This is a genomic window from Mesorhizobium sp. 113-3-3 (genome assembly GCF_016756495.1).
Classification (GTDB): domain Bacteria; phylum Pseudomonadota; class Alphaproteobacteria; order Rhizobiales; family Rhizobiaceae; genus Mesorhizobium.
Map to the genome: position 1 here is coordinate 1,636,814 of NZ_AP023243.1, position 54,729 is coordinate 1,691,542.

Below are 54,729 nucleotides of genomic sequence, written 5' to 3' on the forward strand. Positions count from 1 at the left end.
CGGCGCTCGACAACGCGACGCGATGGACCACGTTCCGGCGTATCACCTGGCCGCTGCTGTGGCCGATCACCTCGCTGGTGTTCACCATCCAGCTCATCCTGCAGCTCAAGATCTTCGACCAGGTCTATCTGTTCTCGATCGGCGGCCGGCCGAACGACAATATGGTGCTCGTCTATTACGTCTTCCAGAAGGCCTTCCAGCAGAACCAGGGAGGCAGGGCGGCGGCTGTCGCCGTCACCCTCTTCGTGCTTGTGGTCGTCGTCTCGGTCCTGCAATTCCAACTGCTCCGGTTCGCCGAAAGGCGGCGCCGATGAATGCCATGGCCGCGCGACGCTGGAACTTCTGGGGCGGGATAATCACGGCACTGACGGTCGTCTGGGCCCTCCTTTGGGCATTCCCGCTCTATTGGGGGGTGATCTCATCGCTCAAACCGGACGACGAGGTCATTCGGCCCTACATCGAACTCTGGCCCGAGACGCCGACGCTGGAGAACTACGTTAGCGCCCTGACCACCACGCAGATCGGCATCTGGTACGTCAACTCGGTGGCGGTCGCGGTGGGCGTAACGGTCATCACCATCTTCATCTCGATGCTGTGCGGCTATGCAATCTCGCAATTGCGGTTCCCGGGGCGGATCGCGCTGTGGTGGCTGATCCTCGCCTCCTTCATGGTTCCGATCTCGGCGCTGATCATCAATCACTTCGTGCTGGTTGCCAACCTTGGCCTGCTCAACAGCTGGGCCGGAATCATGTTGCCGCAGCTCATCCACCCCGTCATCATCATCGTGTACAAGCAGTTCTTCGATCAGGTCCCGAAGGATTTTCGCGAGGCCGCGGTCATGGACAATGCGTCCGAATTCGGGATCCTCTTCAAGATCTACATGCCGATGAACTGGGGGGTGACGACGGCGCTGTCGATCGTCTGCTTCATCTGGACATGGAACGCTTTCTTGTGGCCGTTCCTCTCGGTGACCCGCACCGAGATGATGACCATCACTGTCGGCATCACGCAGGTCAACGACGCCTTCGGCGTCTACTACGCGCGCCAGCTGTCGGCAGCCGTACTGGCCGGCCTGCCGGTGGCACTGGCCTACCTCTTCTTCCAGCGCCGGGTAACCGAAGCGATAACGCTGTCGGCAGGTATCAAGGGCTAAGGCGCCGGCAAGTGCACCGCAATGCCGGAGGGCACGGGTTCAGGCCCCGTCGGCGCCCGCGTGCCAGGCCGATCCATCCGCGGCGAAGAGGTGCAGGCCTGCGGTGTCGAACTTCAGCCGAACGGTGTCGCCCGGTTTGACGCTCGAAAGCCCGCGATCCTGTGCCGTCACCTGCGTCCCATCCGCGAGCCGCGCATAGACGAGCGTTCGCTCGCCAAGGCGCTCGACGACAGTGGCCGTGGCGGATGTTTCATTGCCATCGGAGACGACAGTCAGCGATTCCGGCCGCACGCCGAGTTCGCGCCAATCCATGTTGGCCGGCGCGCCGGGAAGTCCGACGAGTGATCCGTCCGTCAAGCGCGCATTGAGCCTGTCGCCCGAGCCCGAAACCGTGACAGGCAGGATGTTCATCGCCGGAGACCCGACGAAGGTCGCGACGAATCGCGACGCCGGACGTGCATAGACATCGACGGGCCTTCCCATCTGCTCGATCCGGCAATTGTTGAGGATCACGATACGGTCGGCGAGCGTCATCGCTTCCACCTGGTCGTGGGTGACGTAGATCATCGTCGACTTCAAACGCTGATGCAGCTCGGCAAGCTCGACGCGTGTACGGGCTCGGAGTGCCGCGTCCAGATTGGAGAGCGGCTCGTCGAACAGGAATGCCTTGGGCTCCTTGACGATCGCACGCCCGATGGCCACGCGCTGGCGCTGCCCGCCGGAGAGCTGCGACGGCCGCCGATGAAGCAGCGCTTCGATCTCCAGGATACGCGCAGCCTCGGCGATCCGGTGGCGGATGACATCCGGCGCGACCCGAATATTCTTCAGCCCAAAGGCCATGTTCTCCGCGACGGTCATATGCGGGTAAAGCGCATAGTTCTGGAAGACCATCGCAACGTTGCGCCTGCCCGGCGCGAGGTTCTCCGAGCGCACCCCGTCGATCGTCAGCGTGCCCACGTCAATGCTTTCGAGGCCGGCGATCATCCGCAGCAGCGTCGTCTTGCCGGAACCGGACGGACCGAGAAACACGACCAGTTCTCCCGGCTCGATGTCCAGGCTCACGTCGCGGATCACTTCGACTGCGCCGAAGTGCTTCGATACACCCGAAAGCGTGATTCCCGTCATGCCTGCGATCCTTCTTTCCTACATAATTTCGGATAAATACCCGATGTCAAGGAACTATGGGCGGCGAACCGATCAGGCGGCCCAACGCCGCATTGACCTGGCGGGGCGTCGGCAGTCTCCTAGGGGCGCCCTTCGGTGTTCAACGTCTGATCGAGGAAATGAAAGATGCATCGGCGCGGTTTTCTGGCGGCAGGTCTTGCGGCGGTTCTTGTGAGCGAGCGCGCCGTTGCCCAGATGAAGATGGACGACATGCCCGGCATGGAGATGGGCGGTCACGCGGGCCACGATATGGGCACCGCGCCGCAAGGTACGGTCGTTCTGCCCGAGGGCGAGGCGTTGCGCGAATTGCCCCTGCTGGCGAACGAGGCAAGCGCGCCCGGCCTGTTCAAGGCGACGCTGACGGCGGGATCCGCCACGGCGCGTTTTGCGCAGGGACTGGACACGCCGATCCTCGCCTACAATGGCACTAGCCCCGGGCCGCTGATCGAGGCAGTCGAGGGCGATCGCGTCGAGATCACCTTCGCCAACCGGATCGCGGACGAGGCAAGCACCATCCACTGGCACGGCATGCCGGTGCCGGCCGATCAGGACGGCAACCCGATGAACCCGGTCGCCACCGGTACCGATCGAACCTATAGTTTCGATCTGCCGGAAGGCAGTGCCGGCTCTTATTGGTATCACCCGCATCCGCACGGCAAGACCGCCGAGCAGGTCTATCGCGGCCTTGCCGGCGCGTTCGTGGTCAAGCCGAAGGCCGATCCGGTCCCGGCCGCCTATGGCGATACGGTGCTGGTGTTCACCGACCTGCGCCTTGCGGCCGATGGCACCTTGCCCGGCAACACGATGACAGACCTGATGAACGGGCGCGTCGGCGACCATGTGCTGGTCAACGGGCAGAAGAATCCCACACTGACGGTGCCTTCTGGCGCGAAGCGGCGCTTCCGGCTCTACAATGCCACCAACGCGCGCTTTCTGCGGCTCTCCTTCGACGGCGCGGCGATGACGATCATCGGAACGGACGGCGGTCTGCTGGAGGCCCCGGTCGCCGCCGGCGACATCCTGCTCAGCCCGGCGGAACGGCTTGAACTGGTGGTCTCTTTCGACAAGCCCGGCGCGGCGACGCTTACCACGCTCGACTATGACCGCGGCTGGATGGGTCCCGGACGCCCTGCCGATGCCGGGCTGACGCTGCTGACGGTCAGTGTCTCGGAGACGCCTGCCGAGTCGGTCCCGCCACTGCCCGACAGGCTGCGGCCGATCGCGCAGCTCGGCGCCCCGGCGGTCAGCCGCCGCTTTGTCTTCACCGAAACCATGGCCATGAACGCCAGCGGCATGGAGATGGGGTTCCTGATCAACGGCGCCGCTTTCGACATGCAGCGCATCGACGTCGTCGCCAGGGCTGGGCAGGTCGAACTCTGGGAGATCGTCAACGAGGCGGACATGGATCATCCATTCCATGTGCATGGGACGCAGTTCCAGGTGATCGAGCACGAACGCGGCGGCAACGTGTCAAAGCCGGCCTATCGCGCCTGGAAAGACACCGTCAATGTCGCGCGCGGTGAGACGGTGCGGCTGCTGCTGCGGCAGGATCGGCCGGGGCCGAGGATGTATCACTGCCACATCCTCGAGCATGAGCAGCTCGGCATGATGGGCGTCGTCGACGTGCAGGCCTAGTCCGGCGTGGTGGCGCTCTATGGCGTACTGTTCCTCAGTGCCTTCCTCGCCGCAACCATCCTGCCGGTTTCGTCGGAAGCTGTGCTCGCCGGCCTGATCGTCTCCGGCCGCGGTGACCCTTGGCTGCTCCTTGTGGTGGCGACCATCGGCAACACGCTCGGCTCCGTGGTGAACTGGGGTCTGGGGCGTGGCATCGAGACACTGCGCAACAGGCGCTGGTTTCCTGTCACCGCGGATCGCTATGAACAGGCATGCAGGACCTTCCGGCGCTTTGGCCAATGGACGCTGTTGTTTGCCTGGCTGCCGGTCGTCGGCGATGCTTTCACCCTCGCCGCGGGCGCCGCACGCGTAAACCTTGGCGTGTTCGTCGCTCTTGTCGCAACAGGCAAGGCTGCACGCTATGCGGCGATCGTCGCGGGAGGGTTGTGGGCGACGGCTTGAGCCATCGTCCGCATCGTCGACCGCACCAGCATTTTCATTCGCGCGAGGCCGTGTTCGGCCGGCCGAGAACCATGCTTCGCATGACACCATCGCGCAACAGCACCAGATGCACCATGGCAGCCAGGACGTGAATGCCGACAAGCCCAAGCATCATCCAGACCAGCTTCTGATGGACGAACGCGAAACCCCTTGCCGACAGCGCGCCAACGTATGGCGCCAGCGGCACAGGCAAGGTTCCAAAAAGTCGTGCGGGGGGCATGAAGGGCATAGGCCGGTAGCCCAGCCATCCCGTTATCACGACGGCTAGGATCGTGACGTAGAGAACCATTTGGAAGAAAGCCGTCGCCAGCCGCACGAACCGTGAAGTCGGCCTGACGGGGGCCTGGGTGAAACCGCGCCAGCAAAGCCTTAGGACGATGATGGCCAGGATCGTCACGCCGATCGACATGTGAAGCGGCAGCCAGTTCATCATCGTCATGCCGGGCCCCCGCATCGGCCCGAAGGCAATGGCGATTTGCGCCGCGAGCGCGGCCACGGTCAGCCAATGCAGCAGACGAATGCCGAAATGCCAATGCAAGCGAGGTTTCCCGCTCACTCTCGCGGCCCGACGTTTATCAAGGGTGTGCATGAGGGCGTGATGTCTTCGTCCCCTTCAACGGGCTGATTTCGTCCAGAGGTACGGCACTTCCAGGCTCTTGAAACCTGGTGGTCCCGACAGGAATCGAACAAGCCGTCTTTACAGGGTTTTCAAATACTCGATCAACGCGGAACGTTCGCGGTTGAGCAGTTGGCGGCCAAGAACACCAGGTGGTGGTGAGCGATTCGGCAGACCTTCGAAGGAATGGCCGAGATTGGAGTTGCCCCGTTGCCGCACGTCGAACCGGGTCAACCCAGCCTCACATTCAGTGGTCGTCAGTTTGGTGGCGACAGGGACGGGCAGGCCCACTCTTTCCGGGTCGAATTCCACCGGGCCGACACAGAAGACCTGTGGCCGGTCGGCCTGCGGCCTGAGCAAATCGTCAAGAGTTGGAACCGAACCATTGTGCAGATAGGGCGCCGTCGCCCAGACGCCGTCGAGCGGCCGGGCGCGATAATGCGGCGTGGCAAGATAGGTGACTTCGGTCGAATCGCTTGCTGCTTGCGCCGTATCCTTGTCGCTGGCCGGCCGCATGGGCTTGAAGACCTTCGGGTTTGGGCAATTCGGTCTTTCGCTGCGGAGCGCAGCGGCTTCTTGCCCTGACATCGCGCTGCCGTCGGCACGCCTGGGGTCCTTGTCCCATTGCTTCTCGGTCCTGCTGACCGCCGCCATCAGATTGACGACATAGGATTTTTTCAAGACCGCGCTGGCCTTCAAAGAGCAGTCGTTGAAAACCTCCGCGTTGAGATCCAAGCCGAGATATTTCGGAACGTTCACCTGCCGTTCGGTGAGCACGCGGCCCTGTTCGGGATCGGTACCCATATGAGCAACCGGCTTCTGCACCACATTGAACAGCCATTCCTTGGGGCCTGCGTTGGGCGGCCATTCCTTGCCGACGCGAACCCAGTTGTTGTCGTTCGCAGGGCCGTCGGTCTGGTCGCTGTTTTTCTCCCGCCAGAACGAGTCCGGGTCGTCAGCCGAAATCCCGGGGTCGCGCAACGGCGCGCGATGGCATTCGAAGCAGAATTGGCGATAGAGCTTGCGGCCTTCGGCCACCACTTCGGGGTGGGTACGCCACTTTTCATCGTCTCCGGCATCCCAGCCCTTCATGGCTTTGAGCTTGCTCGCAGCATCATCCCACCGCGGCGCTGCCAGCGGCTCGGGTGGGCCATCGAAGCTGGTTGGCATCCCATCCATGTGCTTGCGGCCCTGCAGCATGCTCTCGATCCTTGCGATCTCGGCGACATGGACCGTCGACGCAAACAGCGGGCGCTCCGGGTTGGTCATATTGATCTTGGCGGTGACACCCATGGCTTCGCCGATGTTGCGGATGTTGGGATTGAGGATCGAGGCGTCGTACTGCGCCCAGGAGAAATTGGGGACGTCCCAGATCGGCGGGAAGCTGACGGGCGCGGTATGGGCGGAAAAATTGGCGTCCAACGCGGCCTGCGACAGGCCGCCTTCACTCTCCGGTACAGCCGGCTCTTCCGGCTTCAGCGGGTTGACGAGGTTGTCGTGGAACACCTGGTTGCCGATACGGTTGAGCGCGTCGAGCCGGCCGAAACCTTCCTCCGTATGGACCATATGCTGGCGGGCAAGGATGTTCCTTTCGGCGGTGACCTTGCCGAAGACCTCGTTGTCGCAGATTCTTTTGATCTCCGTCGCGACCTTATCCCTTGCCGGATAATCCTGCCCACTGCCCGCAGAAGCAACGACAGCATCGACGAAGCGGTCTTTGCGCCAGGGGGCTTTGGCCGTGTAGCAGATCGACAGACCGATGATCCGCTCCAGGTTCTGCAGGTCGATCATCGCCTGCGCCCCATCGATGCGCAGCTCGAATCCCTTGTAGAAGATGTGGCCAGTGTGACATGCCGCGCAGGTCAGCCCCAGCCCGGCTTCGAATCCTTCGCCGGTTGTTGGATCGGTACCGGCCTTGAGCACGGCGAAACCGACCGGAAGCGTGCCATAACCCTGCGGCTTGTCGCTGCCCGCTTTTGGATCGCAATCGCGCGGCGCCATGAAGCCGAGCCGGCCCAGATAGTCGGGGTCGCTGATCAGGCCGCGGCGCGCCACCAGGTCGAACGGACTGATTTCCGGGCGTTCGAGCTGCTGGAACCAGGGGTAGGGCACCGGGAAGGTCGCGGTGCCCTGCGAGACGTTGTGGAACCAGGCCCGGTCCTCGGCCGACCAGTTCTGGTCGAGCCAGGCGCAACCCTTCCGCGGCCGCTCGGCCACAAGCGGCGGTGGAAGCAGCGCTGAAGCGAATTCCACGATCCTGCCCCTGAAGGCCAGGAAGGACCGGGCACGGTCCGGGGCATAACTCAGGACCAGAACCGCTGCGGCGATCGCCACGATAGCGATCAGCCCCAGTTTGAGGACGCCCCGTCCGAGTTTTCGCAATGCCGACCGGAGTTTCATCGTCGCCTCTCGAACGCAATCTCCCGGCTCGCCGATTACTGCGCTTGCAGCAACGCGTTCGCAGCCTTCACCACCTCAGCGGTTTCGGTCGCGGTGCGCCGGGTGATCGTCGGCCTCATGTCGCCGCCGGCCTCACGCCCCCAGCCGAAGTTGCGCACGTTCCATCTGTCTTTCGGGAGCACCGTGTCCGCTACGCCTTCGATCTTGGTCGTCGGAGACTTGCTTCTCAGCAGCCGGGTCTCCGTATGGCAACTGACACAATCGGTGTTGAAGAAATGGCTCTTCGACGGATCGGCGATGATATTCGTCAGGGTTATCGTGTCCTGCTCGGTCGGTGACGCCTTGAGCAACGTCGCCGTGGAAACGCCTTTGCGATCGCTTGGCGGTCGAGAGCAAATCGTCATGGTCTCATTCAAATTGTCGGAGATGGGGGCCGGGATCACTTTGTCTCCGAAAAACCGTACCAATTCGGCAGTTGCGTTGCCATCGAGCGCCGGGCTTGGAACCGCCACCAATTTCCCCGTGCCGGGTTGCCTCTGCATGGCGATGAAAATCCATGGCTCGGGGTCGGATTTCGGCAATCCCATGGCTGCCATGGAGCCGAGTTGTCCAGCCGAAAGGTTCTTGTCCAGGATTTCCACCAGACGATCACGGAATGGTTTCCTCGCCTTGGGGTCCGCGAGCGCGGGATGGATATCGAGAAGACCCTGCGTGGTGATCGGCGTGGCTCCAAAGGTCCCTTTGGCCAGATCGTCGCGCAGCGACACGAAGGCGGCGAGCGTCGCTCGAAAATGAATGAAGTCGGGATCGACCTTAGGCAGCGGCTGCTTTATGCAAATCTCCTGTGGTTTCGGTATTCCTCCGATAAAACTGAAGATCATATGAGCGGCGCGGTCGTGGATTTTGAGCTTGCCGTCCTCAATAGTCACGGGCTGCAGGATCAGGCGGACCTGCGGAATCTGGCCGAACGCTGTCATGATGTTTTTCGACAGGCCTGGCGCGCCGACATCGACACGGATGCCGGCGATGAACCAGTTCTTGATATCCTCGACACCATCCGGGAGACCGATCTGTGCCGGTGGTCCGCCAGGGACAGCGATTTTGCTGGCATCACCGGCCGCGATCGCCAGAAACTCCTGGAACCGCGGGACAGAAACCAGTGGCGTGCCGCTGGCGTCGGCCAAGTCCGCGACGGAAATGAAATTGACAAGGTCGGCCGCGTCTTTCGGCGCCGGGAACAGGATCGACACGTCGAGGGGATGAAGCGGCGCGGGCGCGTCGGCGACCACTGCCGGCGAGGTAAAGCTCAGTATCGCGGCAAACGCCATCGCGCCGGCTGCCAGGATTGTCCTTCGATAGGCCCCTATAGATTTCGACATATTTTGCCCCCCGGCTATGTTGAAAGTGTTTCCTGCTCCGTTGTCCAAAGGCGTGGTCGAGAGCTATTCCGGGAAGAGCGTGAAATGGCTTTTCGCCAAGAATTGCGTGAGAACAAAGAGTTAGAGGAGTTTTTCGCACCCGAGAGGACGGTCAACTTCTCTACAAAGAATTGTCGAGCGTCGACGCATCCATCAACAGATGACAGATAAGGATCGACGTTATGCACGGGAATTCATATTTGTAGTTGTATAAGCATATTGATACATACGATGCACGCCTGATGTCAATTACCACGCTTTATTTGGCGCGATAATAAAGCCTAAATGCTTTTCGGCGGCCGTCGGCAAACGCCGACTGGGGACTCATGGTCAACGAGAGCCGCAACTCGCTCACAATCCAGCCCCGGGCTGTTCTTGCCCCAATCAGCGCGATCGCCGTCCTGTCCATCGGCGGCAACTTCTTCGCCGAGGGGATGGCGCGGGCTATCGGACGGACGGAAAAGACCGAACAATGACTGGTGTTTCCGTTAGCGGTTTGAACGTCGCACTCGACGATGGAACGCTCATCGTCAAGGACATCGGCTTTTCCATTGCTCCCGGCCAGGTGATGGGACTGGTCGGTGAAAGCGGTTCGGGCGAGAGCACCATTGCACGTGCCCTTCTGGCTTTTGCAAGCAAGGGATCCAGGATCACCGGCGGCCGCGTTTCCATCGGCGGGAAAGATGTTTTCGCTATGAGCGCCAGCCAGGCGCGCGCCTGCAGGGGGAGCCTTGTGAGCGGTCGCGTTCAGGCACTTCTTTCCCGAACGGAGGAAAGACACCTTCCGCGAGGTTCACGCCGCGATGGCATGGGCTGGTCTTGCGGCGGGCCTTGCCTCGAGATTTCCTAACGAACTTTCTGGAGGTGAAGGACAGCGAGTGGCGATAGCCCGGGCGCTGATCTGCAAACCGGACGTGCTTGTATGCGACGAGGCAACCTCGGCGCTGGACGTCTCCGTCCAGGCGACAATCGTCGAACTGCTCAGGCAGTTGATGTCCGAGGGCCTAGGGTTGCTTTTCGTGACCCATGACCTGGCTGTGGTGCGCAGCCTTGCAGATCGTGTGGTTGTCTTGGACAGAGGCAGGATCGCGGAAGCCGAGACTGTCGAGCGAATTTTCACCGAGCCGCAGGCGGAGACTACACGAAAACACTGCTGCGACAAACCATGGACGTGATAGCGCTGGTCGAATAACGATGCCGGGCGGCGGCGAGTGATCGCCGTGGGCGTTGTCAATTCGAAAGTCTTGCCACGTGAGCCGCGATCTCGGCGCGGTTGGAGCATTCGAGCTTCGACAGGCAATTGCCCAGATGCGTGCGGACCGTAGCGAAGCCGATGTTCAGCACGCGAGCAATATCCTTGTCGGAGCAGCCGCGCGCGACAAGCAATGCGACGTCGCGCTCCCTGTCCGTCAGCTGTTCCAGGCTAACTCCTGGCGCTATCGACAGGGCACGCCGCACGAAGGGCGCAAGGGCCGCGAGAAGATCGAGCTCCCGGTTGCCGAAATCGGGGCGGGACTTGGTCCGCCAAACCCTCAAATCAGCGAGTTCCCGACCGTCGCGATGCATGAACAGGTTGACGCCGTGCTGCATTCCATCGCGCGCGAGGAAATCGTTGTAGAATTCGGTCTTGTTCAGTTCGCGTTTTGAGATGACTTCCGCCACATGCGCCGGGCGCCGGAGATCGCGCAGCTTGTCCGTCATCGGATCGCGGTACTGAAACCACTTCTGGTACCGTGCGACGTTCTCGGGGGCCTGATTTATCATGAACGGCTTGCAATAGGATTTGCTGTGCTTGTCCCATTCGAAGGACGCCAGCACATCTGCTCGAAGCAAGGTCAGGATGTCAGGAAACACGACCTCGCGGACAGCGTCCTTCAAATTTTGAGCAGAAAGAGAACCGACGATGTTGGCAAAGATGCGCACTTCGTCCGACGTCATGTCGTATATAGGACCAACCACTCCCGCCTCGCAGTTACCGCAAGCCGTCGCTAATGAAGCAATAAACGCATACCCTGCCGCATGCGGACGTGCCGATCAATGCAATTTTTCAGGAAGTGGAGATCGAGGGGCTTCCAACAGACATTTGGCATCGTTTTTCCAGCGGAACCGACACCATCGCAGGCGACATCGCCTTTCGATCAGTTCGGCAAGGACGGTGTCAGCGCAGGGAAATGGGTCTCCAGTTCGATCGCGATGTCGAGCAGAAGCCGGTCCGCTCCTGCCGCGGCGTCGAGCCCCAGTCCGACGGGCAAGCCTCGCCTGGTCAATCCAACAGGGATGGTTATACCGGGAATGCCCGCGTTGCTGCCGATATCGGTGTTGTGAATTGCGGTCTGGAACAGCGGCTCCGGCTTGCCGTTCAACATCACCGTCTCATCCTCGCCTATGAGCGGCGCGGCGATCAGCGAGGTGGGAAATGCAAGCACGTCCAGAGAATTGTCACGAAAGAGGCGACGGTAGATTTCCTGTATCGCGGGGCGATGAACGCTGAGCGCCTCGGCATAGGTTGCGTCGGGTATCGCCGTTTCGGCACCCAATTGGCTCATCAGTATCGCGCGAACATCGCTTGCAGCTATGCCTTTGGCGACGGCCTCGAGCGATTGCCCCACCGCATGGGCATCAAGGAACTCCTGCAAGGTCACCTTTCCTTCGAAAACCGCGATCGTCGTTGTCGATGCGAGATGGTGCTGCAGCAACTGACTTGCCTTGACAGGCACCAGTTCGGCCCCAAGCTGCTCCAGGAGCCGCAACGCTCGCTCGCAGATAGCGGAAACCTCAAGATCGGCCATGCTCCAGAACAGATCGTTGGCAATCCCAATTCTCAGTCCGCTGAGTACCTGCGGCCTGGGAACCTGCGGTACACCGACCACAACGCTGTCGAGGAGAGCGAGATCGCTGGGTGAGCGGGTGATAGGGCCGGGCGTATCGCGTGTGATGGATATTGGAACGATGCCCGTTCGCGGCCAGCGACCCGGCGTCGGCCGGAAACCCCACAGCCCGCAGAAGGAGGCGGGTACTCTGACCGAACCGCCGGTGTCCGTGCCTATGCTTGCCGGCACCATCCGGGCGGCGACGGCGCAGGCGCTTCCTCCGCTCGATCCACCGCAGACGTGTCTGGTGTCGAAAGGATTGAGCGAGGGCCCGAAGAGAGCGTTGTTTGTTGTCGCGCCATAAGCCAGCTCGTGCATGTTGTTCTTGCCGAAAACGATTGCGCCGGCAAGCTTGAACGCCTTGGCGACTGGCGCATCCTCCTCGGGGCGAAAGTCACGCATGGCTGGTGTGCCAGCTGTCGTCGGATAGCCGCGTACGTTGATGTTGTCCTTGAACGATAATGGGACGCCATGAAGGGGACCGACTGCCTCTCCCGAGGCGGTGATGCGGTCGGCTTCGGCGGCCGCCGACAGCGCCGCCTCGGCATTCAGCGACGCGAAGGCATTGTAGCCCTGGAGCGTTTCTGCTCTGTCGATCAAGGCTCCCACGATCTCGACAGCTGTAACCTGCTTGGAAGAAACAAGTCTCGCGATATCGGTGCAATTCAAGTCTGAAGCAATCATCTTGCGCTTTCGGTTCGATGGCGATTGGGGCGCGAAAGGCGCTGGGATGCCTTGTTGCCTGAACTCAATCGCAAACTCAGCTTGTGCTTGCCGCTGGCCCGACCTTTGATGGCGCGAGGAAACGTTGCAATCCCCTTGCGCACTCATGAGCGTCAGGCACTGGTGGCCCCGTGGTGCTGGAAGTTCCTCAAGGCACGGGACTGTTTCGGCTGGCGCCGGGGTAGTTGTTCCGAAGTCTCGCTGCAGACATGCTGATGCCCGGTTTGGTTTCGGGAACTATCGACCGGGCCGCGTAGTATTCGCTATCCACATTATTGTGGACCAAACGAGATCAGGGTCTCTAGGCACGCGGACGGCGGCCCACCATCGCTTCGCCACCGCGGTCAAGCCAAACGGTGCCTTTCTCGCGCCGATACCACCCGGCGGCCTCTGCCTGCCGGATTTCGATCAAGGTATTGCAGGCGGCCGGGGGCGCGTTCGGTGCGCAGGCGCCATGAATGATGATCCGCTTGCCCACGGGCTCCGTGACAGTTGAGGACCAGACCCTTGCCGATCAGGGCCAATTCGGCGTTTCACGCCAATGGCAGCCCTACATAGTTCTCGGCGAGAGCTGTCGCGGCGGCCCGGGACGAAGTCACGAACTCGAGCTCTGCGATCTGGCGCTTCACGTCGAATTCGGGGCCCTCATGGAATCGGTGAAGCATCGACGTCATCCACCACGAGAAGTGCTGGGCTCGCCACACCCGCCGAAGCGCCGTGGGCGAATAAGCGTCCAGAAGCGCGGTTGATCGATTGGAATAGTACGAGGCCAGGGCCTGGGCGAGGACGTGCACGTCCGCGGCAGCCAGATTCAGGCCCTTGGCACCGGTCGGAGGGACGGAGTGTGCGGCGTCGCCTGCAAGAAATAGTCGGCCATGCCGCATCGGCTCGCAGACGAAGGAGCGGAGTGGAATGATTCCTTTTTGAAATATCGGGCCCGTCTTGAGTTCGAACCCGTCGCCGCCCACCCGCGTCTGCAACTCGTTCCATATCCGGTCATCGGACCAGCTATCGACACTGTCGGTGGGATCACACTGGAAATACATGCGCTGCACTTCCGGGGACCTCGTCGAGATCAGCGCAAAGCCGCGTTCATGATGGGCATAGATCAGTTCTTCGGATGATGGAGGCGCCTTGGCCAAGATGCCGAACCAGCCGAACGGATAGGCTCGGAAGTAGTCGTGGCGGACCAACTGCTCCGGAATCGCGGCGCGGCTTCCGCCGTAGCCGCCGTCACATCCGGCGACGAAGTCGCAGAACAGCTCTCGTGTCTCGCCGTCCTTGGTGGTGAAACGGACGACGGGTTGCTCGGCGGTCAGGCCTTCGATGCCGGTTGCCTTGGCTTCGAAATGAATAGGGCCGCCGGTACCCAACCGAAGCGCAATGAGGTCTTTCAGAACTTCATGCTGAGGATAAACGGTGATCCTGCGGCCATTCGTCAAGTCTTGAAGGTCGATGCGATGCCCCATGCCGGCAAAACGTAACTCGAAGCCGCCATGCACAAAACCCTCGCGCTTCAAACGATCGCCGGCGCCGATCTCCGTCATGAGATCCACCGTCGACTGCTCGAGCACGCCGGCCCGAATCGTCCTTTCAATTTCGTCTCGCGACCGGCTTTCGACGATGACCGATTCGATGCCGTTCAAATGCAATATTTGAGCAAGGAGCAATCCAGCGGGACCTGCTCCGATAATCCCCACTTGTGTTCGCATTGACGGTTCCTCTCTCAGTCCATTGGGTCGTCGACGGGTCCGGCGCGTTCGCTTGCTCGCGAGTGGTCGTCGCGATGAATGAATGAGTCGTTCAGGCGAGAGGCCGCGGCACAGCCGATGAGCGCCAGCGTTCGGTCGATCTCGTCGAAGAGAATACTCAGTGCCTTGGATGCTCCGGCCTCGCCGCCCACGGCCAATCCGTAAAGGACGGATCGACCGAGCAGCACCGCTTTCGCGCCTAGAGCAACGCCTTTGACGATATCGGAGCCACGACGCACGCCACCGTCGACCAGGACCGGTCCGAGATGGCGGACCTGGGACAGGATCTCCATGGGGGGAGCGGCATCGTCGAGCTGTCGCCCACCATGGTTCGATATCACCACCGCATCGGCGCCGATCGCGAAGCAACGCGCGATGTCTTCCGGATTGCAAACGCCCTTGACCAGTAAGCGTCGTGGCCAGCGATCGCGAAGGCGGGCAAGATCGTCCCAATCGAAGCTCGCGTCCATCTCGCGCCGCAAAAGAGCATTCTGCGCCTCAAGCGTATTTGCGTTGTCGCTGGCCAGATTTGCGAGCGTTGGCGAACCATTCATGAGTAGCCTGGCTGTCCATCGCGGATGCGTAAGAGCGTCAAAGACCGTGCGGGCCGAATAGCGAAACGGTATCTGAAACCCGTTGCGGAGATCTCGCTCGCGCTTTCCGTTGACGGGCACGTCGACAGTCAAGACCAACGCGCCGTAGCCCGCGTTCGCTGCGCGATCAACGAGACTTTCAGCGAGCTGCCGATGGACGACGTAGAGTTGGAACCAGAGTTCGCCTCCGACCTTTGCGACTGTCTCCAGCCGCTCGTTGGAGGCCGTCGAGAGGGCGAATGGAACGCCGGCCCGCTTGGCGGCCATTGCGAGCGCTGTGTCTCCGTTCGGCCAGATGGCTCCGTTCAGGCCCGTCGGTCCGACAACGAGCGGTGCGGCGATCCTGGTGCCCAGCAGATCGACGCCAGTTGTTCTCTTGCTGACGTCCCGCAGGCGTTGCGGCAGCAGCTTGATCTTACTGAAAGCCTCTACGTTTTCCGAGATGGTTCGCTCGTCCTCTGCGCCGCCTTCAACGTAATCGAACAACATTCTCGGGAGGCGGCGCTGGGCGAGCCGCCTCAAATCCCATATGGAAACGGGTGAGATCCTCGTCATGGTTTGCGCGCGGGGATGTGGTGGCCAACGAAAGCAAGCGAGAGGGCGAGACCGATCATGGCGAGCGCCAGCATCAGGAGATAGCCATCCTTCCCGCCGATCGTGATCACCGTTGCACCGGCAAAGGCACTGAGGATGGCCCCAAGCCGACCAAAGGCGAGGGCGGAGGCCGTGCCGGTGGCCCGGACCGTCGTCGGGTAGACGTACGCGCAGACGGCATACATGGTCGACTGCACGGCATTGGCGAAAAAGCCTTGCACGCCGAACCCGGCTATCAGGATGCCCGTCTCCAGCTTGGTGTTCACGCCGGTCAGGTAAAGCGCGGTGGCGGCACCCAGAAGGCTGCACAGCAGGAGCGGCCAGCGCGAACCATACCGCGTGATGGTCATGGCGCATATCAGTGCGCCGAACACGCCCCCGAAGTTGTAAGCCGTTAGACCGGATCCGGCGATCGCGACGTCGAGCCCTTCGGAAGTCAACATCGTCGGCAGCCAGGTGAAGGCGCTGTATACGGCAAGCAAATTGAGAAAGAAGGCGCACCAGAGCGCAATCGTGTCGCGCGCCCGGCCGTTTTCGAACAAGGCAAGCAGGCCCTCGCGCTTCCCGATCTGCTGCTCGCCCAAATCTGTGAAGACAATATCGGCCGGAACTGGTCGCGACATGCGTCCGACGAGCCGGCGCAGCTCTTCCCATCGTGCCGGCCGGCGCACCAGAAAGCGGGGCGTTTCTGGGAGAATGAACAGCAGAATGAAGCCCAGGAGCACGGCCAGAGCACCGCCAAGAAAGAACAGGGCCCTCCAACCGAGATTTGGCAGGACTACACCGGCGAACAGGCCGGCGAGCATGCCTCCAAGCGGGACGCAGACGATGGTCGCGGTAATGGCGAGCGTCCGACGCCGCGCGGGTGTGAATTCCGCCGCGACGGTGGTGGCGCTTGGCAAGGCGCCGCCGATGCCTAGCCCCGCGATAAATCGCAAGGCGCCGATCTGCCAGAGGTTTTCTGCGAAGCCGATGCAGAAGGTCGCCAGCCCGAAGACCATCACGCTGACGATCACGGCCCCGCGTCGTCCAAACCGGTCAGCGAGTAGACCGGCGAAGGCGCTTCCTATTCCCATTCCGACCAGCCCGGCCGCAAGTGCGGGAGCAAAGTCGCCGCGGGTAACGCCCCACTCCTTGATCAGAACCGGGACGGCGAAGCCAATCAGTTGCCCATCGAACCCGTCCATGATGATCGACATGGCGGCCATGAGGACGACGAGCTTCTGGACGACGGTCCAAGGGCCATTATCGAGAAGCTGCCCGATGTCCAAGGAGGGATTTGCGCTGCCGCCGCTACCGCCCACCTCACCGGGAAGGCGAACTGCACCGTTGCCGGTAGCCGGGATGGTCGGAGCGGACGTAGGGCCCTTTGGGTACGATCCTGTCACAACTTTCCTCCTGTTGCTTTGCGTCGTGTGGTCGACATGCCAGCACGATCATTCGTGTGCCTCATCAGCTGCGTAAGATGCTCTCCGCGTTCAGCAATTCCGGCGATCTTTGCCTCGCTGTGCCGGATCAGGGTGATGTCCGATCGGCCTTTGAAAAGACGAGCGCGGAACAAGGGCGGCTTCGCGCCGGAGCCGAGAAAGTCGATCCCATGGCGCTGTAGCTGGTGATCTGACACCCTGCTCCTCCCTTTGCGCGAACTCTCCCCGCGCCTCTCCAGCAATGCTGAGAGAGCAACGTCAATTCATTGGAGAATGAGATCGGGCTCGCGCCTGATCAGAACGGGTAATGTCGTTCGCTTGTCTGGATAGTGATCCAGCGGAGGTCGGTGAACTCAGCGATTCCTGCCTTGCCTCCGATCCGCCCGTATCCGCTATCCTTGACTCCTCCGAACGGCATCTGGGCTTCGTCATGCACGGTCGGGCCATTGATATGGCAGATCCCGGACTGGATGCGGGACGCGAGGAGCGCGACGCTCCGAGGGCCCTGTGGCAGCCCAGTTCGGGAAGGCTGTGGCGGCTGCTTCCACGGCCGCAACCGCATCGCCCGCCGTTGCTGCCGGCGCTCGCGTTGCGATCTGGCCATCGAGTGGATTTGCGCGCTCAAACGTGGCCTTACCGGTGGCCGCTTCTGGTTCGCCGTCGATCAGCATCGAAATTGTGTTCATGTCTTCCTCCCCTGGTTCTTGTTTATTGGTGCACGTCTCTGTCCTCGACCTCGACTTCAATCAGAGTTGGTCGCTCGGATGAAATTGCCTCGGCAAAAGCGTCATGCAGGCCTGTGGCATTCCTGACATGAACTGAGGAGCAACCCAGGCCCCTCGCAATCGAGACGAAATCGAGCCCGGGAAGGTCGGTGCCCTGGACATGCTCTTGCGAACTAAAGCCGAACACGGGTGCGAAATCCTGTAGCGCTGCGTAGCGCCCGTTCTTGAGAATGACGAACGTGACGGGCAGACCGAGTTGCACCGCGCTCCAGATTGCCTGGATCGAGTAGAGGCTCGAGCCATCGCCCACCAGTGCGACCACGCGGTGGCCGGGCTTGCCGAGCGCTACGCCCACGGCCGCCGGCATGCCGTAGCCGAGTCCGCCGCTGTCCATCGTGTAGAAGGCTCCGCTCTGCGTGATGGGCAAATGCGTCTGCATTACGGATCGGGCGCCTGGCGCCTCCTCGACGATAATGCCGTCCGCAGGTTTTGTGTCTGCAATGGTTTGCATGACATACGCAGTTGAGAGCGGCACCGTCGGCATTACCCTCGGCGCGATAGCGCGCGCCGGCGGCGCCCCGCGCTTCGTCGGTGTCGCGCGAGCAAGAAGATCCAGCAGCCCGAGTCGCACGCTGCCGATCGCGGCCATTCCCTGCGGCGTCCAGGCGGCGGTCTGGGGATCGTCGGTCAACTGGCAGAGTTCGGCTCCGGCCGGCAGATGCGGCCCGAACCCCTCGACATGATAAGAGAAAGCCGGCGCGCCGATAGCGAAGACGAGGTCGTGGCCCTGAAGCAGGCCGACGATCTTGTCGCGGATCGCAGGCAGGAATCCGGCGAACAGAGGATGATCCTCCGGGAAGCTGCAACGCCCGGACATGGGCGCAGCGAAGACTCTGGCGTTGTGTGCCTCGGCGAGCAGGCGCGTTTCGTCGAATGCCTCGTCGCGATCGACAGCCGCCCCGACGACGAACACGGGTCGTTTCGCATCGTCTAGCGCGTTTCCGATCTTTTCGAGGATGGCGGCATCGGGGCGGACCCGCTGGCTGACGATCCGCGATGGCACGTACTCCGCGGCGCGATCCCAGTCGTCGACGGGCACCGAGACCAAAACTGGACCGCAGGGCTGCGTCATCGCCACGTAGTAAGCGCGCGCGATGGCGAGGGGCACGTCCTCTGCGCGAGCGGGCTCGACGCTCCATTTCACATAGGGCTTGGGAAGCTCGGTTGCTTCCCGGGAGGCGAGAAACGGATCGAAAGGGAGGATGGAGCGGGCCTGCTGTCCGGCCGTGATCACGAGGGGCGTTCGGTTCTTGAACGCGGTGAAGACGTTTCCCATCGCATTGCCTACACCTGCCGCCGAATGCAGGTTGACAAAAGACGCGTTGCGGGTCGCTTGCGCGAACCCGTCGGCCATACCGACGACGACGGCCTCCTGGAGCCCGAGAATGTAGCGGAAGTCTTCGGGGAAGTTCCGGAACAACGGCAATTCCGTCGATCCGGGGTTGGCGAAGATCGACGTCATGTTGAGACGACGCAGCAGATCGATGGCGGCATCCCGCACGGTCGGCGCGCTCACGCGTCGCAACTCCGGCGCGTCGACAATACCCATGGTTCCTCCTGTCTCGGATTTCTATCGATCCTCATCCCAGACTAGAACCGCGAGCCCTTGCAAGGAATTGCATAAGAAGGGAGAAGTCATTACACTTGGTTATGGCATTGAGCGTCGAGCAACTGGCGACTTTCACGGCGATCGTCAAGGCGGGAAGCCTTGGCCGGGCGGCCATCGTGCTCAACATGACGCAGCCCGCACTCAGCCGAGCCATCAAGCGCCTTGAGGAGCAGCTTGGGACCGATCTCTTCGAGCGCCACTCAAAAGGCATGCAGCTGACCGAGATCGGGAAGGCCTTTCTGCCGCACGCCACTTCGCTGCATGCCGGGGCCGCACAGGCCCTGGAGGAGATTCAAGCCTTGCGTGGCGGGGGAAAGGGTACCGTTCGCGTTGGCGCGGTCGCAAGCATTGCCAGTTCGATCCTGCCGCCCGCCATCGAGCGCACGCTACGAAAATGGCCCGGGCTGCACTTCGATGTCGTGGAAGGCGTTTGGGATTTGTTGGCCGCGGGTCTTGCGAAACACGAGATCGATCTCGCCCTTGGCGCGGAATCGCCTGACACGGATGAAATTGTGGCGATTCGTGATTGCCGGTGGCAGGACACCAGTCATATCATCGTTGCTGCGGAGCATCCGCTCAGGCGCCGGCGCAAGCTGGCTCTCGGTGATACTCTCCAGGAGAGATGGACTATCCCGCCGGCCGGTACCGGTCCTCACCAGCATCTCGAACGCGTTTTCGCCGAGCAGGGTCTCGGGCTGCCTGATATCGTCGTCAGAACGCGCTCGATCACCGTGCTCAAGAGCCTTGTCGTCGACTCCGGCTTCCTGAGCTGGATGGCGGAGCCAATGTTCGAGCCCGAACGACGTGCGGGATTGGTCGCACCCCTCTCGATTGCGGGGGTGGATGGACGTCGTACCCTTGTGGCATTTCGTCGGCGCCGCGGCCTGCTTCCGGTTCCGTCTTTGAAACTGCTGGATGAACTAAGAGGACTGACGTCGAGCACAAATAGTAAGAGCTGAGCGTAAGGCGTTGGCGGTGGGGGAATGCATGGCGCTGTTGGTCGCGCCATCTTTCATGGATTGGCGGCAGCCGGTGAGGCGGGCGTTCGCACGGTGCTCGATCTGCCGACCTCTGAAATGAACACAACGCTTGCTGTTACGGATTGAGATGCCGCAGACGCGCTATGCGCGGATTGTCTGCATTCATCGCTCGCGATGTGACCCTCCACAAAATTGATGATACGATGAGCGGCCGCTCTAGAGCATATTGGTGACCAATCGATTTGTTGAATGGCGGGCGAGATGAGCCACCAAGATCATACCGTACCACCGTCCGATCCGGCGCTTAGGATCAAGGCGATTGAAACCTTGATGGTTGAAAAGGGGAAGATCGACCCCGGCGCCGTTGCAGAGATTGTGGACATTTTTCAGAACAAACTCGGCCCGCGTGTCGGTGCAAAGGTGGTCGCTCGTGCCTGGACCGACCCGGATTTTAAACAGCGACTTTTGGCAGATGGCACGGAGGCTCTGAAAGAGCTGAATGTGAGCGGTCTTCAGGGTGAAGCCATGGTGGTCCTGGAGACCACGCCGGAAGTTCACAACGTTATCGTCTGCACGCTCTGCTCCTGTTATCCATGGACGGTACTTGGTCTGCCGCCTACTTGGTACAAATCCGCGCCATATCGCAGCCGCATCGTCATCGAGCCGCGCGCGGTGCTTGCCGAGTTCGGCTTGAAGATATCGAGCGACTGCGAAGTAAGGGTGTACGACAGCAATGCGGAGATCCGCTACATGGTCCTGCCCATGCGACCTGACGCAACCGAGGACTGGAGTGAGGAGAGACTAGTCGAGCTCGTGACGCGAGATTCCATGATCGGAACCGGCATCCCCCTTTCCCCACATCGGTCTTGAAGGGAGAGCAACGATGCACTCCATAGCAGACATGGGTGGGATGCAGGGGTTTGGCCCTGTTGTGAGGAATGACGACGAGCCGCTTTTCAAGGCCGAATGGGAAGAGACGACTTTCGCGGTGAACCTTCTTTTACTTGCCGCCGGCTGCTTCAATATCGACGAAAGCCGCCATTCCATGGAACGCATGGCGCCGCTCGAATATCTCAAGACATCCTACTTCGAACACTGGCTACACTCACTTGAGGATCTTCTGATAGCGAAAGGCATCGTCACCAGGGAAGAGTATGATGCCCGGCTGGCCCAACTCGCTGTAAAAGGGAGCGATCTCTGATGCTGCCGAAAGAGATGGTCGCCACTGCAATCGCTACTGGCGCCTCGACATTGCGGGAAGTAGACACCAAGCCTTGTTTCAAGCCGGGTGACGAGGTCCGGACAGTTAACGACAGCCCGGCTACACACACGCGCTTGCCACGCTACGCAGCCGGCAAGAATGGAACGATCGTCGCCTGTGAAGGGGCGCATGTCTTTCCCGATAAACATGGTCATGGGCGAGGGGAGTGCCCGGAGCATCTTTATCGCGTGCGTTTTGACAGCGCCGCACTTTGGGGGAGCAGCAATGATGGCCCCGGCGCCGTCTATCTGAGCCTTTGGGAAAGTTACCTGCAGGCTGAGGAGTGAGTTCATGGTTGCAGATGAACGCGAAATTGGCCCCGAATGGCTCGAAAACGGTCCCGCCTTTTCCGAGCCGTGGCAGGCGGAAGCCTTTGCGGTCGCGGTGCAGCTGTCACGAGAAGGCCATTTCGGTTGGAACGAATGGGTGAACGTCTTCTCCGAAGAGATAAGGTCATCACCTCAACGGGAAGGTGAGGCAGTCAATGCCGCCTACTACCGCCAATGGATGCTGGCCCTGGAGAAGATCGCGACGAACGCAGGTTTTCTCACAATCAAGGAGATCCGCGAATATAGCGAACACTGGCGCCGATCCTATTACCATACTGCGCATGGCCAGCCGATAGATTTCCGCAAGGATCTCGAGCCCATCCCGGACGGTGCCCTTGAGGAGCTTGATCACGATCACTCCGAGGATCACGAACATGATCACCATGTCGGTCCGGTGGCGATCAGCCCTGCACTGGCTCGACCGTAACAACCGCCAGCCTGAAGCATCCTCCCGGATAGGCACAAAAGCGGAGCTTCGGCTCCGTTTTTGTTGATGGCGTCATTTCTCGCCAGCCTTCCATACCACCACAGTTATCCGCAATTCTGTTGATGCCGACGCTTGGAGGAACCTCTTACTATCACCTTACCGGCATGCACCAAATTGTCGGCAGCCAACAAGCCGAACGAACGGCGAATGCTTCAGAGGGATAGGACATGACTCTTTCAAAGAACACGCGGGGACTGACCCGCCGCAAGCTCCTTGAGGTGGTGGGGACTGGCGCAGTCGCGGGTGCCGTTTCATCCATTCTGCCTGCACCTGCCATCGCGTCGGCGCCCACACTGCGTATTGGGTACATCAGCCCGCAGACAGGAGCTCTCGCACCATTTGCCGAAGCCGATCCCTTCATGCTCGGCAAGGTTCGTGAAGTCCTGAAAGATGGACTCAAGGTCAACGGCACAAACTACAAGGTGGAAATCACCGCCATCGACGACCAATCGAACTCCGACCGCTCGGCAACATCCGCAAGCCAGCTCATCAATGGCAACGGCGTCAATTTGATGCTCGCTCAGGGCGCGCTGACCAATGTACCGGTCGCTTCGCAATGCGAAGTCGCCGGTGTTCCGTGCATCACCACGATGGATCCCTGGCAGGGCTGGATGTTTCCGCTCAATGGCAAACCCGACAAGGGCTTCAGTTACGTAAATCACTTCTTCTGGGGCATCGAGGACATCATCCAGACATTCATCGGCATGTGGGATGGCCAGCAAACCAACAAGATAGTTGGCACCGTTTGGTCAAATGATCCCCCCGGCAAGGTTTTCGCCAACCCGGAAATCGGTTTCCCGGCATCGCTTGGCAAAGGCGGCTACAAGGTTGTCGATGTCGGGACCTTCCAGCCTGGCGCGGATGACTTCTCCCGTCAGATCGTCGCTTTCCGCGATGCCGGATGTGACATTGTCACCGGTCTGTTTGCTCCGCCCGAATGGGCTGTTTTTTGGCGCCAGGCGCAGCAACTCGGTTTCAAGCCGAAGATTGCGACCCCGGCCAAGGCGCTTCTGTTTCCATCTGGCGTCGAAGCCCTCGGCCAGAATGGCGACGGCATGTCTACCGAAATCTGGTGGGCGCCAAGCTACCCGTTCAAGTCCACGCTGACCGGTCAATCATGCAAGGAGCTTGCAGACGACTACCAGAAAACCACAAGCAAGCGATGGACGCAGCCAATTGGCGTCATTCACGCACTTTGGGAGGTCGGCATCAATGCGCTGAAGAACGCGGCCGATCCGACAGATCCCGATGCCGTTCAGAGCGTCATCAAGAACACGAAGTTGACGACGGTGGTCGGGGACATCGACTGGGCTGGAAGCCCGATCAAGAACGTCGCGAAACTGAAGATTGCTGGCGGTCAGTGGCGTCTCCAGCCAGATGGCAAATACGATCTGAAGGTGACCTACAACAAGAACGCGCCTGAGGTCCCTGTCCAGGCGGATTTCACCATGACCCTTGGCGCGAAAGCTTAAGTCATGGAGGCGACTGGCACGTCTCCGGCCCTCGTTGTCCAAAATGTCATAAAATCCTATGGCGGGCCGGTCGTGCTGAATGGGGTGAGCATCAAAGTCGATCCCGGGACAATTCTCGGGATCATCGGCCCCAACGGTTCGGGAAAGACTACTCTTTTCGGCGTCATTTCCGGCGCCTTTGCGCCGTCCTCAGGCGAAGTGTTTCTGAACGGGATCGACGTAACACCACTTCGTGCATCGGCTCGAGCGGTGGCCGGTATCGGCCGCACGTTCCAGATACCCCAAACCTTTGCGCACATGACGGTTTTCGAGAATGTTCTGGTCGCCGCCAGATTCGGTGCGGCCCTCCCGAACCACGAAGCTGAAACCACCGCGTTTGAGGTGCTCCAAACGTGTGGTCTTCATGATCGCGGCGATACGATCGCAGGGACGCTACCTCTTCTGGATCGCAAGCGCCTGGAACTGGCTCGAGCACTGGCGACGAGACCTTCGGTGCTTCTGCTGGACGAGATTGCGGGGGGGCTTACCGATGACGAGGCCGCGGGAGTGGCCAAGCTCGTTCAGACATTTGCACGGAGTGGCGTTGCAATCATCTGGATCGAGCACCTCGTGCATGTATTGACCAATACGGCTGATCAACTGGCCGTTCTGGGTGATGGGCAAATTATTGCCCACGGCGATCCGCAACAGACCATGCAGATGCCGAAAGTCAGGCAGATCTACCTCGGCATGGAGCCGGATAGCCATGATAACAGTAACTGATTTGAGGGCCGGCTACGGGCCCCTGCCGGTGCTATTTGGGATTAGCCTCGAAATGAGCCGGGGCGAGACGCTGGCTCTAATCGGCGCCAATGGCGCAGGCAAAACAACCACATTTGCCGTGCTCACGGGACGCATTAAGCCGCAATCCGGGCATGTAACCCTCCGGGGAGGCGACATCTCTTCGATGTCGCCGATGCAGATCGTTGGCGCGGGGTTGTCAATGGTGCCGGAAGGCCGTCAGCTCTTTCCAAGCCTGACGGTCGAAGAAAATCTTCTTGTCGGTGCTCATTGCCGGCGTTCCGGTCGATGGACCCTGGAGCGGGTCTACGAGATATTCCCAACGGTTGCGGAATTTCGCAAGCGACCATCCACGGCGCTTTCGGGCGGACAGCAGCAACTGGTCGCAATCGGTCGCGCCTTGATGTCCAACCCGGACGTTCTGCTATGCGACGAGCTTTCGCTTGGCCTTTCTCCCGTCGCGGTCGACACGGTCTATGTTGCGTTCGACAGGTTAAGGTCCGAAGGGCTGACCACGATCCTTGTCGAGCAGGACATTGCCAGAGCGCTTTCGGTCTCCAACCGCTTTGCCTGCGTGCGGCACGGTCAGATCGTGCTTACCGGCGCTTCCGCTAACGCAGACCGCGCCGAAATTTCGCACGCCTATTTCGGGATGCACTGAAATGTTGGAAACGCTCATCAATGGAGCACTGGTCGGAGCACTGTACGGTCTTTACGGTCTCGGTTTGTCACTGTGCTTGGGACTCATGCGACAGATCAACATGGCGCATGGGGACTTTATCGTATTCTCTGCCTTCTTGGCGTTGCAGGTAACCGGCTTCCTCGGCATTCATCCTCTTTTGGCAATGCCCCTCATCGCGTTGATTATGTTTGCGGTGGGTTGGGCGGTGCAGCGCCTTTTCATCGAACGTACCCTTGGTCGTGGCGATATGCCGCCAATTCTCGTGACTTTCGGCTTGTCGATCATTCTCCAAAACGTGATGCTGGAGCTTTTCAGCGCCGATACGAGAAGTCTTGATCCGGGTGCGCTCGGGGCTGCGGCGGTTAAGCTTGGTCCGGTGACCGTCGGTATTCTGCCTCTCCTGACGCTTGTCGTATCAGTCGGCATTTTCGCCGTCACGGCCAAGATCTTTGGCGCCACACGCTTTGGCCGCGCAGTTCGTGCAACCTCCGACAACGAGCAAACGGCGCAGTTGATGGGGATCGCCACCAAGAAGGTATTCGCGAACGCAATGGGGGTGGCATTGGCAATATCGGCTGTCGCGGCAATCTTCTACGGAATGCGGGGAACATTCGACCCCTCGACCGGCCCCGAACGTATGCTCTTTGCTTTCGAAGCCGTCATCCTGGGAGGTCTGGGTTCCGTTTGGGGCACACTTTTCGGAGGCATTATTCTCGGCCTGTCGCAGTCCGCGGGAACGCTGATTATCCCGAGCCTCGGTCCCCTGGTCGGACACCTCGTGTTTCTTGTCGGGCTCCTCGCCGTGCCCAACGGTCTCTTCGCAAAGAGGGCGCGCACATGAACTCGGTTTCACCTTTTGCTCGTTCATTGTTCGCCCTGGCGATCACCGCCGCCATTCTGGTTGCCGTTCCGCTGGTGGCGTCGCGGCAAGCTGTCGTTCTAATCACGGAAGTCGCGGCGGTGTTGTCGATTGCCCTGATGTGGAACTTGTTGGCGGGGTTCGGCGGCATTGTGTTCATGGGGTTTCAGGTTTTTATCGGTATCGGCGGCTACACCTTGTTCGTTGCAGCAAACAGCCTTGAACTGACACCTTTCCCCCTCGTCATCCTGTCGGCGCTGGTTTGCGCGACGTTCGGACTCGCCATCACGCCGGTCCTGTTCAGGTTAGGGGGCGCACAGCTTGCAATTGGTTCCTGGGTTGTTTCAGAAGTCGTGCGCCTTGTGGTGTATCACACCAATTCTCTCGGAGCCGGTGGCGGGATTTCCCTTACCGCAATGCGCGGAGTGAATCGCTCCGTCCGCATTCTGGCGACCTACAGTACGTCCGCAATAGTTCTCATGACCGCGCTTGTGCTCTGTGTCTTTCTGATGCGGGGCCGTTTCGGATTGGCTTTGCGTGCCATGAAGGATAGCCCGGTAGCCGCAGAAGCCATGGGCGTTCCGATCCGCAGGACACAGACATACATCCTTCTGATTACGGCCGCGATTTCCGGAGCGGCCGGCGCCTGCTACTACATGATAGCCCTCCAGGTCAGCCCGACTGCCGCCTTTTCGGTGAACTGGATGGCGCTGATACTGTTTTCGGTCATCCTTGGTGGCATCGGCACCCTGGAAGGGCCCATTGTCGGCGTCGTCATCTACTTCGTGCTGCGTGAGACAATGGGCAATATCGGGTCAGTCTACTTCATCGTTCTGGGAATTCTCGCCATCGGCGTGACGCTCTTTGCGCCGGCTGGTGCGTGGGGCTTGCTAAGGACTGGGTTCAAGTTCGACGTGTTGCCCATCCGCAGGAAAATGCCCAGCGAGATAAATCTACGAGAGAGAAAAATCATCTCGGAAGCATCGCTGCTGTGAGTGCGTCTCTCTTGCAATTTGGTAGCTGTCGCTAAACCAAAACAGGTTCGCCAATGTGAGCTGGGTCAAGCAAGGGCTCGATCCATAGCCCTTGCGGCCACGGCTTATTTAAACGTCCGATCAACTCCTGTTTGATCATGGGTTACGCTCGACCACAGCTGTCGCAACGAAGAATTTCTGACGGACCCTTTGAAAACATTGGTGATCCCGACAGGAATCGAACCTGTGACCTACAGATTAGGAATCTGCCGCTCTATCCTACTGAGCTACGGGACCACGCGGTCCGACACATAACCGCTTCGGACCGTTTCGCCAAGAGGCCGACCGCATGCAATCGGCCGGCCTTCTGGCAATAAACTTCAGGCGGCCAGCGCGGTTTCCGCCAGTTTCACCCAGTAGCTCATGCCGTGCGGAATGGCCTCGTCGTTGAAATCGTAGGCCGGGTTGTGAAGACCGGCGGTGTCGCCATTGCCGATGAAAATGAAGGCGCCGGGGCGGGCTTCCAGCATGTAGGAGAAATCCTCGCCGCCCATCACCGGCTGGATGCCGCGGTGGACATGGGCGTCACCGGCGACGTTGGCCGCGATATCGCTTGCAAACACCGTCTCTTCGGCATGGTTGAAGGTGACGGGGTAGTTCGCCTGGTAGTCGACTTCGATCTTGGCGCCGAAGGCGGTCGCCAGCCCGTCGCAGATGGTGCGGATGCGCTCTTCGGATTTCTTGGCGATTTCCTTGCGCAAGGTGCGCACGGTGCCGGCGATCTCGGCCGATTCCGGAATGATGTTGTAGGCGTCGCCGGCATGGAACTTGGTCACAGAGACCACCACGGCCTCGACCGGATCGGTGCTGCGCGAGGCGATCGTCTGCAGCGCGCCGACCAGTTGGCTGGTGATGACGATCGGATCGATCGTGCCGTGCGGCATCGCGGCATGGCCGCCCCGGCCTTTCACGGTGATGGTGAATTCGGCCGTCGCGGCCATGATCGGGCCCGGGCGGATGGCGAACTGGCCGACCGGCAGGCCCGGCATGTTGTGCATGCCGAACACTTTTGCGATGTCGAATCGCTCCATCATGCCGTCCTTGACCATTTCGTTGCCGCCGCCGCCGCCTTCCTCTGCCGGCTGGAAGATGACCGCCACGGAGCCAGCGAAATTGCGCGTCTCGGCGAGGTATTTGGCCGCACCCAAAAGCATCGCCGTGTGGCCGTCATGGCCGCAGGCGTGCATCTTGCCGGGAACGGTCGAGGCATAGGGCTTGCCGGTGATCTCGTTGAGCGGCAGCGCATCCATGTCGGCGCGCAGGCCGATGGTGGCGCCTTCACCCTGGCGGCCGCGAATGATGCCGACGACGCCGGTCTTGCCGAGGCCGGTGACCACATCGTCGCAACCGAACTCCTTCAGCTTTTCGGTGACGAAAGCCGCCGTCTTGAAGACATCGAAATTCAGCTCCGGTGTCTGGTGCAGATGCCGGCGCCAGCCGGCGACTTCGTCCTGCATTTCAGCGGCGCGGTTCAGGATTGGCATGATGGTTCCATTCGTTGTTGGAGCAGCCGGCTTCAGCCTGGTGTTTTGCAATTGTGCCCGGGTTTTACAATTGTGCCCGGGGTTTTGGAATTGTGATTGTCAGGCACTTTGCCATGTTGGCGTCACATAGGCTAAATAGCACCGCACCGATGCGGTCCGTTTTTTGAGGGTCGGACCTATTCTGCTGGCGGTCGCGTAACGAAATCTTACGGAGCCAGGGGCAATCAGGGCAAGAGGCGATTTCGGATTAGATCATGCGGCACAGGCATTTCCTCAAACTATTCTCGGCTGGCGCAATCATGCTGTCGGTCCTGGCTGGATCGGCGCTGGCCAATCCGGTGGTTGTCTTCGACCTGAAGAACGGCCAGATCCTGCAGCATCAGGATGCCTTCAAACGCTGGTATCCGGCCTCGCTCAGCAAGCTGATGACCGCCTATGTGACCTTCCGTGCGATCGCGGCCGGCGAGGTCCAGCTCGATTCGCCGATCAAGGTGACCAAGCATTCCGCCGGCGAGCCGCCAAGCAAGATGGGTTTCAAGCCGGGCTCGGTGATGCGGCTCGACAATGCGCTGAAGATGATGCTGGTCAAATCGGCCAACGACATCGCCATGGCGGTCGGTGAGAATGTCGGCGGCTCACAGGCCGCCTTCGCCGAAAGGATGAATGCCGAGGCGGCCCGGCTCGGCATGAACGGCACCCATTTCGTCAACCCGAACGGCCTTTATTCGCCCGACCAGTACACGACGGCGCGCGACCTTTCGGTCCTGGTGATGGCGATCCGCCGCGAGTTTCCGCAATATGCGTCGTGGTTCTCGATCGAAGGTCTCGCCGTCGGCAAGAAGGCCATTCCGAACTACAATCTCCTGATCGGCCGCTATCCCGGCGCCGATGGCATGAAGACGGGCTTCGTCTGCCCTTCCGGCTTCAACATGATCGGTTCGGCGACGCGCAACGGCCGTACGCTGGTCGCGGTCGTGCTTGGCGAGAAGTCGGCGGTCAGCCGTGCCGAGGCCGCGGCAAAACTGCTCGACCAGGGGTTCGACACGCAAGCCGCCGGCTCGGCCACCGTTGCGACGCTGGCGCCTTATGGCGACACGGTCTCGCCCAACGACATGCATGACGAGGTTTGCAAGAAGAAGACGCCGGAGGAGCAGTCCGAGGCGCCGCCTGCGGCTGCCGTCAAGGACGCGCCGAAATCGCCCTATCAGGAAAAGCTCGACCATGTGCCGACGCTGGTTGCCGTCGGCCTCGGCGGCGCGACGGGCCCGGCACCCAAGGCGATGCTCGACCAGGGCGGCCAGGAATATGCCGACGTGCCGATCCCGAGCTGGCGGCCCGACAAGCCGGTACCGGCTGGCACCGGCCCGAAAGTGGTGGGTACCGCAGCGCAAGGCGACCAGCCGGTCAAGGTCGCGAACTGACCTGATGAGCGGATTCCCGATCCCCGTCTCGGTGCTGACCGGCTTCCTTGGAGCGGGCAAGACGACGCTGCTCAACCGGCTGCTGAAGGACCCGGCGCTGGCCGACACGGCGGTCATCATCAACGAATATGGCGAGGTGGCGATCGACCATCTGCTGGTGGAGCAGGCTTCCGACGGCATCATCCAGCTTTCCGACGGCTGCCTGTGCTGCACCGTGCGCGGCGAACTGGTCGACACGCTGGCCGACCTGGTCGACCGGCTGCAGACCGGCCGCATCGCCCGGCTTACCCGCGTCATCGTCGAGACCACGGGACTGGCCGACCCGGCGCCGGTGCTGCAGTCGATCATGGCGCATCCGGCGCTCGTCCAGGCTTTTCGGCTCGACGGCGTCATCACGTTGGTCGACGCGGTCAACGGGAACGCCACGCTCGACGGCCATGTCGAGGCGGTCAAGCAGGTCGCCGTCGCCGACCGTATCGTGCTCAGCAAGGCCGACCTGGCGACCGATGCCGGCGACCTCGACACGCTGCGCATGCGCCTGCGGCAGATCAATCCCGGCGCCGAACTGCTCGATGCCGGCAATTCAACAACGGGTGTGGCGGCGCTGTTTGACTGCGGCCTCTACAATCCCGCCACCAAATCCGCCCACGTGCGCCGCTGGCTCGGCGAGGAAGCGGCACATGATCACGACCATCACCATGACGGTCATGACCACGGGCATAGTCATGATCACAGTCATGACCATGGCCATCGCCACGATCAGCGCGTGCGTTCCTATTCGCTGGTCCATGACGGTCCGGTGCCGTTTTCGGCAATAGAAATGTTCCTCGACCTGTTGCGTTCGACGCATGGCGAGAAACTGCTGCGCATGAAGGGTGTGATCGAACTCCGCGAAGATCCCTCACGCCCGCTGGTCATCCACGGCGTGCAGAAGATCCTGCATCCGCCGGCAAGGCTGCCCGCCTGGCCGGACGGCCAGCGCGGCACGCGGCTGGTGCTGATCACGCTTGACATGCCGGAAGACTATGTGCGCCGGCTGTTCGCCGCCTTCACCAACCGGCCGTCGATCGACACACCCGACCGTGCGGCACTGGAAAACAATCCGCTGGCGATCGCCGGAAGATAGCGTTTACATCGAATTCAGGCGGTCTCGCCGCGCTCGACCAGGAATCGATGGCCGCCTGACATCGCGGCCGTTTCAACCAGCTGGTGACCGGCGTCCGCGCAGAAGGCGGGAATATCGATGACGGCGAGCGGATCGGTGGTCTCGAGCCAGAGCCGGCTGCCCGGCTCCATCCCGGCCAGGCGCTTCTTTGCCTTCAGTACCGGCAAAGGGCAATTCAGCCCTTTCAGGTCGTAGATAGCGGTATCCCTGGCCAAGACCAAGCTCAGCCGCCGAACATGCCGAGCAGCTTGTTCTTCAGCTTTGTCACCCGGCTCTCATCGGCGCTCGCTGCCTGCGTTTCGGCTTCCGGCGCGGCCGCCGCCGGGGCGGCGATGGTGGCGGTGGCGACCGGGGCTTCCTTGGCGGCCTTGGCTGCTTCCTTTGCCGCCACGGCTTGCGCCTTGGCCGCTTCCTTTTCGGCCAGCGCCTGTGCCTTTGCGGCCGCCTTGGCCTGCTTGGCGGCCTCTATGGCGGCCAGCCTCTGTTCCTCGGCCTTCTGCTTGGCGGCTTTTTCGGCCTCCAGTGCCGCCATCTTGCGGCCGGCGGGCGAATCGATGCGGCCCATGCGCGCCGTCTCGGTCACCGAGCCGTCGGAATTGAGCGAAGGCGGATCGATCGGCACGCGCTCGCCGCGCGCCCGGCGCTTCGACCAGTCGGAGACGATGCTGGCTTCCTTGACACCGGCGATGGTCGGCTTCGGCGGCGGCACACTTGCCTTGAGCGCGCTGTTGAAGGCCGCGTCGTAGCTGCTCTGATAGGCGTTGTAGGCGCTCTTCAGCGAATCCGGCTGGGTGGTTGCCGGGCACGGTCCGGTCGGATCGAAGGTCTGGCCATCGGCGGCGACCTGGTTGAAGACGTAGCGCTTCTCGCAGACGTCGACCTTCGGCGGAACCTTGGTGACCTCGAAATTGTCGTAGCCGACCTTCAGCATCTTCCAGAACTCGTAGTTCGGGTCGTTGCGGTAGCGCGCCATGTTGGCGGCGGTCATGCGGAACGGAAAGGCCTGGACCTGGAATTCCGTCTGCCCACCCTGGAAGGCGTCGCGGCCGAAGGCATAGATCTGCTCGATCTGCGCGTCGGTCATCGAATAGCAGCCCGAGGACGAACAGGCGCCGTGCACCATCAAATTCTGGCCGGTGCGGCCATTGGCGCGGTCATAGGCGTTTGGAAAACCGATGTTGAAGGACAGGTGGTAGTTGGAGCGCGGATTCATCTGCGACGGGCGGACCGTGTAGAAGCCTTCCGGCGCCTGGCGGTCGCCTTCGGTGTATTTGGGACCCAGCTTGCCCGACCATTTGCAGATGTCGTAGCTCGCGACCATGTCGTAGCGGCCATTGGTCTTGGCCTTCCAGATCTCGAGCTTGCCCTCTTCCTTGAAGATGCGTGCCATCACCGAGGAGGTGCGCACCATGCCCTTGGCCTTCATGTCGGCCAGGATCTTGTCCGGCAGCGGCTTGTTGGCTTCAGGGGCAAAGTCCTTCATCGACGAATCATTGCAGCCGGCGACGGCTATTGAGGCGACGAGGACTCCGGTGCGGGCGAGCTTGGCAAACATGGATACGGCTATGTCTTTTCCCTCGGGCCAATGGCTTCGAAACTGCCGAGCCCGTATGCTGAACACCGACGGACCGTAAGCCCGTTAACCTTGAAAATTCCTTACCGCAAGCTTCGACCAATCCTTCACGGCAATTTCATTGACGCGAATCCGGCGGCATTTTTGTGGCGAAATTGCTCATTGCCGCCATATTGCCGCGAGGGAGGGGTTCCGACGGCCTTGTTCCGCCGTCAGAGGACCGTCAGAGGCTGCGGCCCATCGCCAGATATTTCTCGCGGCGCTGTTCGCGGAAGTCGGTGTTGGCGCCGGCAAATTCCTTCATTGTCTTGGCGATGAGGTCGCCGGTCGCGGCAATCACCGTTTCGGGCGCGCGCTGGGCGCCGCCCATCGGCTCGGGAATGATGCCGTCGATGATCTTCAATTGCAGAAGATCCTGCGCGGTGATCTTCATATTGGTCGCCGCATCCTTCAAGCGGGTGGTGTCGCGCCACAGGATCGAGGCTGCCCCTTCAGGCGAAATCACCGAATAGATGGCATGTTCGAGCATGTAGACGCGGTTGGCGGTGGCGATGGCGATGGCGCCGCCCGAACCGCCTTCGCCGATGACCACCGAGATCGACGGCACTTTCAGGCCAAGGCAGGCTGAGGTCGAGCGCGCGATGGCTTCGGCCTGGCCACGTTCCTCCGCACTGACGCCGGGATAGGCGCCAGCGGTGTCGACCAACGTCAGAAGCGGGATCTTGAAACGATCGGCAAGCTCCATCAAACGCACCGCCTTGCGGTAGCCTTCGGGGCGCACGGAACCGAAATTGTGTTTCAGGCGGCTCGTCGTGTCCGAACCCTTTTCCTGGCCGATGATCGCAATGGGCTCGCCGCGAAAGCGGGCAAAGCCACCGACGATCGCCTGGTCATCGCCGAAATTGCGGTCGCCGGCCAGCGGCGTGAAATCGCTGAACAGGCCCTTGATGTAGTCGACGCAGTGCGGCCTGTCGGAATGGCGTGCCACCTGCACCTTCTGCCATGGTGTCAGGGCCTTGTAGAGTTCGCGCAGCGCGTCGTGGGAACGCTTCTCCAGCCTGGCGATCTCATCGGCGACATCGACCGCCTCGCCATTCTCGGCAAGCTTCTTGAGCTCGAGGATCTTGAGCTCCAGATCCTGCACCGGCTTTTCGAAATCGAGGTAATTATACATGCTTGGGCGGACCGATATTTCGGAAGGCAAGAACTGCGGAACCCTTGAAACCAAGGCTCCCGGCGGTGAAATGTCGTCCTCACATAGCGATATGAGGCCTAGTCGGCAAGCGGATGATGATCGTTGACCAGCCGCACCAGCCGCTCCTCCAGCACATGGGTGTAAATCTGTGTCGTCGATATGTCGGCATGGCCAAGCAGCTGCTGCACCGCCCTGAGATCGGCGCCGTTCTGCAGGAGATGGCTGGCGAAAGCATGGCGCAGCACATGCGGCGATATCTTGGCCGAGGCGATGCCGGCTCGTGCCGCCAGCCCTTTCAGGTCGCGGGCAAAGACCTGGCGCGAGAGATAGCCGCTGTCGGAGGCAGCCGGAAACAAAAACGGGCTTTCGGCGAAAGCGGGCACTGCGGTCCGGGCGGCAAGCCAGGCGCGCATTGCCGTGCGCGCCTTGGCCGACAGCGGCACCATGCGCTCCTTGTCACCCTTGCCGCGCACCATGAAGAAACGGTCGTCGCGCTGCGCAACCGTCACCGGCAGACCGACCAGTTCGGAAACGCGCAGGCCGGTGGCGTAAAGCACCTCGACCAGCGCGTGAAGGCGAAGCGCTGCCAGCCTGTCGCTGTAGCCGAGCCCGGCATCGCCGGCTTCCACAGCGGCGCGGTCAATCAGCCGGCCGGTGTCGGCCTCGCTCATCGTCTTGGGCAGCGGTCGGCCCTTTTTCGGGCTGTCCAGTGTGCCGGTCGGGTCATCGGTGCGCAGGCCTTCGGCGTAGAGGAATTTGAAGAACTGGCGGATCGCCGACAGTTTGCGCGCCTGCGAGGTCGGCGCGAAGCCGCGCGCGGCGATGTCGTCGAGATAGGCGCGGATATCGGCGGCACCTGCACCGGCAAGTCCGCCATCGATCTCGGTGGAAGCGTCTTCGAGGTCGCGTCGGTATGAGGACAGCGTGTTTTCGGCGGCGCCGCGCTCGGCGCTCATCATTTCCAGGAAGGCCTCGATGCGGGCGGCGCTGTTCATCCTTGGGGATCGGTTTTCTTCAGGTCAGTTTTTCTTGGGGTTCAGCTTTTCCGGCGGGATGCGCACGCTCATCTCCGCTTTTTTCGGCTCGACGAACATCACCAGCGCGAACATCGTACCATAGGCAATGCCGGCCAGAATCGCGAGGGTCACGACAAAGCGAAACAGTGTCGGCATCAATTTTCGCCCGTCTTCTTGTTCTGCGTTTCCAAACCCTGTGCCCTTATGGGACGCCAATCCGGCCAATTCAAGGAAGAAGCGGAGGCCTGTTAGCAACTTCTGATGCGGGTTTCCCCCGGCCGATATAGGCTTGCCCGTGCTCGGCACGCTTGACGCAAACCGGCTTTTCATGTCGATACGCCGGCAAAGAGGGCCCAAGAAACAGCTGATGACCCAGGCAAATCCTCCAGGCGAGAGCCACTCAGCGCTGCTTGGCCGACTGGGCAGCCGGTCGATCGTCTTTGTCGGCCTGATGGGCGCAGGCAAGACGGCGATCGGGCGCAAGGTGGCGACGATGCTTTCGCTGCCTTTCATCGACAGCGACCAGGAGATCGAAAGCGTCTCGCGCATGACCGTGCCGGAGCTGTTCGAACGCTATGGTGAGGCCGAGTTCAGGGCCCTGGAACAGCGCGTGATCCTGCGCGTGCTGGAAAATGGTCCGCAGGTGCTTTCGACCGGCGGCGGCGCCTTCATGAACGCGCAGACGCGCGAGGCGATCGCCGCGCATGGCGTGTCGGTGTGGCTGAAGGCGGAGCTCGATCTTCTGATGGAGCGGGTTTCGAAGAAGCAAAACCGGCCGCTGTTGAAAAGTGCTGACCCCCGCGCCGTGCTGGAGCGGCTGATGGGCGAGCGCTACCCGGTCTACGCGACATCGGATGTTACCGTGCCGACCCGCGACGACCGCAAGGAAGTTATCGCGGCGGAGGTGCTGGACGCACTGTGCCGGCATTTCGGCATCGATGAGATTGCAGCGACGGGAGAGGTCGAATCGTGAGAGCGGATCAGCCAGTCACCGTCGAAGTCGGGCTTGGCGACCGGGCCTACGACATATTGATCGGTTCAGGCCTTTTGTCACGCGCGGGCGAGGAGATTTCGCGCCGGCTGCCGGGTACGCGCGCCGCTGTGGTCACCGACGAGAATGTCGCCGCCGCGCATCTCGATACGCTGAAGACAGGGCTCGAGAAGGGCGGGATCCAGCCAACCGTCATCACGTTGCCGCCCGGCGAGAAGACCAAGAGCTTTGCTCATCTCGAAGAGGTGGTGGACGGCGTTCTGGCCGCCAGGCTGGAGCGCGGCGACGTCGTCATCGCGCTTGGCGGCGGCGTCATCGGCGATCTCACCGGCTTTGCCGCCGGCATCGTGCGGCGCGGCATGAATTTCGTGCAGATCCCGACTTCGCTGCTGGCGCAGGTCGATTCCTCGGTCGGCGGCAAGACCGGCATCAACAGCCCGCGCGGCAAGAACCTTGTCGGCGTCTTCCTGCAGCCCAGGCTGGTGCTGGCCGACACGGAAGTGCTCGACACGCTGCCGATCCGCGAATTCCGCGCCGGCTATGCTGAACTTGCCAAATACGGGCTGATCGACCGGCCGGAATTCTTCGCCTGGCTCGAGGCGAACTGGGAAAAGGTGTTCGCCGGCGGGCGGGAGAGGGGAGAGGCGATTGCCGAGGCCTGCCGCGCCAAGGCCGATGTCGTCGCCCGCGACGAATTCGAGACAGGCGACCGCGCTTTGCTCAATCTCGGCCATACATTCGGTCACGCGCTCGAAGCCGCCACGCAGTATGACGGCGCCCGCCTCGTCCATGGCGAAGGGGTCGCCATCGGCATGGCGCTGGCGCATCGGTTTTCCTCGCGGCTCAATCTGGCCAGCCCCGACGACGCGGCGCGCGTCGAGACGCATCTGCGCGCCGTCGGCCTGCCCTGGCGGATGTCCGATATTCCAGGCGAATTGCCCGATGCCGAAGCGCTGCTTTCATTCATCACGCAGGACAAGAAGGTGTCGCGCGGGGCGCTGACCTTCATCCTGACGCGCGGCATCGGCCAGGCTTTCATTGCCAAGGACGTGCCGGCTTCGGAAGTGCTGTCGTTCCTCAGGGAAAACCATCCAGCCAACCGGAAAGCCGACTGAGATGGGCAACGAGACGGGTTGGGTCGTCGTCGCCGTCCTTGCCATCCTCATCCTCCTGGTTGTTGCCGTGCGCACGCGCCTTCTCGCCATGTTCGGCTACGAGCTTTCGCGCATCGAGCCGCAGCGCTCCAGCCAGGACGAGTTGCGCGGCGCAGTCGACGATTTTCGCCGCGACGGCCAGGTGGTGCGCGAGGACCGCGACCGTATCGGCGGCCTGTTCGATCTCGAAGAGCTCGAAGTCTCCGACATCATGGTCCACCGCACCAATATGCGCTCGGTCAATGCCGACAATGCGCCGGAGGCGGTGGTGCGCGAGATCCTGCAGAGCCCGCACACACGCATGCCGCTGTGGAAGGGCTCGCTCGACAACATTGTCGGCGTACTGCACGCCAAGGATCTGCTGCGTGCGCTGAACGAAGTCGGCAACGACTTTTCCAAGATCGACGTGATGAAGATCGCCTCGAAGCCCTGGTTCGTGCCCGACACCACGACGCTGCAGGAACAGCTCAATGCCTTCCTGCGCCGCAAGGCGCATTTTGCCGTCGTCGTCGACGAATATGGCGAGGTCGAGGGTCTGGTGACGCTGGAGGACATAATCGAGGAGATCGTCGGCGAGATCGCCGACGAGCACGATGTCGACATCCAGGGCGTCAAGCAGGAGGCCGACGGCTCCGTCGTGGTCGACGGCAATGTGCCGATCCGCGACCTGAACCGGGCGCTCGATTGGAACCTGCCGGACGAGGAAGCGACGACGATTGCCGGCCTCGTCATCCACGAGGCGCAGTCGATCCCCGAGGAAAAGCAGGCTTTTACCTTCCACGGCAAGCGCTTCATTGTCATGAAGCGCGACAAGAACCGCATCGCCCGGTTGAGGATCAGGCCGGTCGCATAGCGCCGTCACAGGCCACGTTACCGATCCTTCATTGGAACTCCGCCGCGCCATGGTGCATTTTGCGCCGGGCGGTCAGGAGAAGATGATGATCGATCGGCGAACCCTGCTTCTGGCTTCGATGGCGGCCTTTCTGCCGGCCACGACGTTTGCGCGCCAATCCTCGCCATCACCCAAAACTTTCGACTACGGTCCGGCCAAGCTCGACATCTATGCGCCCGATGGCGCCAGCGGCCTGCCGGTCGTCTTCTTCGTCCATGGCGGGGCCTGGGAATTCGGCAAACGCAGCCAGGTTGGCGCAAAGCCGGCCTTCCTGCTCGCCAACGGCTTCTGCTTCGTCTCCATCGATTACCGCATGCTGCCTGAGGCCGATGTCGCCACCCAGGCCAATGACGTGGAAAAGGCCTATGCCTATGTCAGGGCCAACATCGCGGCGCATGGCGGCGACCCCAACCGCATTGTCGGTATGGGCCATTCGGCCGGCTGCCACCTGATCGCGCTGACCGGTATGCGCGGCGGACTGCCTGGCGTCGCCGGGCTCCTGCTCGACGACACCAGGGCCTATGATCTCGTAGCGCTTCAGAAGAACGGCGGCATGGTGCGAGCCTATGCGCGCGTCTTTTCCGACCCCTCGCAATGGGCGGCACTGTCGCCGGCGAGCTATGTCGATGGCCGCAAGCATCCGCCGACCTTCATCGCTTATTCGGGAGCGTCAGGCCGTGGCGAGGAGTCGAAGGCCTTTGCCGAGCGCCTGCGCGCCACCGGGACCAAAGTCACCCTGTTCGACGGCAGCGCGTACACGCACATGTCGATCAATCACGATTTCGGCAGGGATGGCGACGCGCTGACCGCCGCCGCGCTGGCATTCCTGAAATCGACGGCCGGTTGATCGCGGCCGATTTCCACTCGCCCATCGCTGTCACTGGCTCATGCCAAAAGCAGCGGCGGGATATTGCCGTGCGGACATCCGTGAGTGCAATTGCTTCATCTGCCGGTTTTTGACGCAATTCCGCTGATCGCCGGATGGGAGAGAAATGCATGAATGGCGCCGATGTGCTGTGCGACGTGCTGCTGGCCAATGACGTGAAGGTCTGCTTTGCCAATCCTGGCACCTCCGAAATGCACTTCGTCGCCGCGCTCGACCGCAAGCCCGAGATGCGTTGCGTGCTCGGTCTGTTCGAGGGCGTGGTGACGGGTGCGGCCGACGGCTATGCGCGCATGACCGACCGCCCGGCCGCGACGCTGCTGCACACCGGCCCTGGCCTGGCCAATGGGCTGGCCAACATGCACAACGCCCGGCGTGCGCTCAGCCCGATGATCAACATCGTCGGCGACCACGCCTCCTATCACTTGCCGCTCGACGCGCCGCTGACCAGCGACATCGAAGGTTTGGCGGCGCCGATGTCCAACTGGGTTCGCCGCATCGCCGGGCCAGAAGACGTCCAGCCGGCCACGGAGGCGGCCTTTCGCGCCTCGCTGACGCCGCCGGGCGTCACCACGCTGATCCTGCCGGCGGATGCCGCCTGGGGCGATGCTGCCCCGGCGTCGCCCGGCAAGGTCGTGCTTTCACCGCCGCCCGAGGTCGACATGGATGCGGTACGCGAGACCGCCGCGGCGATCCGTGCCGCTCAGGGCCGTGTCGGCATGATCGTGCGTGGCCGGGCGGCACGTGCGGATGCGCTCGAGATCGCCGGCCAGATCTCGACGGCCTGCGACGTTCGCCTGTTCGGCGAGGTCCTGATCGCGCGCATGCAACGCGGGCGCGGGCGCGTTGCGCCGACACGCGTCCCCTATCCGATCGATGCGGCGACGGCGCTGCTCGCGGATATCGACGTGCTTGTACTGGTCGGCGGCAAGGAGCCGGTCGCCTTCTTCGCCTATCCGGGAAAACCGGGACGGCTCGTCCGCGACGACTGCCGGGTGCTGACGCTGGCCGCCCATGGGCAGGACCTCCATGCGGCGCTGGAGGCGCTGCGCGACGAACTCGGCGTCAAACCATCGCAACAGGCTGACTTCGCAACCGCTTTTCCTGACGAGGCTGCGCCGAGCGGCGGGCTGACGGAGGATGCCATCGCGCTGTCGGTGGCGCGCAAGCTGCCGGACAATGCGATCGTCTGCGACGAAGCGGTCACCTCGGCCAGGCGTTTCTTCGCCCTGTCGGCCCTTGCCGCGCCGCATGACTATTTGATGGGCACCGGCGGATCGATCGGCGGCGGCATCCCGATGGCGACAGGAGCGGCAATCGCCTGTCCCGACCGCAAGGTGATCAATCTGGAGGCCGATGGCAGCGGCATGTACACGGTGCAGGGCCTGTGGACGCAAGCGCGGGAAAATCTCGACGTGGTGACGGTCGTCTTTTCCAACCGGACCTACGCGATCCTGCATGGCGAGATGAAGAATGTCGGCGTCAATGCGATCGGCGAGAATGCCAGGCGCATGCTCGACCTCGACCATCCGGCGCTGGACTGGGTGTCGCTGGCCAAGGGCATGGGTGTGGAGGCCGCACGGGCCGACACCTGCGAGCGGTTCGACGCGCTGCTGGACAGCGCCTTGTCGCGGCGCGGGCCGTTCCTGATCGAAGCGGTGATCTGACGGCCCAGCCGAGGCGGGCGGATCCGACCTACCAGCGCGTCTTTTCGCCGGGCGCCGCCGGTTCGATCGCCAGCGCATGCACGCCAGCCTTCAATTCGTCGGCGAGCAGTTCGTTGACGGCGCGGTGGCGGTCGATGCGGCTCATGCCGGCAAAGGCGGACGAGACGACGCGGACGCGAAAATGCGTCTCGCCGGTGCCGTCATAAGCGCCGTGATGGTCCGAGCCGTGGTGATGGTGACCGGCGTGGAGATGGCTTTCGTTGATGATGACCAGCCGCTCCGGCGAAAATGCCTTGTTGAGCTTGTCTTCCATGGTCGCCTGTATGGACATTGCCGTCTCCATTCACCACATATGGCTGGCGCACCAGCCCTGGGGCCCGCTATTGCGCAACTAAATCCGCCATTCGCCTGCTTTATGCCGCGATTCAGCGGTTAGGGCGATGATCGCGAAAATGTCAATTCTTGTTTCGCATCTGCGAACGCCCCATAAATGGGTGAGATGAAGCCGTATCCCAAATATTTCGAGAAGATTCGCATCCGCCCGGAGAAGGATGCGGAGCTGAAGTCGCACTCGCCGATCTGCCAGTGGGATGGCTGCAAGGAGCCGGGCACCCATCGCGCGCCCGTCGGGCGCATGAAGGAGGGCGAGTATTTCCACTTCTGCTTCGACCACGTGCGCGAGTACAACAAGGGCTTCAACTATTTTTCCGGCGTGCCGGACACCGAGGTTGCGCGCTTCCAGAAGGAAGCCATGACCGGCCATCGGCCGACCTGGAAGATGGGCGTCAACGGCGCCTCGACGCGCTCCTCTCCCGGTATGGCATCACCCGATATGGCGCAGATGCGCTCCGGCCGCGCCGGCTATTACAACCGCATGCGCGACCCGTTCGACCTGTTCAAGGGGCCGAAGGATCCGCGTGAGGCGCGCGAGCGCAAGGCGAAGCCCCTTGAGGCCAAGGCGCTGGAAACGCTTGGCCTTGATACAAAGGCGACTGGCAAGGATATCAAGGCGCGCTATAAGGAACTGGTGAAACGTCACCATCCGGATGCGAATGGTGGCGACAGAGGTTCGGAAGACCGGTTCCGCGATGTGCTGCAGGCCTATCGCGTGCTCAAACAGGCGGGCCTGTGCTGAGCGACCCTACGGTTTGTGTCGTTTTCCAACTTTCATAAGGTTGGAAAAGGCTCTAAGACCGCCCCCGAACAAAATCGATTGCCGGCGAAACGGGACGTTTCGCCCGTGGAGACGTTGAGAGATATGAACAAGGTCGATCGCGACATCGCCAACCTGCCCGACACGACGGTGTCGGTGAAGGATAAATTCGGCTTCGACTCCAAGATGGTGGTGCCGGCCTATTCGGTGACCAGCGAACACGTGCCTGACGTCGATCCGGACTATCTGTTCGACAAGGCGACGACGCTGGCGATCCTTGCCGGCTTTGCCTACAACCGCCGCGTCATGGTGTCGGGCTATCACGGCACCGGCAAGTCGACCCATATCGAACAGGTCGCCGCCCGCCTCAACTGGCCCTGCGTGCGTGTCAATCTCGACAGCCATGTCAGCCGTATCGATCTCGTCGGCAAGGACGCGATCGTCGTCAAGGACGGCTTGCAGATCACTGAATTCCGCGACGGCATCCTGCCCTGGGCCTATCAGCACAATGTCGCGCTCTGCTTCGACGAATATGACGCCGGCCGTCCGGACGTGATGTTCGTCATCCAGCGCGTGCTGGAATCGTCGGGCCGGCTGACGCTGCTCGACCAGAGCCGCGTCATCCGTCCGCATCCGGCGTTCCGGCTGTTTTCGACCGCCAACACGGTCGGCCTCGGCGACACCACCGGCCTCTATCACGGCACGCAGCAGATCAACCAGGCGCAGATGGACCGCTGGTCGATCGTCACCACGCTGAACTATCTGCCGCACGACAATGAAGTGAACATCGTGCTGGCCAAGGCCAAGCACTACCGCGACAACAAGGGCAAGGACATCGTCAACAAGATGGTGCGCGTCGCCGACATGACGCGTTCGGCCTTCATCAATGGCGACCTGTCGACCGTGATGAGCCCGCGTACCGTCATCACATGGGCCGAGAATGCCGAGATTTTCGGCAATATCGGCATGGCGTTCCGGCTGACCTTCCTCAACAAGTGCGACGAACTGGAGCGCTCGGTGGTGGCCGAGTTCTACCAGCGCGCCTTCGGCGAGGACCTGCCCGAGAGCGCCGCCAACGTGGTGCTTGGGTAAGCATAGCCTCGATGGCGGGTCCGGGCGACAATACGCGCAACAAGTCGAAGACGGGGTCTGAAGCCGACAGCTTCAAGCGCGCCGTCACCGTCTGCATGCGCGCCATTGCCGGCGACAAGGAAATGGAAGTCGGCTTTGCCAAGGACCGGCCGGCGCTCGCCGGCAGCCGCGCGCGTCTGCCCGAACTGCCGAAGAAGGCGTCGAAGACCGACATCGCGATCACCCGCGGCCTCGGCGATTCCATGGCGCTGAAGCGCGCCTGCCACGATGCGCGCATCCACACCAAGCTGGCGCCGGAAGGCAAGGCCGCCCGCGCCATCTATGACGCGGTCGAGCAGGCCCGTGTCGAGGCGATCGGCAGCCGCGCCATGCAGGGCGTCGCCGACAATATCGGCTCGATGCTGGAGGACAAATACGCCAAGGCCAACCTCGTCGACGTCAAGGACAAGGCCGACGCGCCGATCGAGGAAGCACTCGCCCTGATGGTGCGCGAGAAGCTGACCGGCCGGCCGGTGCCCAAGAGCGGCGAGCGGCTGGTCGAGCTCTGGCGGCCCTGGGTCGAGGAAAAGGCCAAGGCCGACCTCGATGGGCTGTCGGCCAAGCTCGACGACCAGCAGGCCTTCGCCCGCGTCGTGCGCGAGATGCTCGCCTCCATGGAAATGGCCGAGGAACTCGGCGACGACCAGGAGACGGAAGACTCCGAGGACAATGACGACAACCAGCCGCAAGGCGAGGAGCAGAGCGAGGAGGGCGGGGAAGAGGATTCCGGCTCCGAGCAGTCGCAGTCCGAGGATGCCGAGGCGTCGGCCGATGACGAACAGTCGTCCGAGACGGAGGCCTCCGACGCCACCGCCGACGATCTGTCCGACGATGACGACGCCGATGCCGAGACCCCCGGCGAGGCGCGCCGCAACGATAATCCCTTCACCAATTTGCCGAAGGAAATCGACTACAAGGTCTTCACCACGGCTTTCGACGAGACGGTCGGCGCCGAAGAGCTTTGCGAAGAGGAAGAGCTCGACCGGCTGCGCGCCTTCCTCGACAAGCAACTGGCCAATTTGTCCGGTGTCGTCGGGCGGCTTGCCAACCGGCTGCAGCGCCGCTTGATGGCGCAGCAGAACCGCTCCTGGGATTTCGACCTGGAAGAGGGCTATCTCGATCCGGCGCGGCTGGTGCGCGTCGTCATCGATCCGATGCAGCCGCTGTCCTTCAAGCAGGAACGCGACACCAAATTCCGCGACACGGTGGTGACGCTGGTGCTCGACAATTCGGGCTCGATGCGCGGCCGGCCGATCACGGTCGCCGCCACCTGCGCCGACATTCTGGCACGCACGCTGGAACGCTGCGGCGTCTCGGTTGAGATCCTCGGCTTCACCACGCGGGCTTGGAAAGGCGGGCAGGCGCGCGAAAAATGGCTGAAGGACGGCAAGCCGCCGAACCCCGGCCGCCTCAACGATCTGCGCCACATCATCTACAAATCCGCCGATCATCCGTGGCGGCGCGCCCGGCGCAATCTCGGGCTGATGATGCGCGAAGGCCTGCTCAAGGAAAACATCGACGGCGAGGCGCTGCTGTGGGCGCACAACCGGCTGATCGCCCGGCCCGAACAGCGCAAGATCCTGATGATGATCTCGGACGGCGCGCCGGTCGACGATTCGACGCTGTCGGTCAATCCGGGCAATTATCTGGAACGCCATTTGCGCGCCGTCATCGAGCTGATCGAGACGCGCTCGCCGGTGGAATTACTGGCCATCGGCATCGGCCATGACGTCACGCGCTACTACAGGCGCGCCGTCACCATCGTCGATGCCGAGGAACTGGCCGGCGCCATGACCGAGCAACTGGCCTCGCTGTTTGCCGAGGAAAGCGCGCGCGATACGCGGCGCGGCGGCATGCGGCGCGCCGGATGATCTTTTCGTGCGGCGGGTTTCGGCAACCGCTCTTCGCCGCCATCGCCCTGTTCGCCGGCGTGGCGTCGGCGTCAGCCGGTGCGGCCGGTCCGGCCGCGGTTGAACCCATCGAGGTTTCGGCCCGCCCGATCACCGAATTCCGCATTGGCAAGGCCGACAAGCAGTTCGGTTCGCTCGAATTCGTCGGCGGACTGGAAATGACCTCGAAATCGCGCGATTTCGGCGCGCTGTCGGCCTTCCGCTTTCTGAAAGCGGGGAGCGATTTCATCGGCGTGGCCGACACCGGCTACTGGTTCTTCGGTACGGTGGTCCGCGACGCCGACAGGCGTCCCATAGGCATCCAGAACTTCCGCATGCAGCAGATGGTCGACCAGGGCGGCCAGCCGATCGACGAGAAATGGGAAGTCGATGCCGAAGGCCTCGCGGTCAAGGACGGCATCGCCACGGTCGGTTTCGAGCGCAACCACCGCGTCGCCCAATTCAAGATCGATCCGACGGATATGAAGGGGCCATACCGGCAGCTGGATTTCCTGGTGCCGGCGCGCGAGCTGCGCCAGAATCGCGGCTTTGAGACCGTTACCCATGCCAATGCCAACGGCCAGCATGCGGGCGGCTTGGTCGTGGTCTCGGAAAAGAGCCTAGACAAGGCTGGCAACATCTATGCCGCCATCATCGAAGGGCCGCACAAGGGTGTATTCACCGTCAAGCGCAACGGCGATTTCGACATCACGGACGGCGCCTTCCTGCCGGACGGCGACCTCCTGCTGCTGGAGCGCAGTTTCACCATGGCAGGCGGCCTGAAGATGCGGCTGCGGCGCATCTATGGCGAGAGCGTCGAGAAGGGCGCGGTCGCCGACGGGCCGGTGCTGCTGGACGCCGACATGGGCTACCAGATCGACAATATGGAAGGCCTCGACGTCTGGACCCGCGATGACGGCGCGCTGATGGTGTCGCTGATCTCAGACGACAATCATTCGATCCTGCAGCGCAACCTCTATCTGGAATTCATCCTGCACCAGGATTGAGCGCGGCCATACACGGCTATGTTCGGGCCGCGCGCCGGCTTTCTTTTGTCCGTTCTTCCTTCGCGCCTTCGCCGCAACCTTCCGCTTTTGGGGCGTGGGAGGTGTCCAGGCTTCGTCAAAATACTTTAGTCATGACTTGACAATTGACGTCGTTGGCGGAATACTCAAGTCCATGCTTGACTATTCCAAGATCGACAGCATCCTCCGCGCGCTCGTCGAGCCGACCCGCCGCCAGATCCTGGAACGCTTGAGCCGCGGACCGGCCACCGTCAGCCAGCTGGCGGAGCCTTTCGGCATGACCTTCGCCGCCGTCTTGCAGCATCTGCAGGTGCTGGAGGCCTGCGGGCTGATCCGCAGCGAGAAGATCGGGCGGGTGCGCACCTGCCGGATCGAACCGGGCGGGCTCGCTCCGCTCGCCGACTGGATTGCGGAGTGCCGCATTCCGGCGGAACGCCACCTCGACCGACTCGGTGAGATTCTGGCCGAGACGGATCAATCATCCCCGAAAGTTCAAGACCAGGAAAAGGACGACCAGACATGAACCAGATCGCGTCCGTGAAAGACGAGCATTCCGTCATCCACTCCACATTCACCATCGAGCGCACGTACCCGCAATCGCCGGATCGCGTCTTCCATGCCTTCGCCGACAAGGCAACGGTGCGGCGCTGGCGGGTCGACGGCGACGGTTTTACCGTCGCCGAATTCAGCTTCGATTTCCGCGTCGGTGGTGGCGAGGTGTCGCGCTTTAGCTATGGCGGCGGCCCGGAAATCAGGCTCGACGCGCAGTTCCAGGACATCGTTCCCGACCAGCGCATCGTGTTTTCCTACAGGATGGCCATAGGGCCGCAGCCGATGTCGGCATCGCTGACCACGGTTGAGCTGACGCCCTCGGGCGATGGCACAAGGCTGACCTATACTGAGCAGGGCGCCTTCTTCGATGGTGTCGATTCCGCCAAGGGGCGGGAGGAGGGGACCCGTGGGCTGCTGGAGGCCCTTGCCGCGGAGCTTCAGAGGTCGAAAGCCTAAATGCCGCCTTACCACGGCTTCATTCAGGAGCCGTTGGTGGCGATCCAGATGACATGGCGCGCGCCGCGCTTGCCGTTGGCGCGCGTGTTGACCTCCTCGACACCGAAGCCTGCCTGCTTCAGCCGCCGCGCGAAGCCGCTGTCCGGGCCTTGCGACCACACCGCAAGCACGCCGCCCGGCTTGAGGGCGGTGCGCGAGGCGTTGAGGCCGGCGAGGCTATAGAGCGCGTCATTGCCCTTGTGGACGATGCCTTCGGGGCCATTGTCGACATCGAGCAGGATGGCATCCCAGGCCGCGGACCCGGACCGGATCAATTGCCCGACATCGGTCTCCTCTATGGTGACGCGGGGATCGTCGAGACAACCGCCAAACACGTCCGCCATCGGGCCGCGTGCCCAGGCCACGACCGCCGGCACCAGCTCCGCGACAACGATGCCGGCATCCTCGTCGAGTTCGGCCAAGGCGGCACGCAGAGTGAACCCCATGCCAAGGCCGCCGATGAGGATCCTCGGCTGGCGATGGTCCGCAATCCTTTGACAGGACAGTTTCGCCAGCGCCTGCTCGGAGCCGCTGAGGCGGCTGTTCATCAGCTCATTGGTGCCGAGCATGATCGAGAATTCGCTGCCGCGCCGCTTGAGCCGAAGCTCCTGGGCACCATCCCCGGTCTTTGCCGAATCGAGCTGGACCCAGGGTATCACGGTCTAGGCCGCGACTGCCGGCTGGCTCCAGCGCGCGGCGAGCAGCCGGTAGGGGATGAGCGCGACCACGGCGATGATCAGCTTCACCGAAAGGTCGCCGAGCGCCCAGGAAACCCAGCGCATGGCCTCGACGTGGAAGACGCCCATCAGCGGCGCCGTCTCCAGCGCAAAGCTGTCGTTCGGGCCAGCGAAGGCGAAAGCGGCCGAGAAAGCGACGGTGAAGAAGACCATGGTGTCGAAGACCGACCCGACCAGCGTCCCGACGATCGGAGCCCGCCACCAGCTCTGACGGCGCAGCCGGTTGAACACGGTGACGTCGAGCAGTTGCGCGGACAGGAAGGCGGCACCTGAAGCGGCGGCGATGCGCACCAGCCGGTCGGCCGCGGTCTCGAATTCGATCAGGCCATGGCGGAACAGGAAGGGCGGGACGAGGATCGAGCAGACCACCGCCGTCATGAAGCCGACAAAGACGATCCGGCGCGCCACGGAAGGCCCGTAGCGGCGGTTGGCAAGGTCGGTGACCAGGAAGGAGAACGGATAGGTGAAAGCGCCCCAGGTGAGCAGGTCGGCCAGCGACAGGCCGCCGATCTGACCCTGCATCGGGAACTGCACGAGAATGTTCGATGCCACGACGACAAGCGCCATGGCGGCCACGAAGGGCAGATATCGCGAGAAGGAAGTCATTTTTTTATCCTGGGTAATGGAACCAGCGGAGCATCATGCCCGTCGGGCATGCTCGCTTCGTATTTGAGCACCGGATTGGCGAACCTTGCGGATCTAATCCGATGCCTAGGGCCAACACGATGTTGGCCAGAGGCCAACAAGAGGTTAGCCCGGCGGTCGTCCCCCGCCTTGATCCGGTGTTAGGCAGCGACCTGTTCGGCCAGCTTCTTGGCGATCTGCTTCTTCAAGAGACGCGCGCGCTGCGACAGTTCCTTGACGTCGGCCTTGGCCAGGAAAGCGTCGAGGCCGCCGCGATGTTCGACCGACCGCAGGGCGTTGGCCGAAATGCGCAGGCGCACATTCTGGTTCAGCGCTTCCGAAATCAGCGTCACATTGACGAGGTTCGGCAGGAAGCGACGCTTGGTCTTGTTGTTGGCGTGGCTCACATTGTTGCCGGTCTGGACTGCCTTGGCAGTGAGTTCGCAGGTGCGGGACATAATTCTAACCTTCAATTCTCTCGGGACCTGCCAAACCTTTGTGCCCACGCCGGGTGGCGCGCGGTTCTGGTCAGGCGGCCTTATGGAAAAAGTTGGCGTTCCATAGTTGCATTTCGCCGGGGCGTCAAGCTCCGGCTTTGCCATGGAAGCGCCCGGCATTTCACATAAAGGCCGGATTTCATCCTATAAGCAGTCCGACAGGGACATGCCAGACCGGAGTTGCCCGCCTCCGGCCGAAAATCAAGGATCCGATCCCGCCATGCCTCGTTTGCCTCACGCACTTGTTGCCGTGCTTGCCATCGCCTTGCCGTCCGCCGCGTCGGCTGCCTCGCCGCAATCCTTCAAGGGTGAGTACACGGTGTCGTTCTTTGGCCTCTCGATCGCGAGATCGACCTTCTCCAGCCATTACGAGAACGGCGCCTACGCGATCGACGGCACGGTCAAATCGGCAGGCCTTGCCAAACTGTTCGACGACACGCGCGGCACGATCTCGTCCAAGGGCACGATTTCCGGCAAGAAAATGGTGCCGGAGGCATTTCGTGCCGATTATACCTCCGGCAAGAAGGTTTCCGCGATCGACATTCGCTTTGCCAATGGCGCCGTCACTTCGACGCAGGTCATTCCGCCGCCGGGCAAGCGCGACCCCAATGATTGGGTGCCGATCGGTGCCGGCGACCTTGCATCGGTGCTCGATCCGATGGCCGCGACCGTCATCCATGCCGACAGCCTCGACCAGGTCTGCGGCCGTAAGGTCAAATTCTATGACGGCGAGATGCGCGCCGACCTGACGCTGACCTACGATTCGAAAGGCACCATCTCGGTGCCGGGCTACAAGGGCGATACCATCACCTGCCGGATGGGTTTCGAGCCGGTGGCCGGCTATCGCAAGGGCCGCAAGGCGCTCAACTATCTCAGGAACAAGAGCCGCATGATGGTGACGTTTGCGCCGCTCGGCCAAACCGGAGTATATGCGCCGATCCACGCCACGGTTGGAACGCAGATCGGCACCTTGACCATCAGCGCCAAGCGTTTCGAAGCGGTACAATAGGGCGCGCCTGGGGATAGAACAGCGCACCACGGGGGACGGAATGGCGCGCGCAACACTCATCGGTTTTTCAGCGGTCGCCATGTGGGCGCTTCTGGCGCTGCTTACCGACGCATCCGGCAAGGTGCCGCCGTTCCTTCTGTCGGCTATCACCTTCTCGATCGGTACCGGCGTCGGGCTTGTCGCGCGGCTGTTCATGCCGGCCGCTGAGCAGAGCCAGAAAATCCCTCGCCAAGTCTGGGTGATCGGCATTGCCGGCCTGTTCGGCTACCACTTTTTCTATTTCACCGCGCTGCGCAACGCGCCGGCGGTGGAGGCCAGCCTGATCGCCTATCTGTGGCCGCTGCTGATCGTGCTCGGATCGGCGCTGATGCCGGGCGAAAAACTGGCGTGGAACCATGTCGTCGGCGCGCTGCTCGGCCTGGCCGGCACCGTGCTGATCGTCACCAAGGGCGGCGGGCTGGCCTTCGACGCGCGCTACGCCTTCGGTTACGCCATGGCCGCCGTCTGCGCGCTGCTCTGGTCGTCCTATTCGCTGTTGTCCCGGCGCTTTCCCTCCGTGCCGACCAGCATCGTCACCTGGTTCTGCGCGGCGACCGCCGTGCTGTCGCTCGTCTGCCATCTGGCGCTGGAACAGACAGTGTTGCCAAATGGCGCCGGCCAGTGGCTGGCCGTGCTCGGGCTTGGCCTGATGCCGGTGGGGGCGGCCTTCTATGCCTGGGACATCGGCGTCAAGCGCGGCAACATCCAGGTGCTGGGCGCGGCAAGCTACGCGGCGCCGCTGCTCTCGACGCTGGTGCTGATCGTGGCCGGCGTCGCCGAGCCGTCGCTGCGCATCCTTGCCGCCTGCGTGCTCATCACCGGTGGCGCCGCCCTGGCGGCGAAATCGCTGTTCCTGCGCAAGCCGGCGGCAGTCGAGAGCGGAGCCGGGGCATGACCATGCCGTTTGCCGGCGGCATCGACGCCAATGCCAATGCGACGCTGATCTTCTCGCTGGTTGCGGCGGTGATCTACGCCTTTACGCTCGGCATGCCGCAGAGCCTCGCCCGCTCGGCGGCAAAGACGCTGGCGGTGGCGATGCTGGCCGTGCTTTCGGGGCTGCAAGGCGGCCCGCTGCTGCTGGTCGCGGCCCTGGCGCTCAGCGCGGTGGGCGACGCCTTCCTGTCGCGTGACGGCGAAAAGGCGTTTCTCGGCGGGCTCGCCAGCTTCCTCATCGCCCACATCGTCTACATCGCGCTGTTCCTGCGCAGCGGCGGCGGGTTGGGGCTGCTTGGCGCCGAATCCTGGCGCGGGGCGATCGCGCTGGCACTGGCGGTGTTCGTGATCGTCATGCTGGCGGCGCTCTGGCGTCGTGTCGGCCCCGGCCTGCGCGTGCCGATCGCCTGTTATGTCGTGGCGATCCTGGCGATGGGCGTGGCGGCGCTGACCACCAACAGCGCCTGGGTGATCGCCGGCGCCGTGCTGTTCATGGCCTCGGACGGGTTGCTGGCCACGGAGAAGTTTCTGGTGGCGGCCATCTCGCCGCATCGTACGTGGATGCGCTTCGCCATTTGGGGGCTGTATTACGCCGCCCAACTGGGGATTACGCTTGGGTTCCTGCTGGGGTAGGATTTGCCGTCGGATCCGATGGAGGGAAACGCCCAATGCTGATGATGCTCAGCAGCTAGTCCTGATCCACCGCCCGATTTCGATGGAAGGCGGCTACTACAGTTCATTGCGTCAAGATGGAGCGCAGTGTCATGTGTATCATGCACAAGGATCCACCGAGGGCGATGAGAAAAATCATGACGAGAAGGCGTTTTTGAAGTGTAGGGGTTTGCTTCCATTCCTGAAACAATTTCCAAGACCAGAAGATCACATAGGCCGCAAGAAACACACCGTCCAAAAACAGCGCGACAAAGATGCTTTTCGGATAAATGGGCCGCAACAGAAGGCCGGCTACGCAGATCGCGACGAAGGCGGCAATGAGCAGCTTGTTTCGCGTCGGCAGCCGATAGTCATTCATGTCGACGTGCCCTGAATGGCGTCTGTCCTTGGGGTCATTCTCCAGGCTGCCAGCCCGGCGCGGCCAGTTCGAAGGCGGCGAAATCAAAGCCGGGCGCGACGGTGCAGCCGACCAGCGTCCACTCGCCCAGGCTGCGCGCCGACTGCCACCAGCCCGCCGGCACGACGATCTGCGGCCGCTCGCCCGCCGCGAGCTCGATGCCGAGCACCTGCTCGATGACCTGGCTGCCCTTTGGCCCGCCTTCTTCCCACATCGAAAGCGCCAGCGGCGCGCCGGCATGGAAATGCCAGACCTCGGCCGCATCCTTGACCCGATGCCAGGCCGAAAGCTGGTGCTGTTCCAAAAGGAAATAGATGGCGGTCGAATGACCTCGCGCACCGCCGGCTGCGTCGCGAAAGGTTTCCACATACCAGCCGCCTTCCGGATGCGGCTTCAGTCCGAGTGTCGCGATGATTTCCGCGGAACTGGTCATTGGTCGAATGCCTGCACGCTCAAAAATTGTCCTTGCGCTTGCGGATCTCGGCGAACACATCGGCATTCCCGGCCTTTTCCATGCCGAGATGCTTGCGGATCGCCGGGTCGTGCCAGCGCAGGAAGGGATTGGTCGAAAGCTCCTCGCCGATGGTCGTCGGCAGCGTCGGCTTGTTGTCGGCTCGCAGCGCCTCGATCCGGGCGGCGCGCTCCTTCAACGCTGAATTGGTCGGGTCGATGGTCAGCGCGAAACGGGCGTTGGCGAGCGTGTATTCGTGGCCGCAATAGATTGTCGTCGCGGCGGGAAGGGCGGCAAGTTTGCGCAGCGATTCATGCATCACCGGCGGCTTGCATTCGAACAGCCGCCCGCACCCCAGCGCAAACAGCGTGTCGGCGGTGAACGCCACCTGCGATGCCGGCAGATGATAGGAGACATGGCCGGCGGTATGGCCGGGTGTGGCGATCACCTCGATGCGCTCTTCGCCGAGATGAAGGACGGAGCCGTCTTCGACGGTTTCGTCGATGCCGGGGATCTTGGCCTTTTCCGCCTCCGGGCCGACGATGCGCAGCTTGAAGCGCTCCTTCAGCGCCAGATTGGCCTCGACGTGGTCCATATGATGATGCGTGGTCAGGATCATCGTCGGCGTCCAGCCGGTGCGCTTGATCGCGGCCAGGATCGGCGCTTCCTCGGGGGCGTCGATGATCGCCGTCTGCCCGCTCTTGGGGTCATGCACCAGCACGCCGAAATTGTCCGTGCGGCACATGAACTGTTCGATTTCGACCGCCATCATATCTCTCCTTTTGTCGCCGCAGACATAGGGCGCCAGAGGGCGGATGTCATCCACGAGATGACTGAATGTCATTCCCGGAGATGACGAATGTCATCCGCGTATGTGTCAGCTGCCTCCGGCCCTTTGTTGAAACCGGCCGATATCACGGCTACATCCCTGACATGCATTCCGACATCGTCGACCTTCGCTCCTTCTATTCGACAACGCTCGGCCGGTTCGCCGAGCGCTCGATCACCATGGCGCTGTCGTCGATATGGGCTGCTGTCCCCAATGAACGGCTGGTCGGCCTCGGCTATACCTTGCCCTGGCTGGAGCGCTTCGGCACCGATGCCGAGCGGGTCTTCGCCTTCATGCCGGCGACGCAGGGCGCGGTGGTCTGGCCGGCAACCGGGCCGACGGCGACCGCTTTGGTCTTCGACGAGGAGCTGCCGCTGGTCGATTCCTGCATCGACCGCATGCTGCTCGTGCATTCGCTCGAACATGTCGAAAACCCGCGCGAGACGCTGAACGAGATCTGGCGGGTGCTGTCGCCGGCAGGGCGCGTCGTCATCGTCGTGCCAAACCGGCGCGGCGTCTGGGCGCGCTTCGAGCATACGCCGTTCGGCAATGGCCGGCCGTTTTCGCGCGGGCAGCTGACGGAACTGCTGCGCGAGGCGAATTTCACGCCCGCCGCCTGGTCGGATGCGCTGTTCTTCCCGCCATCGCGACGGCGCTTCATGATGCGCTTCCACAATGTTCTGGAGCGCGCCGGCCGGCGGCTGTGGCCGATCTTTTCCGGCGTCATCGTCGTCGAGGCGCAGAAGCGGCTCTATCAGGGCGTGCCGGTCGCCCAGCGCGCGTCCCGCCGCGTCTTCGTCCCGGTGCTGTCGCCACACGGCGCGACGCGGCTCGGCCGCCTCTCCGACGCCGCAGGCCCATTGGCGCCGGCTCGTCAGGTGAAACCTTCGTGATCGGCGCGGAAACTTTCCACGCGCGGCGTTTTTCCGACCTATCTGTCGTACACGGGCGGCAGCCGTCGGCTCATTTCATCCGGTTTCAGCATCGCACCTGAACGCAAGGACTTCAGACATGGCTGATCAACTGGACAATCAGGCCACCGTTCAGCCGGTCGCCGTCGAGGCCAGCAGCCTGCGTGATCAGGTTGCGACGATCAGGCGCGCGCTGGTGGCGTCGCCGGTCCGCAAATGGCTGTTGTGGACCTCGGTCGGCATAATGGCCGTCATCATCGCGACCTCGATCGGCCAGGTCCTGCTCAACCGCTGGAACCAGCCCTTCTACGACGCGCTGGCGCGCCGCGACATGGCGGCCTTCCTGCACCAGCTCCTCGTCTTCGCGATGATCGCCGGCGGGCTGCTGGTGCTCAATATCGGCCAGACCTGGCTCAACCAGATGATCCGGCTGAAACTGCGCGAGGCGCTGACACTGGACCTGATCGACCAATGGATGCGGCCGGCGCGCGCCTTCCGGCTGGCCAATGCAGGCGCCATCGGCGTCAATCCCGACCAGCGCATGCAGCAGGACGCGGCGCATCTCTCCGACCTATCGACCGATCTCGGCGTCGGATTGCTGCAGTCGCTCATCCTGCTTGTGTCCTTCGTCGGCGTGCTGTGGGAACTGTCCTCAGGCTTCGTCTTCCACGTCAACGGCTGGTCGCTGGCCATACCGGGCTACATGGTCTGGGCGGCGTTCCTCTATGCCGGCACGGCCTCCTGGCTGAGCTGGCTGGTCGGGCGGCCGCTGATCAAGCTGAACAGCGACCGCTACACACGAGAGGCGGAGCTGCGCTCCTCGATGGTGCGCGTCAACGAGA

The 54,729-nt window shown here is 62.3% G+C and carries 59 protein-coding genes, 1 tRNA gene and 2 pseudogenes (2 of these 62 only partly in view); 36 read left to right on the plus strand and 26 right to left on the minus strand.

Going from position 1 to position 54,729, the window contains the following annotated elements; all coding sequences use genetic code 11:
* A protein-coding gene (locus JG746_RS07900; RefSeq protein WP_202357635.1) for a carbohydrate ABC transporter permease crosses the window boundary here: on the plus strand, positions 1–314 show its 3' end. The gene continues 571 nt to the left of window position 1, outside the view; 314 of the gene's 885 nt are visible here — the last part of the coding sequence; its start codon lies beyond the left edge, outside the window; the stop codon is at positions 312–314.
* A complete protein-coding gene (locus JG746_RS07905) occupies positions 311–1,153 on the plus strand; it encodes a carbohydrate ABC transporter permease (protein WP_202357636.1) in 843 nt (280 codons plus the stop codon). Before JG746_RS07900 ends, JG746_RS07905 begins: the two co-directional genes overlap by 4 nt.
* Positions 1,154–1,192: 39 nt before the next feature.
* Here the strand turns inward: JG746_RS07905 and JG746_RS07910 are convergent, their stop codons facing one another.
* Positions 1,193–2,278, minus strand: a complete 1,086-nt coding sequence (locus JG746_RS07910) for an ABC transporter ATP-binding protein (protein WP_202357637.1) — start codon at positions 2,276–2,278, stop codon at positions 1,193–1,195.
* Between the two features lie 165 nt (positions 2,279–2,443).
* Here JG746_RS07910 and JG746_RS07915 point away from each other — a divergent pair, with 165 nt between their 5' ends.
* Positions 2,444–3,952 (plus strand): multicopper oxidase family protein, encoded by a 1,509-nt coding sequence (locus JG746_RS07915; RefSeq protein WP_202357638.1) that lies wholly within the window; start codon positions 2,444–2,446, stop codon positions 3,950–3,952.
* A 6-nt stretch (positions 3,953–3,958) separates the two neighbouring features.
* Positions 3,959–4,393 carry a YqaA family protein gene (locus JG746_RS07920; RefSeq protein WP_202357639.1) on the plus strand — a complete coding sequence of 145 codons (435 nt, stop codon included), beginning with the start codon at positions 3,959–3,961 and terminating at the stop codon, positions 4,391–4,393.
* A 34-nt stretch (positions 4,394–4,427) separates the two neighbouring features.
* Here the strand turns inward: JG746_RS07920 and JG746_RS07925 are convergent, their stop codons facing one another.
* From JG746_RS07925 to JG746_RS07935, 3 genes are all read right to left on the minus strand, one after another.
* Complete coding sequence (locus tag JG746_RS07925) at positions 4,428–5,021, minus strand: cytochrome b/b6 domain-containing protein (protein ID WP_202357640.1); 594 nt, start codon at positions 5,019–5,021, stop codon at positions 4,428–4,430.
* 108 nt (positions 5,022–5,129) lie between these two features.
* Entirely contained in the window at positions 5,130–7,448 is a 2,319-nt protein-coding gene (locus tag JG746_RS07930) for a di-heme-cytochrome C peroxidase (RefSeq protein WP_202357641.1), read from the minus strand.
* 35 nt (positions 7,449–7,483) lie between these two features.
* Complete coding sequence (locus JG746_RS07935; RefSeq protein ID WP_202357642.1) at positions 7,484–8,827, minus strand: hypothetical protein; 1,344 nt, start codon at positions 8,825–8,827, stop codon at positions 7,484–7,486.
* Positions 8,828–9,192: 365 nt separating this feature from the next.
* On the opposite strand from JG746_RS07935, the gene JG746_RS07940 reads away from it, so the two are divergent.
* The 3 genes and pseudogenes from JG746_RS07940 to JG746_RS37640 all read left to right on the plus strand — a co-directional run.
* Positions 9,193–9,342 carry a hypothetical protein gene (locus tag JG746_RS07940; RefSeq protein WP_202357643.1) on the plus strand — a complete coding sequence of 50 codons (150 nt, stop codon included), beginning with the start codon at positions 9,193–9,195 and terminating at the stop codon, positions 9,340–9,342.
* The gene (locus JG746_RS37815; RefSeq protein WP_202357644.1) at positions 9,339–9,716 is read left to right on the plus strand and encodes an ATP-binding cassette domain-containing protein; all 378 of its coding nucleotides are present in this window, start codon (positions 9,339–9,341) and stop codon (positions 9,714–9,716) included. The genes JG746_RS07940 and JG746_RS37815 overlap by 4 nt, the downstream gene beginning before the upstream one ends.
* A pseudogene (locus JG746_RS37640) lies at positions 9,664–10,041 on the plus strand (ATP-binding cassette domain-containing protein); the annotation flags it as partial. The gene JG746_RS37815 and the pseudogene JG746_RS37640, both read left to right, overlap by 53 nt.
* 55 nt (positions 10,042–10,096) lie before the next feature.
* On the opposite strand, the gene JG746_RS07955 reads toward JG746_RS37640, so the two are convergent.
* From JG746_RS07955 to mdlC, 8 genes and pseudogenes are all read right to left on the minus strand, one after another.
* Positions 10,097–10,825, minus strand: a complete 729-nt coding sequence (locus JG746_RS07955) for a response regulator transcription factor (RefSeq protein ID WP_202357646.1) — start codon at positions 10,823–10,825, stop codon at positions 10,097–10,099.
* 179 nt (positions 10,826–11,004) lie between these two features.
* Positions 11,005–12,420, minus strand: a complete 1,416-nt coding sequence (gene iaaH / locus JG746_RS07960; RefSeq protein WP_202357647.1) for an indoleacetamide hydrolase — start codon at positions 12,418–12,420, stop codon at positions 11,005–11,007.
* Between the two features lie 572 nt (positions 12,421–12,992).
* Entirely contained in the window at positions 12,993–14,171 is a 1,179-nt protein-coding gene (locus JG746_RS07965; RefSeq protein WP_202357648.1) for a 4-hydroxybenzoate 3-monooxygenase, read from the minus strand.
* A gap of 14 nt (positions 14,172–14,185) precedes the next feature.
* The gene (locus tag JG746_RS07970; RefSeq protein ID WP_202357649.1) at positions 14,186–15,358 is read right to left on the minus strand and encodes an alpha-hydroxy-acid oxidizing protein; all 1,173 of its coding nucleotides are present in this window, start codon (positions 15,356–15,358) and stop codon (positions 14,186–14,188) included.
* Positions 15,355–16,668, minus strand: coding sequence for an MFS transporter (locus JG746_RS07975; RefSeq protein WP_244730704.1), 1,314 nt, complete (start codon positions 16,666–16,668; stop codon positions 15,355–15,357). The genes JG746_RS07970 and JG746_RS07975 overlap by 4 nt, the downstream gene beginning before the upstream one ends.
* A gap of 451 nt (positions 16,669–17,119) precedes the next feature.
* Positions 17,120–17,308 (minus strand): annotated as a pseudogene (locus tag JG746_RS07980) (aldehyde dehydrogenase family protein); the annotation flags it as partial.
* On the minus strand, positions 17,253–17,510 hold the full coding sequence (locus tag JG746_RS37820) for an aldehyde dehydrogenase family protein (protein WP_202357650.1): 258 nt from the start codon (positions 17,508–17,510) through the stop codon (positions 17,253–17,255). The pseudogene JG746_RS07980 and the gene JG746_RS37820, both read right to left, overlap by 56 nt.
* 22 nt (positions 17,511–17,532) lie before the next feature.
* Entirely contained in the window at positions 17,533–19,158 is a 1,626-nt protein-coding gene (mdlC, locus tag JG746_RS07990; RefSeq protein ID WP_202357651.1) for a benzoylformate decarboxylase, read from the minus strand.
* Positions 19,159–19,259: 101 nt separating this feature from the next.
* Here mdlC and JG746_RS07995 point away from each other — a divergent pair, with 101 nt between their 5' ends.
* The 11 genes from JG746_RS07995 to JG746_RS08045 all read left to right on the plus strand — a co-directional run bounded on the left by JG746_RS07995 (position 19,260) and on the right by JG746_RS08045 (position 27,063).
* Positions 19,260–20,177, plus strand: coding sequence for a LysR family transcriptional regulator (locus JG746_RS07995; RefSeq protein WP_202359290.1), 918 nt, complete (start codon positions 19,260–19,262; stop codon positions 20,175–20,177).
* A 24-nt stretch (positions 20,178–20,201) separates the two neighbouring features.
* On the plus strand, positions 20,202–20,324 hold the full coding sequence (locus JG746_RS37825) for an alpha-hydroxy-acid oxidizing protein (RefSeq protein WP_202357652.1): 123 nt from the start codon (positions 20,202–20,204) through the stop codon (positions 20,322–20,324).
* A 123-nt stretch (positions 20,325–20,447) separates the two neighbouring features.
* Entirely contained in the window at positions 20,448–21,068 is a 621-nt protein-coding gene (nthA, locus tag JG746_RS08005; RefSeq protein WP_202357653.1) for a nitrile hydratase subunit alpha, read from the plus strand.
* Between the two features lie 13 nt (positions 21,069–21,081).
* Positions 21,082–21,399 carry an SH3-like domain-containing protein gene (locus JG746_RS37645; RefSeq protein ID WP_202357654.1) on the plus strand — a complete coding sequence of 106 codons (318 nt, stop codon included), beginning with the start codon at positions 21,082–21,084 and terminating at the stop codon, positions 21,397–21,399.
* On the plus strand, positions 21,399–21,746 hold the full coding sequence (locus JG746_RS37650; protein ID WP_202357655.1) for an SH3-like domain-containing protein: 348 nt from the start codon (positions 21,399–21,401) through the stop codon (positions 21,744–21,746). The genes JG746_RS37645 and JG746_RS37650 overlap by 1 nt, the downstream gene beginning before the upstream one ends.
* 4 nt (positions 21,747–21,750) lie before the next feature.
* A complete protein-coding gene (locus JG746_RS08020; protein ID WP_202357656.1) occupies positions 21,751–22,215 on the plus strand; it encodes a nitrile hydratase accessory protein in 465 nt (154 codons plus the stop codon).
* Between the two features lie 227 nt (positions 22,216–22,442).
* Entirely contained in the window at positions 22,443–23,747 is a 1,305-nt protein-coding gene (locus JG746_RS08025) for an ABC transporter substrate-binding protein (protein WP_202357657.1), read from the plus strand.
* A 3-nt stretch (positions 23,748–23,750) separates the two neighbouring features.
* Entirely contained in the window at positions 23,751–24,509 is a 759-nt protein-coding gene (locus JG746_RS08030) for an ABC transporter ATP-binding protein (protein ID WP_202357658.1), read from the plus strand.
* Positions 24,493–25,188, plus strand: coding sequence for an ABC transporter ATP-binding protein (locus JG746_RS08035; RefSeq protein ID WP_202357659.1), 696 nt, complete (start codon positions 24,493–24,495; stop codon positions 25,186–25,188). Before JG746_RS08030 ends, JG746_RS08035 begins: the two co-directional genes overlap by 17 nt.
* Position 25,189: 1 nt before the next feature.
* On the plus strand, positions 25,190–26,050 hold the full coding sequence (locus JG746_RS08040) for a branched-chain amino acid ABC transporter permease (protein WP_202357660.1): 861 nt from the start codon (positions 25,190–25,192) through the stop codon (positions 26,048–26,050).
* Positions 26,047–27,063, plus strand: a complete 1,017-nt coding sequence (locus JG746_RS08045; RefSeq protein ID WP_202357661.1) for a branched-chain amino acid ABC transporter permease — start codon at positions 26,047–26,049, stop codon at positions 27,061–27,063. Before JG746_RS08040 ends, JG746_RS08045 begins: the two co-directional genes overlap by 4 nt.
* Positions 27,064–27,262: 199 nt before the next feature.
* Here the strand turns inward: JG746_RS08045 and JG746_RS08050 are convergent.
* A tRNA-Arg gene (locus JG746_RS08050) sits at positions 27,263–27,339 on the minus strand.
* 83 nt (positions 27,340–27,422) lie between these two features.
* Positions 27,423–28,586, minus strand: coding sequence for a M20 aminoacylase family protein (locus tag JG746_RS08055; protein ID WP_202357662.1), 1,164 nt, complete (start codon positions 28,584–28,586; stop codon positions 27,423–27,425).
* Positions 28,587–28,840: 254 nt separating this feature from the next.
* Here JG746_RS08055 and JG746_RS08060 point away from each other — a divergent pair, with 254 nt between their 5' ends.
* Together JG746_RS08060 and JG746_RS08065 are read left to right on the plus strand one after the other, a co-directional pair.
* A complete protein-coding gene (locus JG746_RS08060; protein ID WP_202357663.1) occupies positions 28,841–30,007 on the plus strand; it encodes a D-alanyl-D-alanine carboxypeptidase family protein in 1,167 nt (388 codons plus the stop codon).
* Positions 30,008–30,011: 4 nt separating this feature from the next.
* Entirely contained in the window at positions 30,012–31,133 is a 1,122-nt protein-coding gene (locus JG746_RS08065; RefSeq protein ID WP_202357664.1) for a CobW family GTP-binding protein, read from the plus strand.
* Between the two features lie 14 nt (positions 31,134–31,147).
* On the opposite strand, the gene JG746_RS08070 is transcribed toward JG746_RS08065, so the two are convergent.
* From JG746_RS08070 to JG746_RS08090, 5 genes are all read right to left on the minus strand, one after another.
* The gene (locus JG746_RS08070; RefSeq protein WP_202357665.1) at positions 31,148–31,387 is read right to left on the minus strand and encodes a sulfurtransferase TusA family protein; all 240 of its coding nucleotides are present in this window, start codon (positions 31,385–31,387) and stop codon (positions 31,148–31,150) included.
* Positions 31,388–31,395: 8 nt separating this feature from the next.
* Positions 31,396–32,727, minus strand: coding sequence for a L,D-transpeptidase family protein (locus JG746_RS08075; RefSeq protein WP_202357666.1), 1,332 nt, complete (start codon positions 32,725–32,727; stop codon positions 31,396–31,398).
* Between the two features lie 241 nt (positions 32,728–32,968).
* Complete coding sequence (locus JG746_RS08080; RefSeq protein ID WP_202357667.1) at positions 32,969–33,919, minus strand: acetyl-CoA carboxylase carboxyltransferase subunit alpha; 951 nt, start codon at positions 33,917–33,919, stop codon at positions 32,969–32,971.
* A 98-nt stretch (positions 33,920–34,017) separates the two neighbouring features.
* Positions 34,018–34,935 carry a site-specific tyrosine recombinase XerD gene (locus JG746_RS08085; RefSeq protein ID WP_202357668.1) on the minus strand — a complete coding sequence of 306 codons (918 nt, stop codon included), beginning with the start codon at positions 34,933–34,935 and terminating at the stop codon, positions 34,018–34,020.
* Between the two features lie 24 nt (positions 34,936–34,959).
* Entirely contained in the window at positions 34,960–35,112 is a 153-nt protein-coding gene (locus JG746_RS08090; RefSeq protein WP_015315495.1) for a hypothetical protein, read from the minus strand.
* Between the two features lie 211 nt (positions 35,113–35,323).
* On the opposite strand from JG746_RS08090, the gene JG746_RS08095 reads away from it, so the two are divergent.
* The 5 genes from JG746_RS08095 (at position 35,324) to JG746_RS08115 (ending at position 40,543) form a co-directional block, all read left to right on the plus strand.
* On the plus strand, positions 35,324–35,929 hold the full coding sequence (locus tag JG746_RS08095) for a shikimate kinase (RefSeq protein ID WP_202357669.1): 606 nt from the start codon (positions 35,324–35,326) through the stop codon (positions 35,927–35,929).
* Complete coding sequence (gene aroB, locus JG746_RS08100; protein ID WP_202357670.1) at positions 35,926–37,062, plus strand: 3-dehydroquinate synthase; 1,137 nt, start codon at positions 35,926–35,928, stop codon at positions 37,060–37,062. Before JG746_RS08095 ends, aroB begins: the two co-directional genes overlap by 4 nt.
* Position 37,063: 1 nt before the next feature.
* A complete protein-coding gene (locus JG746_RS08105; protein ID WP_202357671.1) occupies positions 37,064–37,954 on the plus strand; it encodes an HlyC/CorC family transporter in 891 nt (296 codons plus the stop codon).
* 85 nt (positions 37,955–38,039) lie between these two features.
* Positions 38,040–38,840: an alpha/beta hydrolase gene (locus JG746_RS08110; protein ID WP_202357672.1), complete on the plus strand. Its 801-nt coding sequence runs from the start codon at positions 38,040–38,042 to the stop codon at positions 38,838–38,840.
* A gap of 149 nt (positions 38,841–38,989) precedes the next feature.
* Complete coding sequence (locus tag JG746_RS08115) at positions 38,990–40,543, plus strand: acetolactate synthase large subunit (protein ID WP_202357673.1); 1,554 nt, start codon at positions 38,990–38,992, stop codon at positions 40,541–40,543.
* A gap of 28 nt (positions 40,544–40,571) precedes the next feature.
* On the opposite strand, the gene JG746_RS08120 is transcribed toward JG746_RS08115, so the two are convergent.
* Complete coding sequence (locus JG746_RS08120) at positions 40,572–40,874, minus strand: BolA family protein (RefSeq protein WP_019861455.1); 303 nt, start codon at positions 40,872–40,874, stop codon at positions 40,572–40,574.
* Positions 40,875–41,033: 159 nt separating this feature from the next.
* Here JG746_RS08120 and JG746_RS08125 point away from each other — a divergent pair, with 159 nt between their 5' ends.
* The 6 genes from JG746_RS08125 (at position 41,034) to JG746_RS08150 (ending at position 46,749) form a co-directional block, all read left to right on the plus strand.
* Positions 41,034–41,678 (plus strand): J domain-containing protein, encoded by a 645-nt coding sequence (locus JG746_RS08125; protein WP_202357674.1) that lies wholly within the window; start codon positions 41,034–41,036, stop codon positions 41,676–41,678.
* A 123-nt stretch (positions 41,679–41,801) separates the two neighbouring features.
* Complete coding sequence (gene cobS / locus JG746_RS08130) at positions 41,802–42,788, plus strand: cobaltochelatase subunit CobS (RefSeq protein ID WP_027047444.1); 987 nt, start codon at positions 41,802–41,804, stop codon at positions 42,786–42,788.
* Positions 42,789–42,799: 11 nt separating this feature from the next.
* Complete coding sequence (cobT, locus tag JG746_RS08135) at positions 42,800–44,698, plus strand: cobaltochelatase subunit CobT (protein ID WP_096450776.1); 1,899 nt, start codon at positions 42,800–42,802, stop codon at positions 44,696–44,698.
* The gene (locus tag JG746_RS08140; protein ID WP_202357675.1) at positions 44,695–45,723 is read left to right on the plus strand and encodes an esterase-like activity of phytase family protein; all 1,029 of its coding nucleotides are present in this window, start codon (positions 44,695–44,697) and stop codon (positions 45,721–45,723) included. Before cobT ends, JG746_RS08140 begins: the two co-directional genes overlap by 4 nt.
* A 172-nt stretch (positions 45,724–45,895) precedes the next feature.
* The gene (locus tag JG746_RS08145; protein ID WP_202357676.1) at positions 45,896–46,264 is read left to right on the plus strand and encodes an ArsR/SmtB family transcription factor; all 369 of its coding nucleotides are present in this window, start codon (positions 45,896–45,898) and stop codon (positions 46,262–46,264) included.
* Positions 46,261–46,749, plus strand: a complete 489-nt coding sequence (locus tag JG746_RS08150) for an SRPBCC family protein (protein ID WP_202352490.1) — start codon at positions 46,261–46,263, stop codon at positions 46,747–46,749. Before JG746_RS08145 ends, JG746_RS08150 begins: the two co-directional genes overlap by 4 nt.
* Positions 46,750–46,772: 23 nt before the next feature.
* Here JG746_RS08150 and JG746_RS08155 read toward each other — a convergent pair whose 3' ends face one another.
* The 3 genes from JG746_RS08155 to rpmB all read right to left on the minus strand — a co-directional run bounded on the left by JG746_RS08155 (position 46,773) and on the right by rpmB (position 48,607).
* The gene (locus JG746_RS08155; RefSeq protein ID WP_202357677.1) at positions 46,773–47,447 is read right to left on the minus strand and encodes a spermidine synthase; all 675 of its coding nucleotides are present in this window, start codon (positions 47,445–47,447) and stop codon (positions 46,773–46,775) included.
* Between the two features lie 3 nt (positions 47,448–47,450).
* Complete coding sequence (locus tag JG746_RS08160; RefSeq protein ID WP_202357678.1) at positions 47,451–48,131, minus strand: queuosine precursor transporter; 681 nt, start codon at positions 48,129–48,131, stop codon at positions 47,451–47,453.
* A gap of 179 nt (positions 48,132–48,310) precedes the next feature.
* Positions 48,311–48,607: a 50S ribosomal protein L28 gene (gene rpmB / locus JG746_RS08165; protein WP_010911765.1), complete on the minus strand. Its 297-nt coding sequence runs from the start codon at positions 48,605–48,607 to the stop codon at positions 48,311–48,313.
* Between the two features lie 259 nt (positions 48,608–48,866).
* On the opposite strand from rpmB, the gene JG746_RS08170 reads away from it, so the two are divergent.
* Genes JG746_RS08170 through JG746_RS08180 form a run of 3 tightly spaced genes read left to right on the plus strand, consistent with a single transcriptional unit; the run spans position 48,867 to position 51,260 of the window.
* Positions 48,867–49,655: a DUF3108 domain-containing protein gene (locus JG746_RS08170; protein ID WP_202357679.1), complete on the plus strand. Its 789-nt coding sequence runs from the start codon at positions 48,867–48,869 to the stop codon at positions 49,653–49,655.
* 40 nt (positions 49,656–49,695) lie between these two features.
* Positions 49,696–50,589, plus strand: a complete 894-nt coding sequence (gene yddG, locus JG746_RS08175; RefSeq protein ID WP_202357680.1) for an aromatic amino acid exporter YddG — start codon at positions 49,696–49,698, stop codon at positions 50,587–50,589.
* Entirely contained in the window at positions 50,586–51,260 is a 675-nt protein-coding gene (locus JG746_RS08180; protein WP_202357681.1) for a lysoplasmalogenase family protein, read from the plus strand. The genes yddG and JG746_RS08180 overlap by 4 nt, the downstream gene beginning before the upstream one ends.
* Positions 51,261–51,363: 103 nt before the next feature.
* Here JG746_RS08180 and JG746_RS08185 read toward each other — a convergent pair whose 3' ends face one another.
* The 3 genes from JG746_RS08185 to gloB are packed head-to-tail and all read right to left on the minus strand — an operon-like array spanning position 51,364 to position 52,916.
* The gene (locus JG746_RS08185; RefSeq protein WP_202357682.1) at positions 51,364–51,657 is read right to left on the minus strand and encodes a hypothetical protein; all 294 of its coding nucleotides are present in this window, start codon (positions 51,655–51,657) and stop codon (positions 51,364–51,366) included.
* A gap of 34 nt (positions 51,658–51,691) precedes the next feature.
* Positions 51,692–52,129, minus strand: coding sequence for a cupin domain-containing protein (locus tag JG746_RS08190; RefSeq protein ID WP_202357683.1), 438 nt, complete (start codon positions 52,127–52,129; stop codon positions 51,692–51,694).
* 19 nt (positions 52,130–52,148) lie between these two features.
* Positions 52,149–52,916: a hydroxyacylglutathione hydrolase gene (gene gloB, locus JG746_RS08195; RefSeq protein ID WP_202357684.1), complete on the minus strand. Its 768-nt coding sequence runs from the start codon at positions 52,914–52,916 to the stop codon at positions 52,149–52,151.
* A gap of 164 nt (positions 52,917–53,080) precedes the next feature.
* Here gloB and JG746_RS08200 point away from each other — a divergent pair, with 164 nt between their 5' ends.
* Together JG746_RS08200 and JG746_RS08205 are read left to right on the plus strand one after the other, a co-directional pair.
* On the plus strand, positions 53,081–53,869 hold the full coding sequence (locus JG746_RS08200; protein WP_202357685.1) for a class I SAM-dependent methyltransferase: 789 nt from the start codon (positions 53,081–53,083) through the stop codon (positions 53,867–53,869).
* A 118-nt stretch (positions 53,870–53,987) separates the two neighbouring features.
* Positions 53,988–54,729 carry the 5' end (the start) of an ABC transporter ATP-binding protein/permease gene (locus JG746_RS08205; RefSeq protein ID WP_202357686.1) on the plus strand. It continues 1,079 nt past the right edge of the window, so 742 of the gene's 1,821 nt are visible here — the first part of the coding sequence; its start codon is at positions 53,988–53,990; the stop codon falls past the right edge of the window.

What these genes read in the sequence shown, in the direction of transcription:
- JG746_RS07905 (WP_202357636.1), top strand. Translation starts at nt 311, where the DNA reads ATGAATGCCATGGCCGCGCGACGCTGGAACTTCTGGGGCGGGATAATC.
- JG746_RS07910 (WP_202357637.1), bottom strand. Translation starts at nt 2,278, where the DNA reads ATGACGGGAATCACGCTTTCGGGTGTATCGAAGCACTTCGGCGCAGTC.
- JG746_RS07915 (WP_202357638.1), top strand. Translation starts at nt 2,444, where the DNA reads ATGCATCGGCGCGGTTTTCTGGCGGCAGGTCTTGCGGCGGTTCTTGTG.
- JG746_RS07925 (WP_202357640.1), bottom strand. Translation starts at nt 5,021, where the DNA reads ATGCACACCCTTGATAAACGTCGGGCCGCGAGAGTGAGCGGGAAACCT.
- JG746_RS07930 (WP_202357641.1), bottom strand. Translation starts at nt 7,448, where the DNA reads ATGAAACTCCGGTCGGCATTGCGAAAACTCGGACGGGGCGTCCTCAAA.
- JG746_RS07935 (WP_202357642.1), bottom strand. Translation starts at nt 8,827, where the DNA reads ATGTCGAAATCTATAGGGGCCTATCGAAGGACAATCCTGGCAGCCGGC.
- JG746_RS07940 (WP_202357643.1), top strand. Translation starts at nt 9,193, where the DNA reads ATGGTCAACGAGAGCCGCAACTCGCTCACAATCCAGCCCCGGGCTGTT.
- JG746_RS37815 (WP_202357644.1), top strand. Translation starts at nt 9,339, where the DNA reads ATGACTGGTGTTTCCGTTAGCGGTTTGAACGTCGCACTCGACGATGGA.
- iaaH (WP_202357647.1), bottom strand. Translation starts at nt 12,420, where the DNA reads ATGATTGCTTCAGACTTGAATTGCACCGATATCGCGAGACTTGTTTCT.
- JG746_RS07965 (WP_202357648.1), bottom strand. Translation starts at nt 14,171, where the DNA reads ATGCGAACACAAGTGGGGATTATCGGAGCAGGTCCCGCTGGATTGCTC.
- JG746_RS07970 (WP_202357649.1), bottom strand. Translation starts at nt 15,358, where the DNA reads ATGACGAGGATCTCACCCGTTTCCATATGGGATTTGAGGCGGCTCGCC.
- JG746_RS37820 (WP_202357650.1), bottom strand. Translation starts at nt 17,510, where the DNA reads ATGAACACAATTTCGATGCTGATCGACGGCGAACCAGAAGCGGCCACC.
- mdlC (WP_202357651.1), bottom strand. Translation starts at nt 19,158, where the DNA reads ATGGGTATTGTCGACGCGCCGGAGTTGCGACGCGTGAGCGCGCCGACC.
- JG746_RS07995 (WP_202359290.1), top strand. Translation starts at nt 19,260, where the DNA reads ATGGCATTGAGCGTCGAGCAACTGGCGACTTTCACGGCGATCGTCAAG.
- JG746_RS37825 (WP_202357652.1), top strand. Translation starts at nt 20,202, where the DNA reads ATGCATGGCGCTGTTGGTCGCGCCATCTTTCATGGATTGGCGGCAGCC.
- nthA (WP_202357653.1), top strand. Translation starts at nt 20,448, where the DNA reads ATGGCGGGCGAGATGAGCCACCAAGATCATACCGTACCACCGTCCGAT.
- JG746_RS37645 (WP_202357654.1), top strand. Translation starts at nt 21,082, where the DNA reads ATGCACTCCATAGCAGACATGGGTGGGATGCAGGGGTTTGGCCCTGTT.
- JG746_RS37650 (WP_202357655.1), top strand. Translation starts at nt 21,399, where the DNA reads ATGCTGCCGAAAGAGATGGTCGCCACTGCAATCGCTACTGGCGCCTCG.
- JG746_RS08020 (WP_202357656.1), top strand. Translation starts at nt 21,751, where the DNA reads ATGGTTGCAGATGAACGCGAAATTGGCCCCGAATGGCTCGAAAACGGT.
- JG746_RS08025 (WP_202357657.1), top strand. Translation starts at nt 22,443, where the DNA reads ATGACTCTTTCAAAGAACACGCGGGGACTGACCCGCCGCAAGCTCCTT.
- JG746_RS08030 (WP_202357658.1), top strand. Translation starts at nt 23,751, where the DNA reads ATGGAGGCGACTGGCACGTCTCCGGCCCTCGTTGTCCAAAATGTCATA.
- JG746_RS08035 (WP_202357659.1), top strand. Translation starts at nt 24,493, where the DNA reads ATGATAACAGTAACTGATTTGAGGGCCGGCTACGGGCCCCTGCCGGTG.
- JG746_RS08040 (WP_202357660.1), top strand. Translation starts at nt 25,190, where the DNA reads ATGTTGGAAACGCTCATCAATGGAGCACTGGTCGGAGCACTGTACGGT.
- JG746_RS08045 (WP_202357661.1), top strand. Translation starts at nt 26,047, where the DNA reads ATGAACTCGGTTTCACCTTTTGCTCGTTCATTGTTCGCCCTGGCGATC.
- JG746_RS08055 (WP_202357662.1), bottom strand. Translation starts at nt 28,586, where the DNA reads ATGCCAATCCTGAACCGCGCCGCTGAAATGCAGGACGAAGTCGCCGGC.
- JG746_RS08060 (WP_202357663.1), top strand. Translation starts at nt 28,841, where the DNA reads ATGCGGCACAGGCATTTCCTCAAACTATTCTCGGCTGGCGCAATCATG.
- JG746_RS08065 (WP_202357664.1), top strand. Translation starts at nt 30,012, where the DNA reads ATGAGCGGATTCCCGATCCCCGTCTCGGTGCTGACCGGCTTCCTTGGA.
- JG746_RS08075 (WP_202357666.1), bottom strand. Translation starts at nt 32,727, where the DNA reads ATGTTTGCCAAGCTCGCCCGCACCGGAGTCCTCGTCGCCTCAATAGCC.
- JG746_RS08080 (WP_202357667.1), bottom strand. Translation starts at nt 33,919, where the DNA reads ATGTATAATTACCTCGATTTCGAAAAGCCGGTGCAGGATCTGGAGCTC.
- JG746_RS08085 (WP_202357668.1), bottom strand. Translation starts at nt 34,935, where the DNA reads ATGAACAGCGCCGCCCGCATCGAGGCCTTCCTGGAAATGATGAGCGCC.
- JG746_RS08090 (WP_015315495.1), bottom strand. Translation starts at nt 35,112, where the DNA reads ATGCCGACACTGTTTCGCTTTGTCGTGACCCTCGCGATTCTGGCCGGC.
- JG746_RS08095 (WP_202357669.1), top strand. Translation starts at nt 35,324, where the DNA reads ATGACCCAGGCAAATCCTCCAGGCGAGAGCCACTCAGCGCTGCTTGGC.
- JG746_RS08105 (WP_202357671.1), top strand. Translation starts at nt 37,064, where the DNA reads ATGGGCAACGAGACGGGTTGGGTCGTCGTCGCCGTCCTTGCCATCCTC.
- JG746_RS08110 (WP_202357672.1), top strand. Translation starts at nt 38,040, where the DNA reads ATGATCGATCGGCGAACCCTGCTTCTGGCTTCGATGGCGGCCTTTCTG.
- JG746_RS08115 (WP_202357673.1), top strand. Translation starts at nt 38,990, where the DNA reads ATGAATGGCGCCGATGTGCTGTGCGACGTGCTGCTGGCCAATGACGTG.
- JG746_RS08120 (WP_019861455.1), bottom strand. Translation starts at nt 40,874, where the DNA reads ATGTCCATACAGGCGACCATGGAAGACAAGCTCAACAAGGCATTTTCG.
- JG746_RS08125 (WP_202357674.1), top strand. Translation starts at nt 41,034, where the DNA reads ATGGGTGAGATGAAGCCGTATCCCAAATATTTCGAGAAGATTCGCATC.
- cobS (WP_027047444.1), top strand. Translation starts at nt 41,802, where the DNA reads ATGAACAAGGTCGATCGCGACATCGCCAACCTGCCCGACACGACGGTG.
- cobT (WP_096450776.1), top strand. Translation starts at nt 42,800, where the DNA reads ATGGCGGGTCCGGGCGACAATACGCGCAACAAGTCGAAGACGGGGTCT.
- JG746_RS08140 (WP_202357675.1), top strand. Translation starts at nt 44,695, where the DNA reads ATGATCTTTTCGTGCGGCGGGTTTCGGCAACCGCTCTTCGCCGCCATC.
- JG746_RS08145 (WP_202357676.1), top strand. Translation starts at nt 45,896, where the DNA reads ATGCTTGACTATTCCAAGATCGACAGCATCCTCCGCGCGCTCGTCGAG.
- JG746_RS08150 (WP_202352490.1), top strand. Translation starts at nt 46,261, where the DNA reads ATGAACCAGATCGCGTCCGTGAAAGACGAGCATTCCGTCATCCACTCC.
- JG746_RS08160 (WP_202357678.1), bottom strand. Translation starts at nt 48,131, where the DNA reads ATGACTTCCTTCTCGCGATATCTGCCCTTCGTGGCCGCCATGGCGCTT.
- rpmB (WP_010911765.1), bottom strand. Translation starts at nt 48,607, where the DNA reads ATGTCCCGCACCTGCGAACTCACTGCCAAGGCAGTCCAGACCGGCAAC.
- JG746_RS08170 (WP_202357679.1), top strand. Translation starts at nt 48,867, where the DNA reads ATGCCTCGTTTGCCTCACGCACTTGTTGCCGTGCTTGCCATCGCCTTG.
- yddG (WP_202357680.1), top strand. Translation starts at nt 49,696, where the DNA reads ATGGCGCGCGCAACACTCATCGGTTTTTCAGCGGTCGCCATGTGGGCG.
- JG746_RS08180 (WP_202357681.1), top strand. Translation starts at nt 50,586, where the DNA reads ATGACCATGCCGTTTGCCGGCGGCATCGACGCCAATGCCAATGCGACG.
- JG746_RS08185 (WP_202357682.1), bottom strand. Translation starts at nt 51,657, where the DNA reads ATGAATGACTATCGGCTGCCGACGCGAAACAAGCTGCTCATTGCCGCC.
- JG746_RS08190 (WP_202357683.1), bottom strand. Translation starts at nt 52,129, where the DNA reads ATGACCAGTTCCGCGGAAATCATCGCGACACTCGGACTGAAGCCGCAT.
- gloB (WP_202357684.1), bottom strand. Translation starts at nt 52,916, where the DNA reads ATGGCGGTCGAAATCGAACAGTTCATGTGCCGCACGGACAATTTCGGC.
- JG746_RS08200 (WP_202357685.1), top strand. Translation starts at nt 53,081, where the DNA reads ATGCATTCCGACATCGTCGACCTTCGCTCCTTCTATTCGACAACGCTC.